Origin of the sequence: Phenylobacterium aquaticum (assembly GCF_022695515.1) — a bacterium.
Lineage (GTDB): Bacteria > Pseudomonadota > Alphaproteobacteria > Caulobacterales > Caulobacteraceae > Phenylobacterium > Phenylobacterium aquaticum.
This window is the reverse complement of the sequence record NZ_JALDPT010000035.1, coordinates 1-54,682: the sequence shown is the minus strand read 5'-3', so window position 1 is coordinate 54,682 and position 54,682 is coordinate 1. Positions and strand designations below refer to the sequence as shown.

Genomic DNA, 54,682 nt, shown 5'->3' with positions numbered 1-54,682 from the left:
AGGCCCAGCGCTGCCTGAACTGTGACGTCCAGACGGTGTTCGCCGAGCCGCTGTGCATCGAGTGCGACGCCTGCGTCGACATCTGCCCGGTGGACTGCATCACCTTCACCGACAATGGCGAGGAGGAGGACCTGCGCGGTCGCCTCAAGGCCCCGGCGCTCAATCTAGACCAGGCCCTGATGGTCTCGGCCGAGCTGAAGACCGGCCGGGTGATGGTCAAGGACGAGGATGTTTGCCTGCACTGCGGGCTGTGCGCGGAGCGGTGCCCGACGGGCGCCTGGGACATGCAGAGATTCACATTGGAAATGAGCCACGCGAGCGATGTGGGAGGCGGCGCATGTCAGGCCCGCTGACCCTCACCAACGACTTCGTCGTCAAGTTCGCCAACGTCAACGGCTCGGGCTCGGCCAGCGCCAACGCGATGTTCGCCAAGTCGGTGCTGCGGATGGGCGTGCCGGTGGCGGCGCGCAACATCTTCCCGTCCAACATCCAGGGCCTGCCGACCTGGTACGAGGTGCGGGTCACCGGCGCCGGCCATCTGGGCCGTCGCGGCGGGGTCGACATGATGGTCGCGATGAACCCGCAGACCTGGGACAAGGATCTCGCCGAGATCGAACCCGGCGGCTACCTGTTCTACGATTCCACCAAGCCGCTGCCGGCGTCGAAGTTCCGCCCGGACATCACGGTGGTGGGCGTGCCTCTGACCGCCATGTGTAACACGCGCTATTCGGTTCCACGCGAGCGCCAGCTGTTCAAGAACACCATCTATGTCGGCGCGCTGGCCGCCCTGCTGGGCATCGAGATCGCAGTCATCGAGCAGCTGCTGGCCGAGCAGTTCGCCGGCAAGGACCGGCTGATCAAGGCCAATGTCGAGGCCCTGCACATGGGCCGCGACTATGTGCTGGAGAACCACGGGCCGCTGGGCCTGCAGGTGCGCCGCGCCGACGGGGTCGGCGACCGGATCTATGTCGAGGGCAACATGGCCGCCGGCCTGGGCGCGGTCTATGGCGGGGCCACGGTCTGCGCCTGGTACCCGATCACGCCATCGACCTCCCTGGCCGAGGCCTTCACCGAATTCTGCCAGGAGTACCGGACCGATCCGGAGACCGGCAAGGCGCGTTACGCCATCGTCCAGGCCGAGGACGAGATCGCCTCGATCGGCATGGTGGTCGGCGCGGGCTGGAACGGGGCGCGGGCCTTCACCGCCACCTCGGGGCCCGGCGTCTCGCTGATGACCGAGTTCATCGGGCTGAGCTACTTCGCCGAAATCCCGGCGGTGATCTTCGATGTGCAGCGGGGCGGGCCGTCCACCGGCATGCCGACCCGGACGCAGCAGGCCGACCTGCTGGGCGCGGCCTACGCCAGCCATGGCGACACCAAGCACCCCATGCTGCTGCCGCAGGATCCGGGCGAATGCTTCGAGTTCGGGGCTCTGGCCTTCGACCTCGCCGACCGGCTGCAGACCACCATCTTCGTCATGCTCGACCTCGACATCGGCATGAACGAGTGGCTGACCGAGCCCTTCAAGTGGGACGACAGCCGCAAGCTCGACCGCGGCAAGGTCATGACCCATGATGAGCTGGAGGCGGGCCGCGAATTCGGCCGCTATCTGGAGGTCGACGGCGACGGCATTCCCTATCGCACCTATCCGGGCGTCCACCCGAACAAGGGCGCCTATTTCACCCGCGGCACCTCGCGCAATCCCTATGCCCGCTACAGCGAGGAGGGGAGCGTCTATGTCGACAACGTGCAAAGGCTGCTGCGCAAGTTCGACACCGCCGCCCAGATCGTGCCGGGCCCCGTGCGCCGCGACGCGAAGAAGGCCACCCGCACCGGGGTGATCTATTTCGGCTCGACGACGCCGGCCATGCATGAGGCGCTGGAACTGCTCGAGGCCCAGGGCCAGCATGTGGACGCGATGCGGGTGCGGGCCTTCCCGTTCTCGGCCGAGGTCTATGACTTCATCGCCGCCCATGACCGGGTGTTCGTGGTCGAGCAGAACCGCGACGCCCAGCTGCGCACCCTGATCGTCAATGAGGGCGATGTGGACCCGGCCAAGCTGATCCCGGTGCTGCACTATGACGGCACCCCGATCACCGCCCGCTTCATCGTCAAGGAAATGGCCGGACTGCTGGGCGGGGCCGCGCCGTCGCCCGCGCGCAAGACCGTCCCGGAGGCCGCCGAATGACCTATCTGGCCAAGCCCAGGCTGCATCACCCCAGCCTGGTTCCCAACGAGCTCGGCTTCACCCGGCGCGACTATGAGGGCTCGGTCTCGACGCTCTGCGCCGGCTGCGGCCACGACTCGATCTCGGCGGCGATCATCCAGGCCTGCTATGAGCTCGACCTGCCGCCGCACCGCGTCGCCAAGTTGTCGGGCATCGGCTGTTCGTCCAAGACGCCGGACTATTTCCTGGGCGCCAGCCACGGCTTCAACACCGTCCACGGGCGGATGCCCTCGGTGCTGACCGGCGCCAATCTCGCCAATCGCGAGCTGATCTATCTGGGCGTCTCCGGCGACGGCGATAGCGCCTCGATCGGTTTCGGCCAGTTCGCGCACGCGGTCCGGCGCGGGGTCAACATGACCTATATCGTCGAGAACAACGGGGTCTATGGCCTGACCAAGGGCCAGTTCTCGGCCACCTCGGACAAGGGCTCGAAGTCCAAGAAGGGCGTGGTCAATCACGACAGCGCCATCGACCTTGTCAGCGTGGCCCTGCAGCTTGGCGCGACCTTCGTGGCCCGCTCGTTCTCGGGCGACAAGGCCCAGCTGGTGCCGCTGATCAAGGCGGCGCTGAGCCACAAGGGCGCAGCCTTCATCGACACGGTCAGTCCCTGCGTCCAGTTCAACAATCACTCGGGCTCGACCAAGAGCTACGACTATGTGCGCGAGCACAATGAGAGCGTGAACCGGCTGGACGTCGTCTCGCCGCGCGACCCGATCCATGTGGACTATGCGCCCGGCACGACGGTTCAGGTGACCCAGCATGACGGATCGGTCCTGTCGCTGCACAAGCTGTCGGCGCATTACGACCCCACCGACCGGATCGCGGCCATGAGCTATCTGGCCCAGCGCCAGGCGGCCGGCGAGATCGTCACCGGCCTGCTCTATGTGGACCCCGAGGCCAATGACCTGCACGAGGCCCTGGAGACGGTGGACACCCCGCTGAACCAGCTGGCCGATCAGGCCCTGATCCCCGGCTCGGGCGTGCTGGCCAAGCTCAACGCGACCCTGCGCTAGGATGCTCAGCTGGAAGATCGGCGCGGTCACGGTCACGCGGATCGTCGAGATCGAGCTGCCGGTGCCCTACAGCGCCAAGCGGCCCTTTCTGGCCGAGGCGACGCCGGAGGCCCTGCGCCAGATCCCCTGGCTCTATCCGAACTATGTGACCGAGGACGGGCATCTGCGGCTGTCGATCCACGCCCTGCTGGTCGAGGCGCCGGGGGTGCGGCTGGTGGTCGATACCTGCATCGGCAACGATCGGCCGCGCAGCCTGGTCGGCGGCCAGGCGCTGTCGACCGACTTCCTGGCCCGGTTCGCCGAAGCCGGCTGGACGCGGGAGGGCGTCGACGCGGTGGTCTGCACCCACCTGCATGTGGACCATGTCGGCTGGAACACCATGCTGGAAGACGGCAAGTGGGTTCCGACCTTCCCCAAGGCCCGCTACCTGATCGGCCGGGCGGAGCATGCCCACTGGAGCGCCGAGGGCGACGCCGACCAGCAGACCATCCTGGCCGATTCCATCCAGCCGGTGTTCGACGCCGGCCTGGTGGACCTGGTGGAAATGGACCACCGCATCTCGGCCGAGCTGCGGCTCGTGCCCACGCCCGGCCACACGCCGGGCCATGTCAGCGTGGCCATCGAGTCGGAGGGGCAGCGCGCCCTGATCACCGGCGACATGGTCCACCATCCCTGCCAGCTGGCTCATCCCGAGTGGTCGCCGCCCTTCGACAGCGATCCCCAGGGCTCGGCCGTCATGCGGATGGGCGTGTTCGCCGAGGTGGCCGACCAGCCGGTCCTGGTGATTGGCACCCACTTCGCCGCGCCCACCGCGGGCCATGTGAAGCGCGACGGCGCGGCCTTCCGCTTCGACACCTAGCCGTTCGGACAGTGGCGCGGCGCCTCAGGATGAGCGAGGTTGCCTCCGAAGAGTTCGCCCTTGGGAGCGTCGCCATGACCGAGCCCGTCGATGTGCGCCTGCGGCCGGCCACCTTCGCTGACGCCGCCAGGATGCTGGCCTGGCGCAACCAGCCCGAGGTGGCGCGCTGGATGTATTCCGACCATGTGATCACGCCCGAGGAGCACGGGCGGTTCATGGCCGGCGCCCTGGTCGATCCCGCCCGCCGCTACTGGATCATCGAGCTGGACGGCGAGCCGGTGGGCCTAGCCAATCTGGTCGATATCTCGGCCGAGAACCGCAAGTGCAGCTGGGCCTATTACCTCGCCAGCCCCTCGGTGCGCGGCAAGGGCGTCGGGGCCTTTGTCGAGGTCTGGGTGATCGAGCATGTGTTCGGCGCGCTTGGCCTGAACAAGCTCTGCTGCGAAGTGCTGGTCGAGAACGAGGCCGTCTGGAAGATGCACGAGAGCTTCGGCTTCCAGCGCGAGGCGCTGTATCGCGCCCATGTCTGGAAGGGCGGCGAGCCGCGCGACGTGGTGGGGTTGGGCCTGCTCGCCCGCGACTGGGCGGCGGTGCGCGAGACGAGCCTGGCGCGGCTGAGAGCCCGGGGGTTCGAGGTCGGCTAGACGGCTGCCTTGGAGCTGTTCCAGGCCAGGGCGGCGATCGCCTCGGTCCCGAAATCCGGGTCCTGGGCGTAGAGCGCGCCATAGACGTGGCGGACCAAGTCCAGGTCTTCCGGATAGTCCACGGTCCAGCGCAGGTGGGCGAGAGATGGCTCGCGGGTCAGGGTCGCCAGGCGGAAACGGTCAGGCTGGCGGTAGATGAAGGGCGTCACGTGCTCGCGGTCATAGGCGTCCGTGGCCTCCGCGGCGGCGGCGCGGAAGGCGGCGATGGTCATGGCCTCGACGTCCAGGCCGTGCGGGAATGTCCGCTTCGGCATGGTGTTGTTGGCGTAGTCGGCGCCCGTCTCGACCAGCCGGTCGATCAGGGCGTCCAGCACCCGCCAGTCGGTCAGGGGGCAGTCGGCGGTCAGGCGCACCAGGGTCTTGGCTTGGGGAAAGGCGTCCGCCGCCAGGGCGAAACGGGCCAGCACGTCGGCGAGGGGGCCGCGCACCACGGTCAGGCCCACCGTCTCGCAATAGGCCGCGACGGGGTCGTCAGAGGCGTCCTGGCTGGTGGCCAGCACCAGCTGGTCCAGGCGTTTGGAACGCCGCAGGCGCTCGATCTGCCGGCCGATCATCGGCTCACCGAGCAGGTCGGCCATCACCTTGCCGGGCAGGCGGCTGGAGGACATGCGGGCCTGGATGACGCCGAGGATCACGGCGCTGGGGCCCGGACGCCCGGGGAGGCGGCGATCGACATGCGCGCGCGGTGAAAGCTCATGTCCCTATTGGGCTCCGCAATGCTTAGTGTCGCGTGAAGGCGGCCTTGGCCTATCGTCACGGCGTCGCGCGCGAGTCGGGCTGGGGGACGAGGCATGCTGATCCTGTTGGGGGTGGCGGTGGTGGTGGCGGGGTTCGCCATCGGCCTCAATCCGCTCTTGGTGGTGGTGGCCTCGGCCCTGGTGACCGGGCTGCTGGCCGGCCATTCCCTGGTCGAGGTGCTGAGCGCCTTCGGCAAGGCCTTCAACGAGAACCGCTATGTCAGCGCCGCCTGGCTGATCCTGCCGGTGATCGGGGTGCTGGAACGGGCGGGGCTGCAGGAACGGGCGCGGGCGGTGATCTCCGGCTTCCGGGCCGTGACCCTGCCCCGGCTGCTGATTGGCTATCTCCTGTTTCGCCAGCTGACCTCGGCGCTCGGCCTGACCTCGATCGCCGGCCAGGCCCAGACCGTGCGGCCCCTGGTGGCGCCCATGGCGGAGGCCGCCGCCGAGGCCCGGGGCGGCCCTCTGGACGATGAGCGCCGCGAGTCGATCCGCGCCTTCACGGCGGCGACGGACAATGTCGGCCTGCTGTTCGGCGAGGACATCTTCCTGGCCATAGGGTCGATCCTGCTGATGGTCGGTTTCCTGGCCCAGAGCGGGATCGTCATGGAGCCGCTGCACCTGTCGCTATGGGCGATCCCGACGGCGATCGCCGCCTTCCTGGTGCATGGGGCGCGACTGATCCTGTTCGGGCGGAAGATCGCCCGAGGCGGCGCGCCGGAGGCGGGCCAATGATCAAGCTCAGCCTGGTCTATCTGCTGGCGGGCCTGGTGTTCGCCGCCTATGCGCTGCTCAGCGTCCGCGACGCGAACAATCCCAAGCGCTGGCGCAACGGCGCCTTCTGGGGGCTGTTCGCCCTGAGTTTCCTGGCGGGGGATTATCTCGGCGACCTGGGCAATGGGGTGCTGGTCCTGGCGCTCGCGGTCATCGCCGGGATCGGCAAGCTGGGGCAGGGGGCGCCGGCCGGCCCCACGCCGGCCGAGAAGTTCGGCAGCGCCCAGCGGCTGGGCGACAAGCTGTTCGTCCCGGCCCTGATCGTGCCGGCGGTGGTGCTGTTCGGGACCCTGGTGCTGAAGCACGTCTCCGTCTCGGGCCAGCCCCTGTTCGATCCCAAGCAGACCACCCTGATCTCGCTGGCGCTCGGCGCGGTGATCGCCGTGATCGCGGCGCTTCTCCTGCTGCGCCAACCGCTCAGCGCGCCCCTGCAGGAGGGCCGCCGGCTGATGGACACGGTGGGCTGGGCGGCGCTGCTGCCCCAGATGCTGGCGGCGCTGGGCGCGGTCTTTGCGCTGGCCGGGGTCGGGCAGGTGATCGGCGGCCTGGTCACCACCTGGATCCCGATGGACACCAAGCTGGTGGCTGTGGCGGTCTATTGCCTGGGCATGGCGGGCTTCACCCTGCTGATGGGCAACGCCTTCGCGGCCTTTCCGGTGATGACGGCGGGGGTGGCCCTGCCGTTCCTGATCCACAGGTTCGGCGGCGATCCGGCGGTGGTCTGCTCCATCGGCATGCTGTCGGGGTTCTGCGGCACGCTGTCGACGCCGCTGGCCGCCAATTTCAATCTGGTGCCCTCGGCCCTGCTGGAGTTGAAGGACCGCTATGGGGTGATCCGGGCCCAGATCCCGACCGCCGTCGCGATGCTGCTGATCAATATGGTGCTGATGTATGTCCTCGCCTTCCGCGCCTGACCGCCTGACGCGGGAGACCGCCGCCGCCTTCGCGCGCATCGCGCTGGGCCACGTCACGCGCCAGTACCCCAACAAGCTCGACCATGTGAACGCCGGTCCCGGCGACCACGGCGATCCGATCGACCAGCATCCGATCTTCTATGGCAGCTTCGACTGGCACTCCTGCGTCCACGGCTACTGGCTGCTGGCGACCCTGCGCCGCCTGCACCCGGACATGGCCGAGGCCGCGGCCATCGACGCCCTGTTCGCCGACGCCTTCACGCCCGAGAAGGTCGAGGCCGAGCGCGCCTATCTGGAGCGGCCGACGGCGCGGGGGTTCGAGCGGCCGTATGGCTGGGGCTGGCTGCTCAAGCTGCAGGCCGAGCTGATCGCGCACCGGGACGCCCCCTGGGCCGATCGCCTGGCGCCGCTGGCCGGGGCCTTCGCGGACCGGTTCAAGGCCTTCCTGCCCAAGGCGACCTATCCGGTGCGCACCGGTGTGCATTCCTCCACCGCCTTCGCCGTGGCGCTCGCCCACGACTATGCGACCGCGGCCGGAGATGTGGATCTGGAAGCCCTGCTGCGCGAGACGGCGCTCAGCTGGTACGGCGCCGACAAGGGGTGCCAGGCCTGGGAGCCGTCCGGCGACGACTTCCTGTCGCCGGCCCTGATGGAGGCGGAATGCATGCGGCGGCTGATGGCGCCCGACGATTTCCGCGTCTGGTTCGCCGCCTTCCTGCCCGACGCCGCCCGCCAGGCGCCGGCCACCCTGTTCGCGCCCGCCACGGTCAGCGACCGCAGCGACGGCAAGATCGCCCATCTCGACGGCCTGAACCTCAGCCGGGCCTGGTGCTGGCGCGCGATCGCCGGAAGCCTCGATCCCCAGGATCCCGTGCGACCGGTCGCCCTGGCCGCCGCCGAGCGGCATCTGGCCGCCAGCCTGCCGCATGTGGCCGGCGACTATATGGGCGAGCACTGGCTGGCCAGTTTCGCCCTGCTGGCCCTGACGGTGGACGGGGCGATTTGACAGGGGCGGCCGGCCCGTGATTGATCCGTCCCGATGACCCGCGAGCCTCACCCGTGACCGACGCCCCGACCGGCAGCCTCGAGGCCGCCCTGGCCCGCACCGAGCGGATGCTGGAGGCCCGCCCGGACCTGGCGGAACTGCAGGCCCGCGAGATCCTGAACGCCGTGCCCGGACACCCCGCCGCCCTGCTGCTGATGGCGCGGGCGCAACGCTATCAGGGCCAGGCGTCGGCCGCCCTGGCGACCTTGGAGCCGCTGGCGCGGAGCCAGCCGAAGTGGGCGGTGGCGCATCTGGAGCTCGGGCTGGCGCGGATCGAGGCCGGCGACAGCCGGGGCGGCGAACGGGCGCTCAGCCAGGCCGTGGCCCTGAAGCCGGATCTGTCGGCGGCCTGGGGCGTGCTGGCGCAACAGCGGCGGATGCTGGGCGACAGCCGCGGCGCCGACGAGGCCGAGGCCCGGCAGCTGGGCTGCGCCATCGCCGACCCGGTACTGATGGAGGCCGGCGCCGCCCTGGTCGAGGGGCGGCTGGCGGTGGCCGAGCACAGCTTGCGCGAACTCCTCAAGGCGCGGCCGACCGAGATCGCCGCCATCCGCATGCTGGCCGAGGTCGCTACCCGGCTGGGTCGCTACGAGGACGCCGAGGCCCTGCTGGTCCGCTGCCTGGAGCTGGCGCCCGGCTTCACCGCCGCCCGGCACAATCTGGCCATCGTGCTCTACCGCCAGACCAAGGTCGGCGAGGCCCTGGCCGAGATCGAGACCCTGCAGAAGGCCGACCCGGCCAATCCCAGCTATCGCAACCTGCAGGCCGCCGCGCTCAGCCAGCTCGGGGAATATGCGCGGGCGATCGCGGTCTATGAGCCGTTGCTGGCCGACTATCCGACCCAGCCCAAGGGCTGGATGAGCTATGGCCATGCGCTCAAGACCGTGGGCCGCCAGGACGACGCCATCGCCGCCTATCGCAAGGCCCTGGAGCAGCTGCCCAGCCTGGGAGAGGCCTGGTGGAGCCTGGCCAATCTGAAGACCGTGCGGTTCTCCGACGCCGACCTCGCGGCCATGCGCGCCCAGCTGGCGCGGAGCGACATCTCCGACGAGGACCGCTTCCATCTGGAGTTCAGCCTGGGCAAGGCCCTGGAGGACCGGGCCGACTATGCCGCTTCCTTCGCGTCCTACGCGGCCGGCAACGCCCTGCGGAAGCAGACCCTGGACTATGACGCCGACGAGACCAGCGCCTATCTGCGCCGCGCCCGGGCCCTGTTCACCCCTGAGTTTTTCGCGGCGCGGGAAGGGTTCGGCAGTCCGGCGCCGGATCCGATCTTCATCCTGGGCCTTCCGCGGGCCGGATCGACCCTGATCGAGCAGATCCTGGCCAGCCATTCCCAAATCGAAGGGACCATGGAGCTGCCCGACCTGCCGGCCATCGCCAAGCGGCTGGGCGGCCGGTCCCGCAAGGGCGAACCCTCGGCCTATCCGGACATGCTGGCGGACGTCGACGTCGAGACCGCGCGTGCGCTCGGCGAGGAGTATCTGGCCCGCACCGCGCCGCAGCGGAAGCTCGGCCGGCCGCTGTTCATCGACAAGATGCCCAACAACTACGCCCATGTGGGGCTGATCCATCTGATCCTGCCGAACGCCAAGATCATCGACGCGCGCCGCCATCCGCTGGGCTGCTGCTTCTCGGGGTTCAAGCAGCACTTCGCCCGGGGCCAGGGCTTCACCTATGACCTCACCGACCTGGGCCGCTACTACGCCGACTATGTGGCCCTGATGGCCCACTTTGATTCGGTTCTGCCAGGCCGGGTCCACAGGGTGATCTACGAAGCGATGGTCGCCGATCCGGAGACGGAGGTGCGCCGGCTGCTCGATTATTGCGCACTGCCCTTCGAGCCGGGCTGCCTGAAGTTCTACGAGAACGACCGGGCGGTGCGGACCGCCAGCTCCGAACAGGTGCGTCGCCCGATCTTCACCGACGGCCTGGAGCAGTGGAAGCACTACGAACCCTGGCTCGGGCCGCTGAAAACCGCCCTTGGGCCGGTGCTGGACGCCTATCCGGAGGTCCCGGAGTTCCCGCCTCACATCTGATGCGCCGGCGCCACAGCCGCCAAGATGACGCATCCGTAAGCTTGACAGGCATGGGGCTGCGGAGCGCTGTGACGGCTTGATGTCAGGGCTGTGTCTCCGAGATTACGGAGCGGATTCATGAGGGGTTTTTCGATGAGTGGGCATACTCGCGGCCGCACGGCCTTCGGTGCGGCGCTCTTGGCCACCAGCATGCTGGCGGGCGTCCCCGCGGCGTTCGCGGCCGACGCCGCGGCCGGTCCGACCGTGGAAGAGATCGTCGTCACCGCGCAGAAGAAGGAAGAGAACCTTCAGAGCGTGCCGGTGGCCGTCACCGCCTTCTCGACCAAAAAGCTCGAGCAGCTGCACGTCGAGAACTTCAATGACTATGTGAAGTTCCTGCCCAGCGTGGCGGCCCAGAGCGCGCAGCCGGGCGGCGCAACGGTCTATATGCGCGGCATCGCCTCGGGGGCCAACGCCAACCACTCCGGCTCCCAGCCGAGCGTCGGGACCTATCTCGACGAGCAGCCGATCACCACGATCGGCGGGGCGCTGGACCTGCACGTCTATGACATCGCCCGCGTCGAGGCCCTGGCCGGACCGCAGGGCACGCTCTATGGCGCCAGCTCCCAGGCGGGGACCCTGCGGATCATCACCAACCCGCCGGAATTGGGCGTCTTCAAGGGCAGCTATGACCTGAAGGTCAATTCCGTCGATCACGGCGGCACAGGCTACGTCGCCGAGGGGATGGTCAACATCCCGGTCAACGACAAGGTCGCCATCCGCATGGTGGCCTGGGATGAGCACGACGCCGGCTATATCGACAATGTGCCGGGGACCCTCACCTATCCCGTCTCGGGCGTGACCATCAACAACGCCAGCAAGGTTCAGAAGGACTACAACACCGTCGACACCAAGGGTGCGCGCGTCGCCCTACGGGTCGATCTGAACGACAGCTGGACGGTCCGTCCGACCTTCATGACCCAGGACACCAAGTCGCACGGCGTGTTCGCCTATGACCCGAGTGTCGGCGACCTCAAGGTCAGTCACTTCCTGCCCGAGGACAACCACGATCGTTGGTACCAGGCGGCGATGACGGTCCAGGGCAAGGTCAGCGATTTCGATCTGGTCTACACCGGCGGCTATATGGATCGCCGGATCGACAGTCACTCGGACTACACTGACTATTCCTATTTCTACGACACCCTGTTCGGGTCCGGCGCCTACATCACCGACGCCAGCGGCAAGGTCATCGATCCCACCCAGCGGATCACCGGGCGCGATCACTTCACGCGCGTCTCCAACGAAATCCGCCTGTCGTCGCCGCAGGACCAACGCCTGCGCTTCGTGGTCGGCGGCTTCCAGCAGCGGCAGACGCACTTCATCGAGCAGAACTACCAGATCACGGGCATCGATCCGGCCATCAGTGTGACCGGCTGGAAGGATACGCTGTGGCTGACCGAGCAGCTGCGGATCGATCGCGACTACGCCGCGTTCGGCGAGCTCTATTTCGACATCACCCCGAAGCTGACCTTCACCGGCGGCGTGCGGGCCTTCAAGACGGACAACAGCCTGCGGGGCTTCTTCGGGTTCGGCAGCGGCTTCAGCTCCAAGACCGGTGAAGCCAAGTGCTTCGCGCCCAACAGTGTCGGCGCCGGCCCATGCACCAATCTCGACAAGCGCGTGAAGGAGACCGGGGAGACCTATAAGGCCAACCTGAACTACAAGGTCGCCGACGGTAAGATGGTCTATGTGACCTACTCCCAGGGCTTCCGGCCGGGCGGCATCAATCGCCGGGGATCGCGACCGCCCTACAGCTCCGACTATGTCTATAATTACGAGGCCGGTTGGAAGACCCAGTGGGCCGACAATTCCCTGCGTTGGAACGGCGCGGTCTATTACGAGGACTGGAAAGACTTCCAGTATTCGTTCCTGGGGCCGAACTCCTTCACTGAAATCGTCAACGCGCCGCAGGCGCGGGTCCAGGGCGTGGAGACGGATCTGGCGTGGGCTACGCCGGTCCAGGGGCTGACCATCAATGGGGCCGCGGCCTATACCGACGCCCAGCTGAAGAGCGACTACTGCGATGAAACAGACCCGGTGACCGGACGGCCCGTGACGACCTGCGCCTCGCCCAAGGCGCCGAGCGGCACGAGGCTTCCCATCACGCCGAAGGTCAAGGCGAACGTCACGGCCCGCTATGAATTCCCATGGGGCGACTTCACCGCCCACGTGCAGGGCTCGGCGATGTATCAAAGCTCCAGCAGCGCCGTGCTTCCCCTGGACGAAAGCGCGTTCACCGGGCGCCAGCGCGCGTTCGGCGCCTTGGACCTGTCGGCGGGTCTGGATCATGACACCTGGAAGGTTGAGCTCGCAGTGCTCAACGCCTTCGACAAGCGGGGCGACGTCTATCGCTATACCGAGTGCCGGTCGCTCTACTGCCAACGCCCCTATATCGTGCCGAACCAGCCGCGCACGATCTCGCTGAGCTTCGGCCAGAAGTTCTGAGATCCGGAGCCAACGGACCACCCAACGCCGCCCCCTCGGGGCGGCGTTGTAGTTTGGGGCGTCAGACCCCGAACAGGGCCTTCATGTAGGGGTTCAGCATCCGGCCCTCCGGATCCAGTTCGCGGCGGACCTCCAGGAAGTCCTTCCAGTTCGGATAGAGGGCGGAGAGCTCGGCGGCCTTCAGGCTGTGCAGCTTGCCCCAGTGCGGCCGGCCCCCGTGCCGGCGCAGGATCGGCTCGATCAGGGTGAACAGGAAGGCGTAGTCGTCCTTGTAATAGGCGTGGATGGCGACCGAGCCGCGGGGCGCGCCCTGGAACGGCGACAGCCAGGCGTCGTCGGCGGCGATGCGGCGGACCTCGATCGGGAAGAACACGTCCGGGCGATGGGCCTCGATGGCGGCCACCACTTCCTTCAGCGCCGGGATCTGGGTCTCGACCGGCAGGTGGTACTCCATCTCGTTGAACCGCACCGGCCGCTCGGTGGAGAGCAGCTTCCAGCCCTCGTCGATCGCCTCCTCGGGCTTGGCGGTTGAGATCAGGGCGTGGCCGAGCGCCTTGCGCAGCGGGGTGGAGAAGCCCAGCAGGTTCCGGATCTTGCGCAGGATCTCCAGTATGCCGGTGTCGGTGTCGGGGCCGCGGGCGATGGCCGGGGCGTCGGTCTCGTCATGGCTGATATTGGCGGCCATGCCGGTGAAGGGGATGGCGTAGAACTCGAAGTTGCGGTGCTGGGCCCAGCGCCCCTCGGCCTGGTCGCAGGCGGCCTCGAAATCCTCGGCCCAGACCCGGCGGTGCAGGCGACGGTTGGCGGTGGTGCGCAGCCGGGCCTGGGAGATAACCCCCAGCGAGCCCATCGACACCCGCGCGGCGTTGAAGATCTCGGCGTTCCGCTGGGCGTCGGCCTCGATCACCTTGCCCGCGGCGGTGACGAGCCGCAGCGCCGTGGCGTCGCCGTGGATGGCGCGCAGGGTCTTGCCCGCCCCGTGGGTGCCGGTGCCCATGGCCCCGCCCAGGGACTGCTTGTTGATGTCCGGCAGATTGGCCATGGCCCGGCCGTGCTCGGCGAGCGCGGGACCGAGCGCGCCCAGCCGCGTGCCGGTCCAGACCCGGGCCTCGTCCCCCTCCCAGCCGGCGATCCCGGTCAGCCGATCCAGGGAGACCAGGGTTCCGTCTGTGGGCACGAGGCCGGTGAAGGAGTGGCCGGCGCCGACCGCGCGGATCGGGGCCTGGGCCTTGGCCATCAGGGCGGCGAGTTCCGCCTCGCTGGCCGGTGCGGCGCGGCTCGCCGGATAGGCGTGCTGCACGCCCGACCAGTTGCGCCAGAGCAGATGACCCTGGGCGTCGAGGCTGGGCGGGGCGGGCGGTTCGGCCTTGTCGTGACCCGCCTGGTAGACCCCGGCCGCGCCGACGGCGACCACGCCGGCGCCGCCGGCGATCAGGGCGTTGCGTCGCGAGATCATTTCGCGTCCCCCTCATGGTCGGCCATGAAGCGGATCAGGGCCTGGAAATCGGCGGGCTGGCAGGCCACGCACTGGCCGAGCGCCGGCATGCCCTTGTAGCCCTGGACGACATGGTCCAGCAGGACCCCCTCGCCCTGCTTCCAGCGGGGCGCCCAGGCGGCGTGGTCGTGGGTGAGGGGCGCGCCGGAGTTTCCGTTGGCGTGGCAGGCCTTGCAGGCCCCCTCATAAAGCCCGGCGATGCGCGGGGCGGCGGGGCGCAGGGCGGCGGCCTCCTCCGGCGTGATCGGCTTGGGCGCGCAGGCCGCCAGGGCCGCGCAGGCCAGTCCGATCCCAATGAGCGATTTCAATCCGTCTCCCCCGTCCGTCTGGCGCGTCCCCTTCCGGACCATGCCCGAATCGCCGGCGCCCGCAAACCGGGAGCTCACGGCTTCGTGATCGCGCCGCCGCCTTTCCGCCCGATAGCCTCGCGACCATCTGCGGCGAAGCTTTGCAGCAAGGGCCAGACGTCGAATGCGGACTTTAATTGCAACTGTCGCGCTCACGTTTGGCCTGGCGACCGCCGCCCTGGCCAATCCGGTCGGGCGCGATCCGGCCCAGGCGCCCAAGGGCGAGTATGGGCTCGACAAGCGCCACGCCAGCCTGATCGTGAAGATCCCGCACATGGGCGGCTTCTCGAAGTTCACCATGCGCTTCGACCGGATGGACGGCGGCTTCACCCTTGATCCCGCCAACTGGGCGACGACGCCGGCGGCGATCACCATCGACGCCGCCTCGATCAACACCGGCCTGCCCGACTTCGACAAGACCATCGCCGGGCCGTCCTATTTCAACTCAGCCAAGTACCCGACCATCACCTTCGTCGCCCGCAAGGCCGAGGCGACCGACGGGGTCGGAACCCTGACCGGGGACCTGACCTTTCTGGGCGTGACCAAGCCGGTGGTGCTGGACGTCACATTCAACGGCTATGGGCCCGGCATGCTGGGCGTTGGAACCCGGATGGGATTTTCCGGGACGGGCCATATCAAGCGGTCGGACTTCGGCCTGACCACCATGAGTCAATTCGCGGGCGATGATCTGGACCTGATCTTCGACGTCGAATTCGTGAGGAAGTAGGACCCCGATGCCCGCATCGCGCCTGGACCGTTATTCGACGGTCGCCATCGTCCTGCACTGGCTGATCGCCGCGGCGATCGTCCTGCAGATCCTGCTCGCCTGGCGGATGGATGATCTCCACACCCCGCTGGGCTTCGCGCTCACCCAGCTGCACAAGTCGGTGGGGATCACCGTCCTGTTCCTCAGCCTGGCGCGGCTGGGCTGGCGGCTGGCCAACCCGCCGCCGCCGATGGTGGGCCTGACCGGATGGGAGCGGGCGCTCGCCCACATCACCCATATCGGCTTCTACGTGATCATGATCGGCATGCCGCTCACCGGCTGGATCATGGTGTCGGCGAGCCGCATCGCCATACCGACCCTGCTCTACGGGGTGATCCCCTGGCCGCACGTGCCCGGCATCGCCGAGCTCGCCCCCGCCGCCAAGACCGGGTGGCGGGAGTTCGGCCATGAGAGCCATGAGTGGCTGGCCTATGGCGCCTATCTGCTGATCGGCCTGCATGTGGCCGGCGCGCTCAAGCACCAGCTGTTCGATCGCGACCAGCCGGTTCTGGCCCGCATGGCGCCGGGCGCCAAGCCCGGGCGCTGGTTCGACCCGCGGCTGCTGGCGATCGCCGGCGGCGCCCTGGTGGTGCTGGCCTTCGCCGAATTCCTGAAGCCGCCGCTGCCGGCCTCGGCGCCCGCCGCGCCCACGGCCCATGACGAGATGGAGATGGACGAGGCGCCCGCGGCCAAGCCCGCGTCTGCGGCACCCGCCGCCGGCGCAGCTCCGGCCGCCGCGCCAGCCGCGATGGCTGCGCCTCAGCCCCTCTCGCACTGGGCGGTGGCGCCGGGCTCGACTCTGGGCTTCGCCACCACCTGGGGCGGACAGGCCATCGAGGGCCGGTTCGACACCTGGACGGCGGACATCACCTTCAGCCCTGACCAACTGGACAAGTCCAAGGTCAGCGTCTCGATCGACATCGCCTCGATCAAGACCGGCGACGCCCAGCGCGACGACAGCCTGCCCTCGGCCGACTGGTTCGACGCCGCCAGCCATCCCAAGGCGACCTTCGTGGCTGACAGGTTCGAGAAGACCGGCGAGGAGCGCTATGTCGCCAAGGGCAAGCTCACCCTGCGCGGGGTGACCAAGCCGCTCAGCCTGCCCTTCCGTCTGAAGATCGACGGCGACAAGGCGCGGATGAGCGGTGTAACCACCCTCGACCGCACGGCCTTCGGGGTCGGACAGGGCGAATGGCAGGCGACCGATCAGATTCCGGCAGGGGTGAAGGTGAGCGTGAAGCTCACGGCGACGCGGAAATAGCCGCGGCCGCCGCGGCCCTGCGCGCCGGCGATCTGGTCATACTGCCGACCGAGACGGTCTATGGCCTGGGCGCCGACGCCGCGAACCCGGTGGCGGTGGCGAGGATCTATGAGGCCAAGGGCCGGCCGCGGTTCAATCCCCTGATCAGCCATGTGGCCGACCTGGCCGCCGCAGAGCGGTTGGCGGTGTTCGACGACCGCGCCCGCAAGCTGGCCGCGGCCTTCTGGCCGGGGCCCCTGACCCTGGTCCTGCCGATCCGCGCGGACACGCCGGTCTGCGACCTGGCCCGGGCGGGGCTGGAGACGGTGGCCCTGCGCGCCCCGGCCCATCCCGTGGCCCAGGCCCTGTTGCAGGCCTTCGGCGGGCCCGTCGTGGCGCCCTCGGCCAACCGTTCGGGGCGACCGAGCCCGACCACCTATGCCGACGCGGTCGACGAGACCGGCGTCAGCGCGGCCGCCGCCCTGGACGGCGGGCCCTGTCGCGTGGGCCTGGAATCTACCGTCGTCGCCCTGCTGGACCAGCCCCGGCTGCTGCGGCCCGGCGCCGTCACCCGCGCCCAGATCGAGGCGGTGATCGGCCCTCTGGCGGAGGCGCAGGACGACGCCAAGCGCTCGCCGGGCCGGCTGGCGCGCCACTATTCGCCCGAGGCGCCGGTGCGGCTCGACGTCCGGACGCCTGAGCCCGGAGAGGCCTATCTCGCCTTTGGTCCGACCGCGGTGACGGGCAATGTCCTGAACCTCAGCCCGACGGCCGACCCGCGCGAGGCGGCCGCCAATCTGTTCGCCTATCTCCGTGCGGCGGACCGCACCCGCCCCACGGCCATTGCGGTCGCGCCCATTCCGCAAGACGGCCTGGGCGAGGCGATCCATGACCGGCTGAAGCGGGCGGCGGGCTACGTCGGCTGACCCTGGCGGCGGGCTGCGTCTGGGCCTAGATTTCTCACCATGACCAAGCCCGTTCCCGCCGATGTCCTGTCCCGCCTGAAGGCCGTGCTCGGCGAGGGCGGCTGGAGCGACGATCCCGCCCGCTTGGCGCCCAAGCTGCTGGAATGGCGCGACCGCTGGACCGGGACCACGCCGCTGCTGGTCCTGCCCAAGACCACGGCGGACGTTGCGGCGGTGGTCGGGATCTGCGCCGAGGCCGGGGTGGCGATCACGCCCCAGGGCGGCAACACCGGCCTGGTCGGGGGCCAGATCCCCCAGGGCGAGATCCTGCTGTCCACCGAGCGGATGCGGACGATCCGCGACATCGACGCCTTTGACGACGTGATCGTGGCCGAGGCCGGGGTGACGCTGTCGGCCGTCCACGAGGCCGCCGCGGCCGTGCGCCGCCGCTTCCCCCTGGGCCTGGCCTCCGAAGGCACGGCGACCGTGGGCGGGGTGGTGTCGACCAATGCCGGCGGCACCCAGGTGCTGCGCTATGGGACCACGCGCGACCTGGTGCTGGGGCTGGAGGCCGTCTTGCCGAATGGCGAGATCTGGAACGGGCTGAAGCGCCTGCGCAAGGACAACACCGGCTATGACCTGAAGCAGCTCCTGATCGGCGGGGAGGGGACGCTGGGCGTGGTCACCGCCGCCAGCCTGAAGCTGTTCCCGGTCCTGGCCAGCCGCGCCACGGCCATCGCCGCCGTCGACAGCCCGGATGTCGCCATCCAGCTCCTGGTCCGCGCCAAGGAGACGGCGAGCGGGGCCGTGGAGGCCTTCGAGCTGATGGGCCGGCGCGGGATCGAGTTCGTGCTGAAGAACATTCCCAACCAGCGCGACCCGCTGGCCGAGGTCCATCCCTGGTACGTGCTGGTCGAGATCGCCTCGGGCGAGCCGGGCGCGGCGGAGGCGGCCATGGAGCGGCTCCTGGGCCAGGGGCTGGAGGACGGGCTGATCCGCGACGCCGTGGTCGCCCAGACCGAGGCCCAGGCCAAGGCCCTTTGGTCGATCCGCGAGAACCAGTCGCCGGGCCAGAAGCCTGAAGGGGCGACCTGGAAGCACGACATCTCCGTGCCGGTCAGCCAGGTGGCGCGATTCATCGCCGAGGCCAGCGCGGCCATGGAGGCCCTGGTCCCCAACTGCCGGATCACCGCCTTCGGTCACGTCGGCGACGGCAATATCCACTATGACGTCATCCGTCCGGACGGGGGCGACAACGCCGCCCATTCGGCCCTGCGCGACCAGGGCAGCCGCATCGTCCATGACATCGTGGCCGGCATGGGGGGCTCGATCTCGGCCGAGCACGGCCTGGGTTCGATGAAGACCGAGGAGGCCCGGCGCTATAAGAGCCCGGTGGAGGTTGCGGCGCTGTCGGCGATCCGGCAAAGCCTGGACCCCAAGCGGATCATGAACCCGCGCGTCTTCTTCTGAGTCCTCGTCCATGCTGATCGTGCTGTCGCCCGCCAAGGCGATGAACTTCACGCCGCCCGCCCAGGCCGTCGCCGCGACCACGCCGGAGATGGCCGCCGACATCGCCGAGCTGGACAAGACCACCCGCAAGCTGACCACCGCCCAGCTGAAGCGGCTGATGGACCTGTCCGACAACCTCGCCCAGCTGAACCGCGAGCGGTTCCAGGCCTTCGATCCGGCCATGGAGGACGGGCTGCAGGCCGCCTTCGCCTTCAATGGCGACGTCTATGCGGGGCTGAAGGCGCGCGAACTGGACAAGAAAGGCCTGGCCTATGCGCAGGAGCATGTCCGGATCCTGTCGGGGCTCTACGGCCTGCTGCGGCCGCTGGACGCCATCCAGCCCTATCGGCTCGAGATGGGCACGCGGCTGAAGACCCAGCGCGGGCCCAGCCTCTACGCCTTCTGGGGCGACCGGATCGCCACGGCGCTGGACCAGGCGCTGGTCGGCCACAAGGACCGCATGCTCGTGAACTGCGCCAGCGGGGAATATTTCGGGGCGGTGGACCTGAAGGCGCTCAAGGCGCCCGTGATCAATGTCCGCTTCCTGGAGGAGAAGGACGGCTCGGCCAAGATCATCAGTTTCTTCGCCAAGAAGGCCCGCGGCCTGATGGCCCGCTACGCCATCGACCATCGGCTGGAGAAGGCCGTCGACCTCAAGGCCTTCGACGCGGAGGGCTATCGCTTCCAGCCGTCCGCCTCGACCGACGCCGAGTGGGTCTTCTCCCGGCCCCAGCCCCCGCCGCCCTCGGCCGCGAAGAAGGGCTGAGCTCCTACAATCGGCGCGCCGCCTATCCATGAACTATTGTTCATGGATAGGTACCTTGCACCGCACGGTACCTTGCGATACCCATCTCCTCGTTGAAGAAGGAGCAAGGCCTCGTGACTGAAGCGGTCCAGGTACAGCTGAAAAAGGGCGTGCTTGAGCTCTGCGTCCTCGCGCTGCTCGCGCGCGGCGACGCCTACGCCTACGAAATCGCGAGCCGTCTCACCAAAGGGATCGAAATGGGCGAGGGCACGATCTACCCCCTGATGCGCCGCATGCAATCCGATGGCCTGGTCGACACCTATCTGGTCGAGAGCTCGTCGGGTCCGCCGCGCAAATATTACAAGCTGACCGCTACCGGTCAGAGCAGTTTCGCGGCCCAGAAGGCGGAATGGACCGCCTTCTCCCAGGCCGTGAACGACATTCTGGGAGGCGCGCAATGAGCCGCCAGGTGTTCATGTCGCGTCTGCGCGAAGGCCTGCGCGGCCTGCCGCAGAAGGCGATCGACGATATCGCCGCCGACTATGAGGCGCACTTCGCCGAGGGCGAGGCCGCCGGGCGCAGCGAGGCCGATGTGGCCGCGGCCCTGGGCGATCCGGGCCGGCTGGCCCGTGAGCTTCGGGCCGAGGCCGACCTCAAGCGCTGGGAGGAGCAACGCAATCCTTCCGCCGCCGCCAACGCCGTGTTCGCGGTGCTGGGCCTGGGGGCGCTGGACGTGCTGATCCTGCTGCCGATCCTCTTGTCGGTGGCCGGCACCCTGTTCGGTTTCGCCATCGCGGCGGTCGCCTGTTTCGGAGTGGGCGGGTTCCTGTTCGCGGCCGGTCCGTTCATCGGCCAGGGCCACGAGATCGCGGCCGTCATGCTGGCGGGGCTCGGCGTCATGGCCGGGGCGACCTCGATCGGCGCCGTCACCACCCTGGTGACCATCGCCTTCGTCAACGGGCTGGTCTGGTACGGCCGCCTGCACATGCGGCTTCTGAAGCCGGCGCTTGAGCCTCAGGGGGGCCTGTCGTGATCCGCACACTCACCATCGTCGCCGTCGTCGGCTTCCTGGTCTGCATCGTCTCCATCGCCGGCGCCTTCGGCATCATGGGCGGGCCCTTCGGCATCCATGACTGGACCATCCGCCGCTTCGGCCACGAGTTCAGTCATCAGGACTGGCACGGCCATGGTTGGAGGGTCGAAAGCGGCGGGGACGACGAGGCGGACGTGGGCGACTTCGGCCCCGCCGTCACCCGCGACTTCGCCTGGCCGGGCGGCGACCTGCTGGACGTCTCGGCGCCGGCCGACATCGCCTTTACCCAGGGGGCGACCGCCAAGCTGACGGTCACCGGCCCGAAGTCGGCGCTCGACCATCTGGTGATCCGCGACGGCCATATCGGCTTCGACCGGGACCTGGACGACGTGGCGAGGCTGACCATCACCCTTCAGGCCCCGGCGGTCTCGCGCTTCGACCTGTCGGGCGACCAGCACCTGACCATCGCCGGCTATCGCCAGGACAAGCTCGACCTGACCATATCCGGTTCGGCCGACGCCACGGCGTCGGGCCAGGCCAAGACGGTCATGGTCGACATCGCCGGCTCCGGCCGGGCCGATCTCGGCAAGGTCGAGGCCGAGGCGGCCAAGGTCGATATCTCGGGCTCGGGCGAGGCGATCATCGCCCCCAAGGCCAAGGCCGAGATCGACGTCTCCGGCGACGGCCGGGTCGATCTCCTGACCCATCCGGCCGACCTGCAGACCGATATCTCGGGCTCCGGCCACATCGGTCACGGGAGCGCGCCGCCCACCACCTGACGGCCGGGCGCCAGGCCATTGACCTATCGGCGCGATACATCTCTTCTACAACCGTCAAGTGAGGCCGCCCCTGATCCGTGACCCGGACCGGGGGCGCTGCACAGGGGGACGGGTCGGCGTGGGGCTTTGGAACTGGCTGCTCAGTCCGATCGGCGCGGCGGCGGTCCACCCGCAGATGGCCAGGACCCTGACGGCGCTTCAGGTCGTCTCAGACCTGATCGTCGGCCTGGCCTGCCTGTCCCTGTTCGCGGCGCTGATCTGGCTCACCCGGATCCGGCGCGACCTGATCGAACGCCCCATCGTCCGCCTGATCGGAGCGGCCACCCTGGTCACCGCCCTGTCCCAGGCCATGGCCGCGACGACGCCGGGTACGCCGCCGAGCGCCCTGGAGAGCGTGATCCGGCTGCTCGCCATGGGCCTGGATGTGGCGGCGGTCATCGCCTTCTGGCCGATGGTCCCCCGCCTCGGCGCCATCCTGTCGGAACGTGACGACGCCCTGCGCTCCCTGGCGGCCAGCGAGGCCGAGTATCGGACCAGCTTCGAATCCGCCGCCGTGGGCAAGGTGCTGGCCGAGCCGGTCAGCGCCGTGATCCAGCGGGTCAATCCGGCCTTCGCCCACATGCTGGGCTACGAGCCGGAGGATCTGGTCGGAACCAACGCCTGGGACCTGAGCTTCCCTGAGGACGACGAGGGGGCCCGGCTGGCCTGGGGGCGCCTCATGTCCGGCGAGGCGCAGGTCTATATCCGCGAGAAGCCCTATCGCCGGCGGGACGGCACTCCCGTCTGGGCGCGGATTTCCGCCAGCGTGGTCCGCGACGACCAGGGCGTGCCCATTCGAACCTATGCGGTGATCGAGAACATCGACGAACGTCGCAAGGCGGAGCTGGCGGCGCGGGAATATGAGGCGCGTCTGCGCCTGGCCGTGGAGAGCGCCCAGATCGGCGTGTGGGAGATCGATTTCGCCAAGGGCCAGGCGCGGTTGGACGAGCGGGCCTCGGCCATGACCTGGGGCCAGGTCCCCGCGGAGATCTGGTTGCCCCTCGATGGGCCGGAGTTCGCCGGCTGGGTCGCCAGGATCCACCCCGACGACCGGCCGGTGCGCGACGCCGCGGTCAAGGCCGTGCGCGAGGGCGCCAAGGACGTGGTGCAGATGGAGTATCGCGTGCGCCGTCCCGACGGGGCGTGGGGCTGGCAGTCCCATTGGCGCGCGATCGTCGAGCGCGATCCCAAGACCGACGCGCCCACCCGGGTGCTCGGCATCATCATGGACACCACCCAGCGCGCCCTGGCCGAGGTCGAGCTGCGCGCCACCCTGGCCCAGCGCGATCTGCTGCTGCGGGAGGTCTATCACCGGGTGAAGAACAACCTGCAGATCGTCGACGGGCTGGTGATGATGCAGGCCCGGCAGCTGAAGGATCCGACGGCGGCCGAGGCCCTGGCCGGCCTGCGCAGCCGGGTCTATGCGCTCGGCCTCGTGCATCACCAGCTGATGGCGTCGACCAATCTCGAGACCTTCGACCTGGGCCCATTCCTGCAGGAGCTGGTGCGCAACATCCTGGACGGCGGAGACCATGACGCGGTCAGCCTGGACCTGGATGTCGAGCCCCTGCAGGTGGACTTCGACTTCGCCATTCCGCTGGGCCTGCTGGTGACCGAGCTGGTGACCAACGCCCTGAAGCATGCGTTGCGCGACGGGCGCGGCCGGATCATGGTCTCCTGCAGGCCGTCTCCAGATGGCCGGGTGCTGCTGTCGGTGGCGGACGACGGACCCGGGCGCGTCGCCAATGACGGCGGCGGCGCGGGGCTCGGATCGATCATCATCGCGGGACTTGTCGGGCAACTCGACGGGGAAATGACCACGCGCAACGCGCCTGGACTTGTGACCGAAATCACTCTGAGGACGCCGGAGCGAACATGACTGACCTGGACGAACGCGTGATGAGCCAACTTGAGGACTGTGTCCTGGTGGTCGAGGACGAGTTCCTGATCGCCGCCAGCCTGAAGATGCAGCTCGAGGACCTGGGCATGCAGGTCTGCGGCACCGCCGACACGGCGCTGGACGCGATCGCCATGGCCAAGCAGTTCCGCCCTCGCGTGGTGCTGATGGACATGAGGCTGAAGGGGCAGGGCGACGGGGTGGACGCGGCGCTCGCCATCCATCTGTCGGTGGGTTCGAAGGTGATCTTCATCACCGGCTCGCGGGAGCCGGCGACCATGGCCCGCATCCAGGAGGACCATCCCGCCGCGGTGCTGTTCAAGCCGATCTATGGCCGCCAGCTGCAGACCGCGATCGAAGGCGTGCTGGCGGGCTAGAGCCCGCGCCGCTTTCGGCTATGGTCGCGCCAGATAAAAACACGGGGGGAGATGCGTCATGGCCAAGGTCGAGACGAAGGATAAGCCGACGGTCCTGATCACGGGGACCTCGACCGGGGTGGGGCTCTACACCGCCATCCGGTTCGCCAAGGCGGGCTATGAGGTGGTCGCCACCATGCGCGACACCACCAAGAAGAAGGCTCTGAAGGAGGCGGCCAAGGCGGCGGGCGTGAAGCTGCGCGTCGATCGGCTGGACGTGCAGAGCCGCAGCTCCATCGAGGGCTGCGTGAAGCGGACCCTGAAGCGCTATGGCCGCATCGACGTGCTGGTCAACAATGCGGGCGCGGGCTTCCTGGGCAGTCTGGAACAGACCAGCGACGCCGACCTGAAGCGGACCATGGGGGTCAATTTCTTCGGGGTCTGGAACACCACCAAGGCGGTGTTCCCGCACATGCGTGAACGCGGGACGGGCCGGATCATCTCGGTGACCAGCGTCGGCGGCCTGATCGGCCAGCCGTTCAACGAGGCCTATTGCGCGGCCAAGTTTGCGGTCGAGGGCATGATGGAGGGCTTCGCGCCCCTGGCGCGGCGCATGGGGGTGGCGGTGAGCCTGATCGAACCCGGCCCGATCAACACCGAGTTCGTCGCGAATGTCCGGGCGGTGAGCGCGGCGGGCCTGGCCAATTTCCAGCCGCCCTATGACGCCATGATCGCCAAATATATGGGCTCGTCGGAAGGCGTCTTCGCCCAGTTCGGACAGACCGGCGACGACATCGCCGGCATCATCCTGGAGGCCGCCCAGGCCGAGCAGCCGCACTTCCGCTACATCACCTCGGACTTCGCCAAGCAGATCGTGAAGCCCAAGGTCGCGGAATATACGGGCGACGCCGTCGTCGACGCCTTCGCCGCCCGTCTGCAATAGGGTCAGCCGAAGTCCGGACTGAAGCGGATATTGTCGCGGGCCAGGCCGTCGATGACGACCTGAGCCCCGCCGCTCTTGATCATCCATTCCAGGCGGTGGTCGCGGTATTCGCGCTTGAACAGGCCCTGCTTCACCAACTCGGCCGCGTTGGGCATGGCCGAGGCCCGCGCGGCTTGCGCCGCCTCGGCTGTGGTGGCGGCGACCGAGGGGCGGGCGTTGGCGCGGGCCAGCCATTCGGCCAGCTTCGAGCCGGGTTCCGGCGGCAGGCGGTGGCCGACGGAGCCGTTGACATAGGGGACCACGGACAGGTCGCCCCAGCCGAAGCTCTCGCCATTGAACCAGGGCCGGTGGCCCAGCTGGCCTTCCAGCCATGAGAAGAAGCCGCGGGTCTGTTCGGCGGCGCGGGCCAGCAGGGTGTCGCGCAGTTCTCCCTCGGCGCGGCCGAACCAGTAGATCTCCGACAGACCCCAGTTCATGGCCTCGTAGTGGGTGTCCATCACCTCCTCCAGCATCCGCACCCGGGCGCGGTCGGCGGGGGAAGCGGGCAGCAGGGCGGGGGCGGGCCAGCGGTCCTCGATATATTCCAGGATGATGGTGGACTCGAAGATCTCGACCTCGCCGTCGACCAGGGCCGGCACCTCGGCGCGGGGGCTGGCGCGGACGAAGTCGCCCTGGGCGCCGCCGGCCCCGAGGCCGCCGGGCATCTTGGTCTCGAAGGCCTGGCCCTTTTCGCGCAGCGCGATCTTGACCTTCTGGGCGTAGGGCGAGAGCGGGTGGTCATAGAGGGTGATCATGGCGGGTGTCCTCCTGGGGCCGTCTTGAGCGGCCGTCCGGACCAGGAGACCCGCGCCTCCCTCGGGTAAGTCAAACGGCGGGCGCCGGGCGGGGGTTGACGCTCCCCCAGGGAATGGGGCCATTCCATCCCCAACAAAGTCCTGCTGGGGAAGACACGCACATGACCTACAAGCCCTTCGATCTGACCGGAAAGGTGGCGCTGGTCACCGGCGGCAATGGCGGCATCGGCTTCGGCATGGTCGAGGCCATGGCCCAGGCCGGCGCCGACGTGGTGATCTGGGGCTCCAACCCCAAGAAGAACGCCGACGCCGAGGCCAAGCTCGCCCCCCTGGGCGTGCGGGTCCTGACCCAGGTGGTCGATGTCTCGGACGAGCATGCGGTCGCCGCCGGCATGGTCGAGGCGGTCGCCAAGATGGGCCGGGTCGACACCGTGATCGCCAACGCCGGCATCGGCATGGGCGCGCCGTCCTTCTCGGAATTCTCGACCGAGACCTATCGCAAGGTCCTGGCGGTGAACCTCGACGGGGTGTTCTTCACCTTCCGCGAGGCCTGCAAGCACATGATCACCGCCCGGGCGGCGGCTCGCTGGTGGCGATCTCCTCGCTCTCGGCCCTCGACGGCGCGCCGCGCAACGAGGCTTATGCGGCCACCAAGGGGGCCCTGATCCCCATGGTCCGCGCCATCGCCGTGGAGCACGCCCGCTATGGCGTGCGCGCCAACTGCATCCTGCCCGGCTGGATCGCCACCGACATGACGGAGGGCGCCCAGGGCAATGACAAGTTCAACGACAATGTCATCAAGCGCGTGCCCATGCGCCGCTGGGGCGAGCCCAAGGACTTCGGCGGCATGGCGGTCTATTTCGCCTCCGACGCGTCGAGCTTCCACACCGGCGACAGCGTGCTGATCGACGGCGGCTACGGGGTGTTCTGATCTTCTATTCCGAGCGCCTCGGCGAGATCTCGGACGCCCAGTTCCAGCAGGCGCTCGACCGGCTGGACCTGGGCGTGCTGCAGGCGGCAACGCCCGTGCCCTTCGGCCTGTTCGGCCAGAACGTGGTGCTCGCCACCAGCCGGGGCGAGTTCGTCTTCCGTGGCGCGCAGCATGGGGACTAGCAGTTCGCCAAGGAGGTGTTCTTCGCCCGCCTGCTGGCGGAGCGGACCACCGCGCCGGTCGCCTGGCCGCAATGGCTGGAGACCTCTCCCGAGATCTTCGGCTGGCCCTATGTCCTGACCCGTCGGCTGCCCGGCCAGGCCCTGGCGGACCCCGCGGTGATCGATAGCCTTTCGGCCGAGGACCGGCGGCAGATCGCCCGGCTGCAGGGCGAGACCCTGGCCGCGCTGCAGGCCCTGACCTGGGAGGCGGCGGGGGATTTCGACTTGGGGAGCGGGACCATCCGGCCCTTCGAGGGCGGCCATACGGCCCATCTGATCGGCGAGGTTCGCCGCAGCGCAGGCGAGGCCGAGCGGTCGGGGGCGCTCGACAGTCGAGACTGGGATTGGATCGAGGCGATCCTGACCCGGGCGGCGGGGACGGGCGACGGGGGGGCCGCCGTCTATCTGCACAACGACTTCAGCCTCAACAATCTGCTGGCCGAGCGCCGGGAGGGTCGCTGGGCGATCACCGGGGTGGTGGACCTGATGACGTCCTGCTTCGGCGCGGGCGAGGCCGATCTCTGCCGGCAGGCGGCCAATTATCTCACCCAGGACCCGGCGCTGACCGCGACCCTCATCGCGGCCTATCGCGACGCCGGCGGCGGCGGGTCCGCGCCGCAGGACCGCGCGCCGCTGTACGCGCTCTATGAGCGGCTGCTGCTCTGGGAATACTTCACCCATCCGGACCACCGCGCCGACTGGACCCGAGGCCTCAGCTTCAAGGGCTGGGCGCGCGGTTTCGTGGACAAGCTGACCGCCCTGTTCTGAGGCTCACCCAGCGTCACCGTTTCCATTGGCGGCGCGCGGCGCCATCCTCCCGGCCATAGATTTGGGCCAAGAATATTTGGGAGGATTTCCATGAGCCTGCACACACCCCTTTGCGACCTGCTGGGCGTCAAGCGCCCGATCATGCTGGCGGGGATGGGCGGCGTCTCCTACGCCGAGCTCGCCGCGGCGGTGACCAACGCCGGGGGCTATGGCGTGCTCGGCATGGCCGGCTGCACCCCGGACTTCATCCGCGAGCAGATGCGCCAGGTGCGCAAGCTGACGGACGGGCCGTTCGGCGTCGACCTCTTGGCCGCCAGCCCGGAGAGCCTGACGGCGGCGGTGGAGATCATCATCGAGGAAGGCGCCTCGAGCTTCGTCGCCGGCCTGGGCGTGCCCATGCCGATCATGGAGAAGCTGAAGAAGGCGGGCCTGAAGGTCATGGTGGTCTGCGGGGCGGTGAAGCACGCCGTGAAGGCCGAGCAGGCCGGATGCGACGCGGTGATCTGCCAGGGCGGCGAGGGCGGCGGGCATACCGGCCTGGTCGGCACCCTGCCCCTGGTCGCCCAGGCGGTGGACGAGGTGAAGATCCCGGTGGTGGCCGCCGGCGGCATCTATGACGGCCGGGGTCTGGCCGCGGCGCTCGCGCTCGGCGCCACCGGCGTGTGGATGGGCACCCGCTTCATCGCCTCGACCGAGGCCCATGCCGGCGAGATGTATCGCCAGACCATCGTCGATTCCACCGACGAGGATACGGTCCGCACGCGCTGCTATTCCGGCAAGCCGATGCGGGTGCGCAAGAACCCCTATGTCGCCGACTGGGAAAGCCGTCCGGGCGATATCCAGCCCTTCCCGATGCAGGCGATCCATTCGAGCCGGACCGGGGTGATGGGCGGCATCGGCGGCCAGATCGAGGGCCTGGACGCCGACAAGTCCTGCTTCGCCATGGGCCAGTCGGCCGGCGGCGTGCATGACGTCCTGCCGGCCGGCGAGATCGTCGCGCGGATCATGGCCGAGGCCGAGACCGCCATCGACAAGGTCGCCAAGCTGCGCGCCACGGTCGGGGCCTGAGCCCTTCACCCGGGCGACTTCACTCAGTTGTTGAACAGGTCTCCCTAAGGCGGATTGCGGTATTATAATACCTCATTCCGGAGGGCGTCTCGGCGCCCCGGGGCCATGAAAAAGGCGCCTCCCGGGGGCGGGAGGCGCCTTCTCTTGCGGGTCGGAGAGGGGTGTGTGCGGACCTCTCCGCCCGCGGATCCTGCCCCTCTGGGGGGAGGGTCGGGGCAGGACGATGATTCGGGATCAGCCGGCCAGCTTGGCGGCGATCTCGGCGACGTGCTTGCCCTGGAAGCGCGCGCCTTCCAGTTCATTGGCGCTGGGCTGACGCGAGCCGTCGCCGCCGGTGATGGTCGAGGCGCCATAGGGGCTGCCGCCGGTGATCTCATCCAGCGTCATCTGGCCCTGGAAGGCGTAGGGCAGGCCCACGATCACCAGGCCGAAGTGCATCAGCTGGACGATCGTCGAGACGACGGTGGTTTCCTGGCCGCCGTGCTGGGTGGCGCTGGAGGTGAAGACCGCGCCGACCTTGCCGTTCAGGGCGCCGGACGCCCACAGGCCGCCGGCCTGGTCCCAGAACGCCGCCATCTGCGAGGACATCCGGCCGAAACGGGTGCCGACGCCGACGATGATGGCGTCGTAGTTGGCGAGATCGGCCGGGGTGGCGATCGGGGCGGCCTGGTCCAGCTTGTAGAAGGATTTCTTGGCGAGCTCCTCCGGCACGGTTTCCGGCACGCGCTTGATGTCGACGGTCGCGCCGGTGGCGCGAGCGCCCTCGGCGACGGCCTCGGCCAGGGTTTCGATGTGACCGTAGGTCGAGTGATAGAGGACGAGGATCTTGGCCATGGGGAGGTCTCCAGAATCTTGGGTGTCAGGGTCGGTCCGGGACCGCGGGGGAGCGCGGTCCCGGTCCAGGGCTTGGGTTCGGTCGGAGGGGATCAGGCGGCGTCGACGAGGACGAGTTCGGCGTCTTCCAGCGCGGTGACCTTGAGGGTCTCGACGTCGCGGATGGCGGCGCCGTCGCGGGTGTTGAGCGTCACGCCGTTGACCTCGACCTTGCCGGTGGCCGGCACCAGATAGCCGTAGCGGTCGGCGCCCAGCTCATATTCGGCGGTCTCGCCGGCCTTGAGCGTGGCGGCCACGACGCGGCCATTGGTGCGGATCGGCAGGGCGTCGGTCTCGCCGTCCACGCCGCTGGCCAGGGTCACGAACTTGCCGGCCCGTTCGCCCTTGGGGAAGGGACGTGCGCCCCAGGAGGGCTGGCCGCCGGCCTTGTTGGGCAGGATCCAGATCTGGAACAGGGTGGTCTCGCCGTCTTCCAGATTGTACTCGGCGTGGCGGATGCCGGAACCAGCGCTCATCACCTGGACGTCGCCCGCCTCGGTGCGGCCCTTGTTGCCCAGGCTGTCCTGGTGGGTGATCGCGCCTTTGCGGACATAGGTGATGATCTCCATGTTCGCGTGCGGGTGGGGCGGGAAGCCGGAATTGGGGGCGATGGTGTCGTCGTTCCACACCCGCAGCGGGCCCCAGCCCATGCGCTTGGGATCGTGATAGTCGGCGAACGAGAAGTGATGCTTGGCGTCGAGCCAGCCGTGGTTGGCGCCGCCGAGGCTTTCAAAGGATCGAACTTCGATCATGTCATGTCCTCCTGGAGAGGGGCGACCCGTCGGGGCCGCCGCTGTTGAGGAATAGATAGACGACCCTGGGATATTCGAAATAGAAACGATGGAAATGTATTGTTTCCAAAACTGACATGGCGCGACTTCCGGATTTCGAGGCCTGGGCCGTGTTCGCCAAGGTGGCCGAGACCGGCGCCTTTTCGCGGGCGGCGGACGAACTGGAGCTGTCCAAGGCGACCGTCTCCAAGGCGATCACCCGGCTGGAGCAGCGGCTGGGCTCGAACCTGTTCCATCGCACCTCGCGCAAGCTGTCCCTGACCGAGAGCGGCCGCATCGCCCTGGAGCGCGCCCAGCGGATCCTGGCCGAGGGCGAGGCGGTGGAGGCCGAGGCCGCCGCCCAGGCGACCACGCCGCGCGGCCCCGTGCGCCTGGCCGCGCCGATGTCCTTCGGCCTGCGCCATGTCGCGCCCCTGCTGCCGGAGTTCCTGAAGCTCTATCCCGAGGTCTCGGTGGACATCTCTCTGTCGGATGAGCGGGTCGACCTGGTCGCGGGCGGATTCGACCTGGGCCTGAGGATTGGGACCCTGCCGGACTCCTCCCTGCTGGCGCGCCGGCTCTCCGCCGTGCGCATCGTGCTGGTGGGGTCGCCGGCCTATTTCGCCGCCCACGGCCGGCCGGAGCATCCGCGCGACCTCGTCTGGCACCAGGCGCTCACCTATGCCTATGCGCTCACGCCGGAGGTCTGGCGGTTCCATCACGCCGAGCACGGCGAGCAGGCGGTCTCGGTCTCGGGGCCGATGAAGGTGAACAACGCCGACGCCCTGGTGCCGGCGCTCACCGCGGGGCTGGGCCTGGCCCTGCAGCCGGAATTCATCGTCTGGCCCGAACTGGGCGACGGGACCCTGGAGGCGGTGATGTGCGACTGGCAGACCCAGGTCGGGGCCCTGCACCTGGTCAGCCCGCCAGGACGGCTGAGGCCTGCGCGCGTGCGGGTGCTGCACGACTTCCTGGCCGAACGGCTGTCGACCGCGCCCTGGGCGCGCGAGGTCTAGTCAGGCTTGGAGAGGAAGGCGGCCGGGTCGGTGGTGAACTCGGCGAAGGTCGCCAGGCAGCCCTGCCAGACGCCGATCTGTTCCTTGAGATCCTCGGTCGACATGCGCGGGCTGAGCAGGGTCGAATAGACGATGTTGGGCCGGCCATCCTCGCCCAGGAAGCCGCGGCAGACGACCTGGTCGCGGTTGAAGCTGTTCAGCTGGGCGAGCGTCGCGCCCTTGCGGTCGAAGGCGGTGGAGAAGGCCAGGCCGTGGCAGGCCTTGCCCGTGGCGTCGCAGTCGACGAACTGCAGGCCGAAGCCGCCGCCGGGGGTCTCGATGGTGACCAGCACCCGGCCGGCCGGGCTCTTGGCGGCCGTGGATTTCGCCCCCATGCCCGCCAGCACCCCCATCAGGGCGGCGGGGTCGCGGGCGTCGATCGGCTTGGCGGCCTCGGACTTCGGCGCGGCGGGCTTGGCGGCCGCCTTGTGCGAGGCGGCCTGGGCCGAGGCGGCGACGGCGGAGAGGGCCATGATCAGGGCGAACTTGCGCATGGGCCCTGGCTACCAGACCGCGCGGCGGGGCGCCAAGGCTTCGCCTGTCGCGCGCGGCGTCGTGACAAGGCGGGCTCATCGCCCTTAAGGTCCCGGCCATGCGTCTTCCGCTGATCGCCCTCGTCCTGGCCGCCACGGCCCTCGCGCCCCAGGCCCTGGCCCAGTCCCAGGACCGGACGCCGGCGGTGCGCCAGTCCCTGGTCGACCTGGCCTATGTGCTGGGCGAGGCCCATGCGCTCCGCCAGGCCTGCCAGGGGGAGGACGACCAGTACTGGCGGACGCGGATGATCCGCCTGGTCGACACCGAGCAGCCCGACGCCGCGCTGGACCGCCGGCTGAAGGAGAGCTTCAATACCGGCTTCGCCTCCCGCCAGGGCGAATTTCCGACTTGCACCGGGGCGACCCGCCGGGCGGAGATCGCCACCGCCGCCCGGGGCCAGAGCCTCGCCGCCCAGCTGTCTCAGGTGATGAACAAGGTCCAGGGCGACCCGCCGCCCACCCTCAAGGACATGAACGCCGACCTGGGTCATACCCCCGTAGCGAGCCGGCCCGCCCCGCGCTAAGGTCACCGCTCCTTCCCGGAGGGGTTGTCATGTCGCTCATCGTTTCCGTGGTCTTCCTGATCCTGGCCCTGTCCATCGTGCTGGGGGCCATCAAGATCGTGCCCCAGGGGCGCGAATATACGGTGGAGCGGTTCGGCCGCTACACCCGAACCCTCAAGCCCGGCATCAGCTTCCTCACCCCCTTCGTCGAGAGCGTGGGGCGGCGCATCAACATGATGGAGCAGGTGCTCGACGTGCCGCGCCAGGAGGTGATCACCAAGGACAATGTCACCGTCCAGGTGGACGCCATCGTCTTCATCCAGGTGATGGACGCCTCTCAGGCGGCCTATCGGGTGACCAATCTCGACTTCGCCATCACCCAGCTGACCATGACCAATCTGCGGACCGTGGTCGGTAACATGGAGCTGGACGAGGTGCTGAGCCAGCGCGACCAGATCAACACCCGGCTCTTGGATGTCATCGACCAGGCGACCAGCCCCTGGGGGGTGAAGGTGGCGCGGATCGAGATCAAGGACCTGCAGCCGCCGCCGGACATCACCAACGCCATGGCCCGCCAGATGAAGGCCGAGCGCGAGCGCCGCGCGGTGATCACCGAGGCCGACGGCGAGAAGCAGGCCGCCATCACCCGGGCCGAGGGCTCCAAGCAGTCGGCGATCCTGCAGGCCGAGGGCCGCAAGGAGGCCGCCTTCCGCGACGCCGAGGCCCGCGAGCGTTCCGCCGCCGCCGAGGCCAAGGCGACCGAGCTGGTCTCCGAGGCCATCGCCAAGGGCGACGTCAATGCGGTGAACTATTTCGTCGCCCAGAAATATGTCGAGGCCTTCGCCAAGCTGGCCGACAGCCCGCAGCAGCGCACGGTGATCGTGCCGGCCGACATGGCCTCTCTGGTCGGCTCCATCGCAGGCGTCGGCGAACTGGTCCGCTCGGCCCAGGCCGGCCAGGCCGAGGCGCGGCCCAAGCCCAAGGGCGGGAGCTGAGCCGGTGGGCGGGGTGATGGAGCTGGCCTTCGCCAATCCCTTCTGGGTCTGGGCGGCGGTCGGCGCGGCCCTGCTGGCGATCGAGGTGGTGGGCGGCACGGGCTGGCTGCTCTGGCCCGCCGCCAGCGCCGCGGCGACGGCGGTGCTGAGCCTGGGCGCGGACCTGGGCTGGCCGGTCGAATGCCTGGTGTTCGCCGGCCTGACCATCGTCACGACCTTCGTCGCCCGCCGGTTTTGGCCGCCGCGGGATCCGGGCGAGGTCGCCGACATCAATGACAATATCGGCCGGCTGATCGGTCATCACGGCAAGGCGTCGCACGCCTTCGCGGCCGGGGCCGGCCGGGTGTTCATCGACGGCAAGGAATGGGCCGCCGAGCTGGACGAAGCCAGCGACCTCGCCGCCGGGGTTGAGGTCGAGGTGACCGGCGTCAGCGGTTCGCGACTAAGGGTTCGGCCGGCGCGTTAGCCGCGTCCTCGTGGGCCTCGACCAGGAAGGTGCGCAGCGCCTTCAGGAAGGGCAGGGCCTGGCGGAACTCGTTGTCGGTGAAGCCGTCGCGCAGGGCCTCGGTCTTGTCCTTCATGCCGCGCAGCACGCAGGACTGGGCCTCAAGCCCATCGCGGGTGAGGCGGACGCGCTTCTTGCGCTTGTCGGAGACGTCGCCCAGCACGGCCACATAGCCCTTGGCCTGAAGCTTCTGCAGGATGGCGGTGAGCGCCCCCTTGGTCAGCAGCAGGGCGCGGGCGAGCTCCGCCGGGGTCTGGCCGTCGCCATAGCGCATCAGATAGTTCAGCAGTTCGAAGTGGGCGTAGGTCATGCCCGGCGGCAGGCGCTTGACCACGGTCTGGCGCACGAAATAGCTGATCGCGCCGATTTCATTGAAGACCTCGACATAGGCGAGGTTCTGGGGGGCGAGGTTCCGGGCCGAGACGGGCGACATTTGCGCCTCCATTCGTTCAGTCGTGAACGAGATGGGGAGCGTCGGGACCAAGGTCAAGGTGCGGCGCCAACACGGGCTGACCCGGACTGTGATGCAACTCCGCTCCTCCCGGCGAAGGCCGGGATCCAGATGGATGGGCTCAGATATGGGTTCCAGGGGCGCGGAGCATGTCCAATCCGCCGACCCGCCTTGGGATCTGGGTCCCGGCATTCGCCGGGATGAGCGGAAGTGATGGGGTCCGAAGCCTAGACGCGGGCGGGCTTGGCCTCGATCAGGCCCTTGCGGGCCAGGGCGTCGGCGCGGTCGTTCATGACGTGGCCGCTGTGGCCCTTGACCCAGCGCCAGGCGACCTCGTGGCGCAGGCGCGCTTCGTCGAGGCGCTTCCACAGGTCGTCGTTCTTGACCGGTTTCTTGTCGGCGGTCTTCCAGCCGCGGGCCTTCCAGCCGCGGATCCACTCGGTGATGCCGTTCTTGACGTACTGGCTGTCGGTGTGGAGCTCGACCTTGCAGGGGCGCTTGAGCGCCTCCAGGGCCTGGATGGCGGCCATCAGCTCCATGCGGTTGTTGGTGGTGGGCGCCTCGCCGCCGCACAGCTCCTTCTCTTGGCCGCCCCAGATCAGGATCGCGCCCCAGCCGCCGGGCCCGGGATTCCCCGAGCAGGCGCCGTCGGTATAGACCACGACGTCCGGCGTCACGCGCCGGCTCCGAACAGCACCAGATCGGGCGCCTCGCGGTGGACGGCGAGCTTGCGCTCATACTCCAGCGGGTCCTTGGGCCGCACCAGGGCGCCGGCGGGCGTCGCCCCCCAGTCGTTCAGCCGGGTCAGGAAGAAGCGCATGGCCGCCCCGTGGGCGAGGATCGGCAGGGCGGCGCGCTCGGCGGCGGACAGCGGCCGATGGCGCTCATAGCCGGTGAGCATGGCGCGCGCGCTGGTGATGTTGAAGCTGCCGTCCGGTTCGAAGCACCAGGCGTTGAGCGCCACGGCGATGTCGTAGGCGAGCGCGTCGACGCAGGCGAAATAGAAGTCGAAGGCGGCGGCGAACTTCGGTCCCTGGAAGAAGACATTGTCCGGGAAGAAGTCGGCGTGGATGATCCCCTCGGGCAGGCCCTTGGGCCAGTGGGCGGCCAGATGGTCGAGGTCGCCCTGGATCACGGCGGCCAGACCCGGCTTCAGCGCCTCGGCTTCCTTGCCCAGTCGCGCGAACAGGGGCGCCCAGGCGGCCTGGCCCAGATCATTGGCGCGCTTGCCCGGAAAGCCCTGGGCGGCGAGGTGCAGCCGGGCCAGACCCTCTCCGGCCTCGCGGCAGTGGGCGGCTGTGGGGCGGCGCACGGACAGGCCGGTTAGGAACTCGACGATCACCGCGGGCTTGCCGCGGACCCGCTGCAGCATCCGGCCCTGGCGGTCCGGCACCGGCGCGGCGCTGGGATAGTCGTGGTCGGCCAGCCAGCGCATCAGGTCGAGGAAGAACGGCAACTCGTCCTCACGGACCCGCTTCTCATAGACCGTCAGGATGTAGCGCCCGGCCTCGGTCTCCAGCAGGAAGTTGGAGTTCTCCACCCCCTCGGCGATGCCCTTGAAGGCGAGCGGCGCGCCGAGGTCGAACCCGGCCAGCAGGGTGGTGAGCTCTTCGTCGGTGATGTCGGTGTAGACGGCCATGGTCCGGCGGGCATGGGCGAGGTCGGGCGCAGGGTCAAGACGCGCCGCACCGGCTGTGCTACTTTCGGACGCTCTGGAGACGAACATGGTCGCCCTCAAGGTCACGAAGATCGGTGATGAGCTCGCGGTGGTTCTTACCGAGGAGCTGCGCGAGGCTCTTGGCGTCGCCGAGGGCGGGACCCTCTATGCCGAACAGTCCAGCGAAGGCGAGGTGACGCTCGCCAAGCGCGACATGTCCTTCGAGGCGCGCCGCGAGCGCGGTCGCGCCTTTATTGGCCGGTACAAGAAGACCCTCGACGAACTGGCGAAGTAGGCTCGCCGTGTCAGAGCCGATCTGGCTGGACCGAGAGCTGGTCCTGGCCCTCTACGAAGATATCGTCGTCGCCTCCGGGGGCGCCTTCGGCGTCCGCGACGAAGGCCTGCTGGAGTCCGCCCTGGCTCGGCCCGTCAACCGCTTCCATTACGAAGGCTGTGACGATCTCGTTGAGCTTGCCGCGACCTATGCGGCCGCGATCTCCGGCAACCACCCTTTCATCGACGGCAACAAGCGCGTCGCCTTTGTGGCGATGGGTCAATTCCTGGACGACAACGGCCTGATGCTTGTCGCGGCCGACGATGATGCGACGGCCGCGATGCTGGGATTGGCGAGCGGCGATGCTGATTTGGCGACCTTAACGGCCTGGCTTCGGAACGTCGTAGCCCGCGCTTAGCCTTGCCAGAAATTCGTCGATTTCACGCGTGCTTGAGGCGCTGGGTTGGGATTACCCCGCCAAGACCCGCGGCAGCTTGAAGCTGACCGTCTCGCGGGCGGCATCCACCTCCACCACCTCGACGGCGTATGTCTCGGCCAGGCGGTCGATGACGCCCTGGACCAGGACCTCGGGGGCGGAGGCGCCGGCGGTGACGCCGACCGTGGCTGCGCCCGTGATCCAGCCGAGGTCCAGCTTGGTCGCGTCGTCGATCAGGTGGGCGCGGGTGACGCCTTCGCGCTTGGCGACCTCCACCAGGCGGACGGAGTTGGAGGAATTGGCCGAGCCGATCACCAGCACCACGTCGCTCTTGGCGGCGATGGTCTTCACCGCCTCCTGGCGGTTGGTGGTGGCGTAGCAGATGTCGTCCTTGTGCGGGGCGGCGATGGTGGGGAAACGTTCGCGCAGCGCCGCGACGACGCCGGCCGTGTCGTCCACTGACAGCGTCGTCTGGGTGACGAAGGCGATATTGGCGGCGTTCTTCGGGGTGAAGGCCCGCGCGTCCTCGACGGTCTCGATCAGGGCGACGGAGCCCTCCGGCAGCTGGCCCATGGTGCCGACCACCTCGGGATGGCCGGCATGGCCGATCAGCACGATCTCGCGGCCGGCGTCATAGTGGCGCTGGGCCTCCACATGGACCTTGGAGACCAGCGGGCAGGTGGCGTCGAGATAGAGCATCTGGCGCGCCTTGGCCTCGGCCGGCACCGCCTTGGGCACGCCGTGGGCGGAGAACACCACCGGCCGGTCGACCGGGCATTCGTCCAGCTCCTCGACGAAGACGGCGCCGAGCGCCTTCAGCCGGTCGACGACGTGGCGGTTGTGGACGATCTCGTGGCGCACATAGACCGGCGCGCCGTACTTCTCGATCGCGCGCTCGACGATCTGGATGGCGCGGTCGACCCCGGCGCAGAAGCCGCGCGGCGTGGCCAGGAGGACCTTCAGAGGCGGCAGGGTTGTGGAGGCGTCAGGCATGGGCGCAAACTAGGGTGTCGAGGCGTCATCCGCCAGCCGCGTTGCGGCCTCAATCGATAGCCATTAGTAGAAACCCTTCGCAGGGCCTAAGACAGGCCCCGCCCCTCCATTTCTGGACGACCTGATGCGCCGTTCCCTTCTTGTTTCCGCGGTCCTGCTCCTGGCGGCCGCCACCCTTCCGGTGACCGCCTACGCCCAGCGGCAGCGTCCCGGCAGCGGCGGCGACGACCAGCAGGAAGATCAGGCGAAGAAGAAAAAGAAGGACGCCGAATGGGGTGACACCCAGGCGCCCCTGCCGCAGCTGCGCAACGCCGGCCCGTGCCCGTTCGTGAAGGTGCTCTACGACGCCGGCCGCTATGTCGAGTTCAAGGGCGGCAAGGAAGCCTCGGCCAATGTCGGCTATTCGGGCGAGATCCAGGGGATCTCCGCCGGCTGCGCCTACAAGGACGACCAGCCGATCTCCGTGCAGATGGAGATCCTGTTCGAGCTGGGCAAAGGCCCGGCCGCCGAGGGCTCGCAGAAGACCTATCGCTACTGGGTCGCGGTGACCAAGCGCAACGACGCGGTCATCGCCAAGCAGTACTTCGACCTGCCGGTGAGCTTCCAGCCCGGCCAGGACCGCCTCTATGCGACCGACAACATCGACCAGGTGGTGATCCCGCGCGCCCAGACCACGACCTCGGGCTCGAACTTCGAGATCCTGGTCGGCTTCGACGTGACGCCGGAAATGGCGGCCTTCAACCGTGACGGCAAGCGCTTCCGCCTGAACGCCGGCGCGACCGCCGCGGCCGGGAGCGCCGACAAGCACCCATGAGCGACCTGAAACGGGGCCTGAGCGAAGCGGTCGCGGCCGCCTTCGCCGCGGCGGGACTGCCGGCCGAGTTGGGCCGGGTGACGCCGTCGGATCGGCCCGACCTCGCCGACTTCCAATGCAATGGTGCGCTCGCCGCCGCCAAGTCCGCGCGGCGCGACCCGCGCGAGATCGCCGCCGGCGTGACCGCGGCGCTGGCCGGCGACCCGCGCCTGGCCATGGTCGAGATCGCGGGCCTGGGCTTCATCAATATCCGCGTCTCCGACACGGCCCTGTCGGAGCGCGCGCGCGAGATCGCCGCCGATCCGCGCCTGGGCGCCAGCTTCGTGGAAGGCCCGCGCCGGATCCTGGTCGACTACGGCGGACCCAATGTCGCCAAGCCGATGCATGTGGGCCACCTGCGCTCCTCGATCATCGGCGAGGCGGTGAAGCGGATCTATCGGTTCCGCGGCGACGTGGTGGTCGGCGACGCCCACTTCGGCGACTGGGGCTATCAGATGGGCCTGCTGATCGGGGCCGTGATGGACGAGGACCCCTTCGTCCGCGCCCTGATGGACCGGCTGAACGCCCGCACCACGCCGGTCACCCCGGACGAAGAGAAGCAGGCCTTCGCCGCGCTCGATGACCGGATCAGCCTGGCCGATCTCGACCGGCTCTATCCCCAGGCCGCGGCCCGCGGCAAGGAAGACGCCGAGTATCGCGACCGCGCCCGCAAGCTGACGGCCGAGCTGCAGAACAAGACCGTCGGCTACCACCTTTTGTGGCGGCATTTCTCGCGGGTCACCCGGGTGGCGCTGGAGCGCGACTTCCATGCCCTGGGCATCGATTTCGACCTGTGGAAGGGCGAGAGCGACGTCGACGAGCTGATCGCCCCGATGGTGGCCGAGCTCGAGGCCAAGGGCCTCCTGGAAGACGACCAGGGCGCCCGGATCGTGCGCGTCGCCAAGCCCGGCGAGACCAAGAAGAAGAAGCTGCCCGACGGCTCCGTCGTCGTGGTCCCCAGCCCCGACCCCCTGCTGGTGGTGTCGTCCGAGGGCTCGGCCATGTACGGCACGACGGACCTGGCGACCGTGCTCGACCGCAAGCGCAGCTTCGATCCGAGCCATGTGCTCTATGTGGTCGACCAGCGTCAGGCCGATCACTTCGAGATCGTGTTCCGCGCCGCCTATCTGGCCGGCTACGCCCGCGAGGGCAGCCTGGAGCATATCGGCTTCGGCACCATGAACGGGACCGACGGCAAGCCCTTCAAGACCCGCGAAGGCGGGGTGCTGAAGCTGAACGACCTGATCGAGATGACCCGCACCAAGGCGCGCGAGCGCCTGCGCGAGGCTGATCTGGGCGCCGAGCTTGATCCGGACAGCTTCGAGGACACGGCCCACAAGGTCGCGGTTGCGGCCCTGAAGTTCGCCGATCTACAGAACTTCCGCGGCACCTCCTATGTCTTCGATCTGGACCGCTTCTCTAGCTTCGAGGGCAAGACCGGACCCTATCTGCTGTACCAGGCCGTGCGGGTGAAATCCCTGCTGCGCCGGGCGGCGGAGGAGAAGATCGCGGCCGGACCGATCACGGTGACCCAGCCGGCGGAACGCGATCTGGTCTTGCTGATGGACGCCTTCGACCAGGCCCTGGTCGACGCCTATGACAAGAAGGCGCCGAACTTCATCGCCGAGCACGCCTTCAAGCTCGCCCAGGCGTTCTCGAAGTTCTACGCCGCCTGTCCGATCCTGCCGGCCCAGGCCGAGGTGCGGGCCTCGCGCCTGAGCCTCGCCCAGACCACCCTGCGCCAGCTGGAGCAGGCGTTGGACCTCCTGGGCATCGCCGCGCCGGAGCGGATGTAGGTCTCAGGTTTCCGGCACGATCCGGCCGTCCAGCATATGGATGCGCCGGTCGGCCGCGGCGGCGACCCCGGCGTCGTGGGTCACGCAGACCACGGCCCGGCCCTCCTGATGGGCGAGGCGCTGGAACTCCTCGACGACCAGCCGGGTGTTGACGCTGTCGAGATTGCCGGTCGGCTCGTCGCCCAGGATGATCGCCGGATCATTGGCCAGCGCCCGGGCGATCGCCACCCTCTGCCTCTGGCCGCCCGACATCCGATCGGGCCTTCGGTGCGCCTCGGCCTGGAGGCCCAGCTTGGCCAGCAGGTCATGGGCCCGGTCGTCGGCCTCGCGGCGGGAATATCGGCCGAGCCGGCGGATCGGCAGGGCGACATTGGCCTCGGCGGTCAGCTCCGGCAGCAGGAAGTGGAACTGGAAGACGAAGCCTATCCGCTCCAGGCGCAAATGGGTGCGCTCGACTTCCGACAGGGTCTCGGTGGCGCGCCCGTCGATGCGCACCGATCCGGCGTCCGGGCGGTCGAGCAGGCCGAGCAGATAGAGCAGGGACGACTTGCCGCAGCCCGACGGACCGACCACCGCCACGAATTCGCCCGGCTGGATCTCCAGCGACACCTCCCGCACCAGGGTCACCGGCTCCGGATCGACAAGACGGCGGGTGACGTCCTTGAGGTCGATGAGCGCGGTCATGCCGCCCCCCGCAGGATGTCGACGGGATCGACGGCGGCGGCCTTGCGGGCCGGCAGCCAGGCGGCGACCAGGGCCGAAGCGAGGGAGGCGGCGCCGGCGATCAGGTACTGGCGCAGGCTGCGGTCCAGCGGCAGGACCAGGGGCTTGCCCTGCACGGTGATCGGCAGGCGGGCCAGGATCTCCAGCAGCACCGTGCCGAAGGCGAAGCCGGCCAGGGCGCCGGCGACGCCCACCACCAGGCCTTCGATCAGGAACACGCCCTCCACGTCGCGCTCGGTGAAGCCCATGGCCCGCAGGATGGCGATGTCGCGGCGCTTGTCGGTGACGCTGGTCGAGACCGACGTATAGATGCCGAAGGCCGCGACCAGCAGGATGGCGGCGATCACCGCGTACATGATGATGTTGCGCACCACGAGCAGGTTGCGGATGTCGCGGGACCGTTCCTGCCAGGACACCCATTTGTAGCCCCAGCGGGCCTCCAGCGTGGCGGCGACGGCCTCGGCGGCGTCGGGATCGCCCAGCTTGACGTGCAGCTGGTTGACGACATTGGGCCGGGCGAACAGCACCTGGGCGGTGCGCAGCAGGCCATAGGCGGCGTTGTCGCCGGCATAGAAGCCGGCGCGGGCGTCGGGCTCGATCAGGGCCAGGATGCGCATCCGCTGCAGCACCCCGGCGGAGGAGGAGACGACCAGGGTGTCGCCCAGATGGGCGCCGATCCGGTCGGCCATGGGCCTGGAGATGATGATCCCGTCCGGCCGCGCCTCCAGGTCGGTCAGGTGGCCGCCGACCAGCGAGGCTTCGATCTTGGTCAGCTGGCCCTCGATGCGCGGATCGACGCCGTTGAGGGCCAGGGGCTCGGTGCGGCCGGCGAAGCGGGCTGCGACCGCGCCGCTGAGCGATGGCGCGGCGACGGCGCCGGGCTGGGCCCGCGCCGCGGCCAGCATGGCCGGCCAGTCCTTGAGGCCCCGCACCTCGTCCTGGGGCCGCACCCCGCGGACCGCCACGGCGGCGCCGGGCCAGGCGGTGACGGCCGGCTGGTGGGCCGGGGCCCGCTGCTCGTCCTGCAGGATGATGTGGGGAGCCGAATCCACCAGGGTGCGGATGAAGTCGGCCTGGGAGCCGGTCATCATGCCGGACACCGCCAGGAAAAAGCCGACGCCCACGGCGACGCCGGCGATCGCCACCAGGGTCTGGCGCGTGCGGACGGCCAAGTGCGCGAAGGCGATCCCGGCCAGGACGAGGAAGCCGCCCATCACCCTCCGCCCGCGGCTTTGCCCGGCCGGACCGCGATGCGGGCGCCGTCCTTGAGGTCGGCCGGCGGGTCGAGGATCACGGTCTCGCCGACCGCCAGCCCCTGGGTGACCTCGGTCCTGTCGACGCCCTGCACCCCCAGCTGAACGGCGCGACGCTGGGCGTGGCCGTCCCGGGCGACCCAGACCGCGCCCTCGCGCAGGGCGCGGGTGGGAACCAGGATGGCGTCGGGCCTGCGGGCGATGACCAGGTTGGCCTCGACCGTCATGCCGGGCTTGAGCACGGTGGCGGGATCCAGGGACAGGCGGGCGCGGAACACCCGGCCCGTGGAGTCGCCCTGGGGCGTGATCTCCAGGATCCGGGCGGGGAAGACCTGGCCGGGAAAGGCGTCGGAGCGGATCACGGCCTCGCGGCCCACGGCCAGGCGGCCGACATCGCGCTCGTCCACATCGGCGGTGATGCGCAGGGCGTCGGGGACGGCGATCACGAACAGCGGCTGGCCGACGGCGGCCAGGTCGCCCGGTTCGGCCTCCCGGCGCAGGACCCGGCCGGCGAAGGGCGCCTGGATGCGATAATCCTCCAGCCGCACGCGGGCGCTCTTGGCGGCGTGATCGGCGGCGTCGAGCTGGGAGCGCGCGTCCTCGTCGGCGGCGCGGGCCGCGAAGCCGGCGGCGTAGAGGCGGCCGGTGCGCCGGGCGTTGGCGCGGGCCAGGTCGGCCTGGGCCTCCAGCTGCAGGGCCGTGGCCTCCTGCGGGCCGTCGTCGAGCTGGGCCAGGGTCTGGCCGGCGGCGACCGACTGGCCTTCCTCGACCAGCACCTTGCGGATGGGGGCGGTGACCACCGGGGCGATGCGGGCCTGACGGACATATTCCACGACGCCGGAGGCGTAGACCGTATCCACCGCCTCGCCGCGGGCGGCCGCCGCCAGGGTGACAGGCAGGGGGCGCAGCAGGGCCCAGGCGGCGCTGGCCGCCGCGGCCAGGGCGACGACGACCAGGAAGATCGACACCCAGGTGCGCTGGCGGCGACGGCGCCGGCCGGCCGTCGTGGTGACGGCGGCGGGGGTCGCGATGGGCAGGGTCTCGGCGGCCACGGGGCGTCTCTCCGGGGGCGGGCGCCCGCAGAAGCTGCGGGCTGGGCGCACTGCTCGCATGGGCGGCCGGGCCGCGGAATGATGCGGATCAAGACGACTGTTGCAGGGCGTCCGGGCGCACCCGCCGTCGGGCGTTTCGACCTGAGGCCGGGCTCGCCAGGCCGGAGTTCGGCCGAACCCGGCGCGCAGGTTTTCGACACGGATCTGGACGAGGGCGGGGGGAAGCTTCACGACATTCGGCATGGGCGGCCGATTTCCTGCAATCTGCCCCAAATGCTGCAGTTGCGAAAAGAATCGTGCGGAACTTGACGGCGCAGGTCGAATTCCCCCGATTTCGGCCCCGAACGGGCGACTTGGCGCATTGACTTGGGACGCCCCATCGAACAGGTTCCGCCTCGACTCTCGCGGGAGAGATCGGGGCTTTCGAGTCCCGGAGCCGAAGGCGCAACCGCCCCGGAAACGCTCAGGCAAAAGGACCGCGACGGGCTGATGAACGCTGGAAAGTAGCGCGCCCCAGGCGCGCTCGCCGAAGGAGCAAGGGCCTGTCCCGGTGGGACCCGGCCCGAAATCTCTCAGGTCCCAGGACAGCGGGGGCAGGGTGTCGCCGGAGATCGCCTCCGTATGCGCCTGAGCCATCAGCCGGAGTCCCGAAACGTGTCCGACGAAACCCTGAAGACCACGCCGCTCCACCAGGCGCATATCGACGCCGGGGCGCGCATGGTCCCCTTCGCCGGCTATTCCATGCCCGTGCAGTACAAGGACGGCGTGCTCAAGGAGCACCTGTGGACCCGCGAGCATGCGGGGCTGTTCGACGTCTCGCACATGGGCCAGGCGCGGCTGCGCGGGGTGTCACCCCTGTCGGCGTTCGAGGAGATCACGCCCGGCGACTTCATCGGGCTGAAGCCCGGCAAGCAGCGCTATTCGGTGCTGCTCAACAAGCAAGGCGGGGTGATCGACGACCTGATGGCGGCCCGCCCCGACGATGACGGCCTGTTCGTGGTGGTCAACGGCGCCTGCAAGGACAACGACTTCAAGGTCATGGACGCAGAACTGGCCGGCCAGGTGACCATCGAGCGCCTGGAGGACCGGGCGCTCTTGGCGGTCCAGGGGCCGGAGGCGGCGGCAGTGATCGCCCGCCATCTGCCGGCGGCGGCCAAGATGGTGTTCATGGATAGCCGCGCGATGCCGGGCTTCGGGACCAACATCCTGATCTCGCGCTCGGGCTATACCGGCGAGGACGGCTACGAGATCTCCGTGCCGGCGTCGGACGCGGTGCGGATCTGGGACCTGCTGCTGGAAGACGAGCGCCTGAAGCCGATCGGCCTGGGCGCCCGCGACTCGCTGCGCCTGGAGGCGGGCTGCCGCTCTATGGCCACGACGTCGATGAGACGGTCAGTCCGATCGAGGCCGATCTGGCCTTCGCCGTCTCGGTGAAGCGCCGCGCGGCCGGCGATTTCCCGGGCGCCGCGCGCATTCAGAAGGAACTGGCCGAGGGGCCGGCGCGCAAGCGCGTCGCCCTGCGCATTCTGGAAGGGGCCCCGCCCGTGAAGGCGCCGAGATCGCCGATGCGGCCGGCGCCGTGGTCGGCGTGGTCACCTCCGGCGGGTTCTCGCCCAGTCTTTCGGCGCCCATCGCCATGGGCTTCGTTCCCCCGGCCCTCGCCACGCCAGGGACGACTTTGAAGGTCATTGTCCGGGGCAAGCCGCAGACCGCCGAGGTCGTGTCCATGCCCTTCGTTCCCCATCGCTACGTTCGCAAGCACTGAGAAAGGCCCGCCCATGCGTTTCACCAAGGATCACGAGTGGGTCGAGCTGGAGGGCGACGTCGCCACCATCGGCATCACCGCCTACGCCGCCGACCAGCTGGGCGACGTGGTGTTCGTCGAAGTGCCCGAGCCCGGCAAGACCGTGAAGGCCGGCGACGGCCTGGCGGTGGTCGAGAGCGTCAAGGCGGCGTCCGACGTCTACGCCCCGATCTCCGGCGAGGTGGTCGAGGGCAATCCGGCCCTGGGCGACACGCCCGAGACCGTCAATGACCAGCCCGAAAAGGCCGGCTGGTTCGCCAAGCTGAAGATCGCCGACAAGGCCGAGTTCGACGCCTTGATGGATCGCGACGCCTACGAAGCCTATCTCGGCACGCTCTAGGATCACCATGCGCTACCTGCCCCTGACCCCCGCCGACCGCGCCGAGATGCTCGGCGTGATCGGCGTCGATTCCATCGACGACCTGTTCGCCGACGTGCCCGTCGCCGCCCGCAAGGCGGAGCTGTTCGACCTGCCGCGCCATGCCGGCGAGATGGAGGTCGAGCGCCATCTGCAGGCGCTGGCGGCCAAGAACCGGCCGGCCGGGGCGGGGCCGTTCTTCTGTGGGGCGGGGGCCTATAAGCACCATGTGCCGGCGACGGTGGATCACATCATCCAGCGCTCGGAATTCCTGACCAGCTACACGCCCTATCAGCCGGAAATCGCCCAGGGCACCCTGCAGGTGCTGTTCGAGTTTCAGACCCAGGTCGCGGCGCTCACCGGGCTCGAGGTGGCCAACGCCTCGATGTATGACGGCTCCACCGGCTGCGCCGAGGCGGTGATGATGGCCCAGCGGGTCACACGCCGGAAGAAGGCGGTGCTGTCGGGCGGCCTGCATCCGCACTACGCCGCCGTCACCCAGACCATCGCCCATGCCGAGGGCATGGACATCACCCGCCTGCCGGTGGCGATCGACGCCGAGGCCGCGGTGATCGCGGCGATCACGCCGGAGACCGCCTGCGTGGTGGTCCAGACCCCCAACGTGTTCGGGGTGGTCACAGACGTCTCGAAGATCGCCGAGGCCGCCCATGCGGCCGGGGCCCTGATGATCGTGGTGACGACCGAGGCCGTGTCCTTCGGCCTGCTGAAGTCGCCGGGCGAAATGGGGGCGGACATCGCCGTGGCCGAGGGCCAGTCGATCGGCGTCGGGCTGAGCTATGGCGGGCCCTATGTCGGACTGTTCGCCTGCCGCGAAAAGTTCGTCCGCCAGATGCCGGGCCGCCTTTGCGGCGAGACCGTGGACGCCGAGGGCCGTCGCGGCTTCGTCCTGACGCTCTCGACCCGCGAGCAGCATATCCGCCGCGAGAAGGCGACCTCGAACATCTGCACCAACTCGGGGCTCTGCGCTCTGGCCTTCACCATCCACCTCTCGCTGCTGGGCGAGCGGGGCCTGCGCGACCTGGCGGCGATCAATCACGCCAAGGCCCGCCAGCTGCGTGACGCGCTCGCCGCCGTGCCGGGCGTCGAGATCCTGACCCCGCGCTTCTTCAACGAGTTCGCCGTGCGCGTGCCGGGCGGCGCGGCCCAGGCGGTCGAGGCCCTGCTGGGCGACGGCATCGTCGCCGGCGTGCCGTTCTCGCGCCTCGATCCCAAGGCCGGGCTGGACGACGTCCTGCTGGTGGCCGCCACCGAGACCACGACGGACGCGGATATCGCCGCCTTCGCCCAGGCCCTGAAGGGGAGGACCCTCTGATGACCATGCTGAACGTGGGCCGTCCGACCCAACCCCAGACCGCGGTTCCGGTGGCCCATGCGTCCCTGACCGGGGCCCGCGGCCTGTTGCAGGACGAGGCCCTGATCTTCGAACTGGGCGGCTGGGACAAGACCGGCGTCGACCTGGAGCCGGCGGCGCTGGACGCCTCCGACCTCGCCGGCCTGACCCGCGAGGCGCCGATCGGCCTGCCGGGTCTCTCCGAGCCCGAGGCCATGCGCCACTATGTGCGCCTGTCGCAGAAGAACCACGCCATCGACCTGGCGCTCTATCCGCTGGGCTCGTGCACGATGAAGCACAACCCGCGGCTCAACGAAAAGATGGCCCGGCTGCCGGGCTTCGCCGACCTGCACCCCCTGGCGCCGATCTCGACGGCCCAGGGCGCCCTGCAGCTGATGGACGAGCTGGCCCACTGGCTGAAGACTATGACCGCCATGCCGGCCGTGGCCCTGTCGCCCAAGGCCGGCGCCCATGGCGAGCTCTGCGGCCTGTTGACCATCAAGGCGGCCCACGAGGCCAAGGGGCAGGGGCATCGCCGCCTGGTGCTGGTGCCGACCTCGGCCCACGGCACCAATCCGGCCACCGCGGCCTTCGTCGGCTATGACGTGGCCGAGATCGCCCAGACCGAGGACGGCCGGGTCGACCTGGCGGACCTGGAGGCCAAGCTGACCCCGGATGTGGCCGCGATCATGGTCACCAACCCGAACACCTGCGGCCTGTTCGAGCGCGACGTGATCGAGATCGGCCGCCTGACCCATGCGGTGGGGGCCTATTTCTACTGCGACGGGGCGAACTTCAACGCCATCGTCGGCCGGGTCCGTCCGGGCGACCTGGGCGTCGACGCCATGCACATCAACCTGCACAAGACCTTCTCGACGCCCCACGGCGGCGGCGGGCCGGGCGCAGGGCCGGTAGTGCTGTCCGAGGCCCTGGCGCCCTATGCGCCGGCCCCCTGGGTGGTCAGCGGGCCGGACGGCTTCAAGCTGGTCGAGGAGACCATCGATGAGGCGGCCGCGGGCTTTGGCCGCATGGTGGCCTTCCAGGGCCAGATGGGCATGTTCGTGCGCGCCTATGCCTACATGCTGAGCCACGGGACCGACGGCCTGCGCCAGGTGGCCGAGGACGCCGTCCTGAACGCCAACTACGTCAAGGCCCGGCTGTCGGGCGTGATGAGCCCGGCCTTCCCGGACGGGCCCTGCATGCACGAGGCCCTGTTCGATGACAGCTGGCTGGAGGGCACCGACATCACCACTCTCGACTTCGCCAAGGCGATGATCGACGAGGGTTTCCACCCCATGACCATGTACTTCCCGCTGGTCGTGCACGGGGCGATGCTGATCGAGCCGACCGAGACCGAATCGAAGCAGGAGCTCGACCGATTCTGCGACGCGCTCATCGCCCTGGCCCACGCGGCCAAGGCCGGGGACGTCGATCGGTTCAAGGGCGCCCCCTATCTGGCCCCCCTGCGGCGGCTCGATGAGACGCTTGCGGCCCGCAAGCCGAAGCTGACGTGGCGCCCAGAGCCCACAACTGTGGCGCCGGCGCCGCTCGCGGCCGAATAGCGCACCAGGAGGCCACCTGGAGAAAATTTAACGGGCTTGTCGGCTTTACGTGCGCAGGATGCGTTCTCATATCGGTACCAAGCGGCCACCGCCCGACCTCCCCAAAGCGGGCGCGGGCCGCATCCCTCAGGATTGATCGTGACCTTCGCTGTGCCCAGCGTGCCCATCTTGCGCGCCTCTGACGCCCCGGCCCGTGAGCTTCTCGCTCGCGTGAGCCGGTTTGTGCTGACGGTCCTGGGCCTGTTCATCATGCTCGTGGGTCTGGTCACCGCGCCCTTGCCCGGGCACCTCGGCCTGCCGATCCTGGTCGTCGGCCTGATGATCGTGCTGCGCAACTCCTTCAAGGCGCGCCGCCGCTTCGTGCGGATCCAGAAGGCGCACCCGAAGATGATCTTCCCGCTGCGCCGGCTGCTGCGGCGCGAGCCGGAAGTGGCGCCCGTGGCCTGGCAACAGGTGCTGCGGATGGAGCGGCTGATCGTGCCCAAGCGCTACCGGTTCGCGGTGCGCTCGCGCCGCTGGATGTCGAAGCGGGGACGTGTCCGTGGCGCCACAGGCGCGGGCCGCAATGCGCCGGCCCAGCCCTTTCCGGCCGAATAGAACCGTTAAGCTTCGTTTTTAACGGGCGCGTCGCCTTTTCGTCCCATTGGTGCGTTCGCATATGGGTTGAACACGCGTCCGTTCGCCTCCCCCTCGGGCGGCCCGTGTCGACCTGATCCCTATCTGCTCGTTCAAGGCCCGGCGCCGTGACCGTCTCCTTCATCCCTTCGCGCGAGACCCGCGCGACCGACGCCTACGCCCGCGCCTTTGTCGCGCGGATGAAGCGCCTTGCGTGGATGACGCTCGGGGCCGTGCTGGTGGTGATCGGCGTGGTGATCTCGCCCTTGCCGGGACCTGGCGGGCTGCCGGTGGTGGTGGTCGGGCTGATGCTGATCCTGCGCCATTCGTTCAAGGCGCGCAGGCAGTTCGTGCGCTTCGCCCACGCCCATCCGAAGATGGCCTATCCGATCCGCAGGCTGCTGCGGCGGGACCCTGAGATTTTGAAGATCTTCTGGACCCAGATGCTGCGGGTCGAACGGCTGATCCTGCCGAAGCGGCTGAGGATCGCCTCGCGGATCCGGCGCTCGCTGTTCAAGCGCCGGACCGCGAAGAGATAGGGCTCTACTGAAGCTTGGAGCCCAGCTGGCCGATGGCGACATCGACCAGCGGATCGGTCTTGGCGCCGGCGAGGCGCTTGACCAGGACGTCTTCGGCCATCTGGGCCGCCAGGTCGGCGGCGGCGGCCTTCACCTCGGCCTGGGCTTGCGCCTCGGCGTTGGCGATCTTGCGTTCCGCCAGCAGCTGGCGGCGCTTGAGGCTTTCCTCGAGCTTGGCCTTGGCTTCGACCTCGAACAGGCGGGCCTGTTCGTGGGCGGCTTCCAGCATCTCCTTGGCCTGACGTTCGGCCTCGGCGCGCTCGACCTGCAGGGAGGCCAGCAGGCGCTGGGCTTCCTCGCGGATGCGGGCGGCTTCGTCCAGGTCGGCCTGGATGGTGGCGGTGCGGGCGTCCAGGGTCGCGGCGATGGCCTTCGGGGCCTTGGCCACGAAGATCACGATGCCCAGGAAGATCAGGAGGCCGACGCCGACCCAGAATTCCGCCTCGGCGGGATTGAGGAATTCAGGCATCAGGCGGCTCCCTGGCCGGCGCGGGCGGCGGCCTTGATGTCGGCGGCGGTGACCTTGGCGCCGGTCAGGCGCTCAACGATGGCCTGGGCCGTCTCCACGGCGATGCCGTTGACGTTGGACATGGCGGCGTCGCGAAGGCCGCGGATGCGGTCCTCGGCCTGGGCGAGTTCGCCAGCCAGGCGCTCGTCCTCGGCGGCCTGACGCTTGTTCAGTTCCGCGGTCGCCTTGGCCTTGGCGTCGGCGGCCAGGGCGCGCGAAGCGGCGCGGGCCTGGTCGATCTCGGCCTTGGCGGCGGCGGCCTGGGCGTCAGCCTCAGCCTGCACGGTCTTGGCCTGCTCCACCGCGCTGGCGATGGTTTCGGCGCGGACGTCCAGGATCTTGCGCAGCCGCGGCACGAAGACCTTGGCCAGCAGGGTGTAGAGGACGGCGAAGATCAGGATGAGCCAGACAATCTGGCCGCCCCAGAACTCGAACTTGAATTGCGGCAGCCCGCCGCCGCTTTGGGCGGCTTCCGTCGAGGCCCCCGCGTGAGCAGGCGCGGCGTCGGCGGGTTGGGATGTAGGTTCGGCGGCCATAAGGCTTAGGCGTCCTAAAGACAGAGGGGCGGCCGGGCGGGTTCGCCCAGCGCCCCTTGCTGTGGGTCGTGGCTTAGCTGAACAGGATGAGCAGGCCGAGCACGAAGGCCAGAATGCCCAGAGCTTCGGTCAGAGCGGCGCCCAGGATCAGGTTGGTGAACTGACCGCCAGCGGCCGACGGGTTACGCGTCGCGCCTTGCAGGAAGCCCGAGAAGATGGTGCCCACGCCGATGCCCGCGCCGATCATGCCGAGGGTCGCGAGGCCCGCACCGATGTACTTAGCCGCAGCCGGATCCATGTTTTTAGTCCCGTTTGGAAGTTGAGAAGAGGGGAGAGAAACCCGACCGTCAGTGGTGATGGCCGAGGTTGACCACGTCATTGAGATAGACGCAGGTCAGAACCGCGAAGACGAAGGCCTGGAGGAACGCCACCAGGAATTCCAGCGAGGTCAGGGCGACGACGCCGCCCAGGGACAGCGCCGCGCCGGCGTAGCCCAGGGTGGCGATGCCGCCGCCCGCCGCCAGAGCGCAGAGCGAGACCACGAAGCCGGCGAACACCTTCAGGGCCACGTGGCCGCCCAGCATGTTGCCGAACAGACGAAGGGCGAGGGTGACGGGGCGCAGGAGGAAGGAGATGAACTCGATCGGAGTGACCAGGATCAGCATGTACCAGGGCACGCCCGCGGGGACGAACAGCTTGTACATGTTGGCCCCGTTGCGCACGAAGCCGACGATCAGGACCAGAAGGATGGTCATGACGGCGAGCGTGGCGGTGACCGCGAGCTGCGAGGTGGCCGTGAACACCAGGAACAGGCCCAGGAAGTTCATGGTCAGGATGAACAGGAAAATGGTGAAGACGAACGGGAAGAAGGCGCGGCCCTCATGGCCGATGATGCCGGTCACCAGGTCGTCGATATAGCCGAAGACGCCTTCGGTGATCACCTGCAGGCGGCCGGGAACGACCGCCGCCTTGGCCGTGGAGACGGCGAAGAACAGCACGATCAGCGACGCCGCGATCAGCATCGACAGGATCGAGTTGTTGATCGACAGGTCGATCGCGCCGAGACCCGGGACGTTGACGGTGGGCAGAGGGAGAACCGGGTGGATCTCGAACTGATGCATCGGGCTGGCCATGCCGCCTCGAACTCCTTCAATCGTCCTCGTCGTCGAGGGGCAGGTCCTGAACAGGTCCCCACTCGCTCGCCGCTTCGGCGCTCATGCGTGCGGCCGTACGTACGGCCATCCAAATCGACACTCCGAAGCCCGCGAGGACCCCGATGACCATCCCCCAAGGCGCGGTGTGGGTCAGGACATCGACGACAGCGCCGAATCCAATCCCCACGAACACGCCCCCGAACAGCATGCCCATCAGGCGCATGCCGTAGCCGTGCGCCTTGGACCCATAGTCCGGCGTAGGCTGTGCTGTCCGCGCAGCTAGCGCGTCAGCTCGCTTGTCGAGGCTTTTGATCGCCTCATCGCGCGAATTGTCCGGAAGTGGCATGCGTCACGCGGTCTGGAGACCATGACGTCTCCGCCACAGCCCCGGGCTTCAAGTCGCGCGGAACCTATAGGCGTGGGTGCGGTGCGTCAAGGCTGGCTGGGGGGTATTTAGTCTGTTGATTCTATTGGCGTTTGCGGGGTCCGTCGAACTTGCCTGAGGACAAGTCCGGTTTCCCGCCCGGGGCGGCGGGGCATGGCGCCGCAGGGGAAAGGCCGGCAAGCCGCCGAACCCGGCCCTATTGGGCGGCCATGGCCTCGGCCTGACGCAGGTCGACGGAGACCAGCTGGGAGACGCCGCGCTCGGCCATGGTCACCCCGAACAGGCGGTCCATCCGCGACATGGTCACCGGATTGTGGGTGATGGCGATGAACCGGGTCTGGGTGCGGCTGCGCATCTCGTCGAGCATGTTGCAGAAGCGATCGACATTGGCGTCGTCCAGCGGCGCGTCGACCTCGTCCAGCACGCAGATCGGGGCGGGATTGGCCAGGAACACCCCGAAGATCAGGGCGCAGGCGGTGAGCGCCTGCTCGCCGCCGCTCATCAGGCTCATGGTCGCCATGCGCTTGCCGGGGGGGCAGGCGTAGATCTCAAGGCCCGCCTCTAGCGGATCCTCCGATTCGACCAGGCGCAGCTCGGCCTGGCCGCCCTGAAACAGGGCCTCGAACAGGGTCTTGAAGTGGCCGTTGATGACGTCGAAGGCGGCCAGCAGCCGCTCGCGGCCCTCGCCGTTCAGCTCGTCGATCCCCTGGCGCAGGCGGGCGATGGCGCCGGTCAGGTCGGCGCGCTCGGTCTGCATGGTCTCCAGCCGCTGGGCGTGCTCGGCGGCTTCCTCCTCGGCGCGCAGGTTCACCGGCCCGATCGAATCGCGCTGGCGCTCCAGGGCGTAGAGGTGGGCCTCGATGCCGCCGGCGTCGGAGGGGATGGCGACGGCCTCGTCGGCCAGGCGCTTGGCCAGCTGCTCGGGCTCGACCCGCGCGGTTTCGCGGATCTGGGTGGTGACCTCGGCCAGGCGCTCGGCGGCGGCCTCCAGCCGGGCGGCCAGGGTGGCGCGCAGTTCGCGGACTTCCGAGGCCGCGGCGTCGGCGGCGCGCACGGCGCGGTCGGCGTCGGCCCGCGCGCCTTCGGCCTGGGCCAGGGCGTCGGAGGACTGGGCCCGGCGGCCTCGGCCACGGAGAGTTCGTCCAGCAGCTTCTCGAACCGCTGCTGGTGGGTGGCGGGCGCCTCATGGGCCTTGTCCAGGGCCGCCTGGGCCTTTGCGCGGGCCTCGGCCAGGGCCTCCAGGCGCTTGGCGGCGGCCTGGGCGCGACGGCGCCAGTCCTCGCGGTCGCGGTTCAGGTTCTCGAAGCGCCGGGCGCGGCCCTCGCGCTCGCGGGCCTCCACATCCATCGCCGAGCGGGCGGCGGCGGCGGCCTCACGGGCGGGACCGGCGGCGGCGCGGGCGGCGGCCAGGCGGGCGGGCAGGTCGCCCATGGCCACGTCCTCGCCGGCTTCCTCGACCGCGACCCGCAGAATCGACTCGGCGTCGGCCAGCTCGGCCTCGAACCGGCGGATGACATCGTCCAGGGATTGGGCGTGAGCCTCGCGGCGGGCGGCCTCGCGCTCCAGCTTCTCGAGGGTCACGCGGACGGCGGAGACCTTCTGTTCGGCCTGCTGCGGCTGGCGTCGCGCGTCGCGCAGGACCTCGTCGGCGGTCCTCACCCGCTGGGCGGCGGCGACCTGGGTTTCGCGGGCGGCCTTGGCCTTGGGCGACAGCGCCTCGATCTCGGTCTCGACCTCGGAGAGCCGGGTCTTCTGCTCCATGCGCACGGCGGCGGGCTTGGGCGCGTCGGCGCGGGAGGTGAAGCCGTCCCAGCGCCACAGGTCGCCCTCGCGGGACACCAGCCGGGCGCCGACCGGCAGGCCGGCCTGCAGGCGATCGCCGTCCTCGCGCTTGACCAGGGCGACATAGGCCAGGCGGGCGGCCAGGGCCTTCGGGGCCTTGACCAGGGGGGCCAGGGGCTCGGCGCCCTGGGGCCAGGTCGGGCTGGTCGCGTCGCGCCCGCCCCAATAGGACGGGGCCTTGGGATCAAGGGCGGCGTCGAGGTCGTCGCCGAGGGCCGCGGCCAGGGCGGCCTCATAGCCGCGATCGGGGGAGACCTCGTCGAGCGCCGGGGTGAAGCCGCCGCGGCGCTGCTGGGCGACGATCTGGGCCAGCGCCCGGGCTTCGGCGGTCAGGCGGCCGAGATGCTCCTCCTGGCGGCGCGCGGCCTCGCGGGCCTCGGCCTCGGCCTCCTGGGCCTTGGCGCGCTCGTCCTCGGCGGTCTCCAGGGCGGCGCGGACCGCGGCGAGCTGGGCCTCGGTGCGTTCGAGTTCGGTGCGGGCCTCGGCGATCTGGGGATTGGCGGCGGGACCCAGCTGGGCGCGTTCGGCGCGGGCCTGGTCCAGGGCGCGCCGGGTGCGGCTGACCCGGCCCTGGGCTTCCTCGACACGGGCCGCGCCGGCCCGGCGGCGGGCCTCGTCGGCGGCGGATTGGGCGG

The 54,682-nt window shown here is 69.4% G+C and carries 57 protein-coding genes, 2 pseudogenes and 1 riboswitch (1 of these 60 cut by a window edge); of the genes and pseudogenes, 39 read left to right on the top strand and 20 right to left on the bottom strand.

The window, feature by feature from the left end; all coding sequences use genetic code 11:
* The 5 genes from MQH10_RS21120 to pseH all read left to right on the top strand — a co-directional run.
* A protein-coding gene (locus MQH10_RS21120; protein ID WP_242565958.1) for an FAD-dependent oxidoreductase crosses the window boundary here: on the top strand, window positions 1–353 show its 3' portion. The gene continues 763 nt to the left of window position 1, outside the view; only the last 353 of its 1,116 coding nucleotides appear in the window; its start codon lies off the left edge, out of view; the stop codon is at window positions 351–353.
* Window positions 338–2,188, top strand: coding sequence for a 2-oxoacid:acceptor oxidoreductase subunit alpha (locus tag MQH10_RS21115; protein ID WP_242565957.1), 1,851 nt, complete (start codon window positions 338–340; stop codon window positions 2,186–2,188). The genes MQH10_RS21120 and MQH10_RS21115 overlap by 16 nt, the downstream gene beginning before the upstream one ends.
* Window positions 2,185–3,240 carry a 2-oxoacid:ferredoxin oxidoreductase subunit beta gene (locus tag MQH10_RS21110; RefSeq protein ID WP_242565956.1) on the top strand — a complete coding sequence of 352 codons (1,056 nt, stop codon included), beginning with the start codon at window positions 2,185–2,187 and terminating at the stop codon, window positions 3,238–3,240. Before MQH10_RS21115 ends, MQH10_RS21110 begins: the two co-directional genes overlap by 4 nt.
* 1 nt (window position 3,241) lies before the next feature.
* A complete protein-coding gene (locus MQH10_RS21105) occupies window positions 3,242–4,099 on the top strand; it encodes an MBL fold metallo-hydrolase (protein ID WP_242565955.1) in 858 nt (285 codons plus the stop codon).
* Window positions 4,100–4,173: 74 nt separating this feature from the next.
* Window positions 4,174–4,743 (top strand): UDP-4-amino-4,6-dideoxy-N-acetyl-beta-L-altrosamine N-acetyltransferase, encoded by a 570-nt coding sequence (gene pseH, locus MQH10_RS21100; protein WP_242565954.1) that lies wholly within the window; start codon window positions 4,174–4,176, stop codon window positions 4,741–4,743.
* Here the strand turns inward: pseH and MQH10_RS21095 are convergent.
* Complete coding sequence (locus tag MQH10_RS21095; RefSeq protein WP_242565953.1) at window positions 4,740–5,438, bottom strand: cytidylyltransferase domain-containing protein; 699 nt, start codon at window positions 5,436–5,438, stop codon at window positions 4,740–4,742. The genes pseH and MQH10_RS21095 overlap by 4 nt on opposite strands.
* Window positions 5,439–5,594: 156 nt before the next feature.
* Between MQH10_RS21095 and MQH10_RS21090 the strand changes: the two genes are divergently transcribed.
* The 5 genes from MQH10_RS21090 to MQH10_RS21070 all read left to right on the top strand — a co-directional run bounded on the left by MQH10_RS21090 (window position 5,595) and on the right by MQH10_RS21070 (window position 12,796).
* Complete coding sequence (locus tag MQH10_RS21090; RefSeq protein WP_242565952.1) at window positions 5,595–6,275, top strand: DUF969 domain-containing protein; 681 nt, start codon at window positions 5,595–5,597, stop codon at window positions 6,273–6,275.
* Window positions 6,272–7,228, top strand: coding sequence for a DUF979 domain-containing protein (locus tag MQH10_RS21085; RefSeq protein ID WP_242565951.1), 957 nt, complete (start codon window positions 6,272–6,274; stop codon window positions 7,226–7,228). The genes MQH10_RS21090 and MQH10_RS21085 overlap by 4 nt, the downstream gene beginning before the upstream one ends.
* A complete protein-coding gene (locus MQH10_RS21080; protein WP_242565950.1) occupies window positions 7,206–8,234 on the top strand; it encodes a DUF2891 domain-containing protein in 1,029 nt (342 codons plus the stop codon). Before MQH10_RS21085 ends, MQH10_RS21080 begins: the two co-directional genes overlap by 23 nt.
* Window positions 8,235–8,341: 107 nt before the next feature.
* On the top strand, window positions 8,342–10,312 hold the full coding sequence (locus MQH10_RS21075; RefSeq protein ID WP_242565965.1) for a tetratricopeptide repeat-containing sulfotransferase family protein: 1,971 nt from the start codon (window positions 8,342–8,344) through the stop codon (window positions 10,310–10,312).
* Between the two features lie 132 nt (window positions 10,313–10,444).
* Window positions 10,445–12,796 carry a TonB-dependent receptor gene (locus tag MQH10_RS21070; RefSeq protein WP_242565949.1) on the top strand — a complete coding sequence of 784 codons (2,352 nt, stop codon included), beginning with the start codon at window positions 10,445–10,447 and terminating at the stop codon, window positions 12,794–12,796.
* A 61-nt stretch (window positions 12,797–12,857) separates the two neighbouring features.
* On the opposite strand, the gene MQH10_RS21065 is transcribed toward MQH10_RS21070, so the two are convergent.
* Entirely contained in the window at window positions 12,858–14,252 is a 1,395-nt protein-coding gene (locus MQH10_RS21065; protein WP_242565948.1) for a D-arabinono-1,4-lactone oxidase, read from the bottom strand.
* On the bottom strand, window positions 14,249–14,599 hold the full coding sequence (locus MQH10_RS21060; protein WP_242565947.1) for a c-type cytochrome: 351 nt from the start codon (window positions 14,597–14,599) through the stop codon (window positions 14,249–14,251). Before MQH10_RS21060 ends, MQH10_RS21065 begins: the two co-directional genes overlap by 4 nt.
* 163 nt (window positions 14,600–14,762) lie before the next feature.
* Between MQH10_RS21060 and MQH10_RS21055 the strand changes: the two genes are divergently transcribed.
* The 11 genes from MQH10_RS21055 (at window position 14,763) to MQH10_RS21005 (ending at window position 24,850) form a co-directional block, all read left to right on the top strand.
* Entirely contained in the window at window positions 14,763–15,365 is a 603-nt protein-coding gene (locus tag MQH10_RS21055; protein WP_242565946.1) for a YceI family protein, read from the top strand.
* Between the two features lie 7 nt (window positions 15,366–15,372).
* The gene (locus tag MQH10_RS21050; protein ID WP_242565945.1) at window positions 15,373–16,665 is read left to right on the top strand and encodes a YceI family protein; all 1,293 of its coding nucleotides are present in this window, start codon (window positions 15,373–15,375) and stop codon (window positions 16,663–16,665) included.
* The gene (locus MQH10_RS21045; protein ID WP_242565944.1) at window positions 16,596–17,570 is read left to right on the top strand and encodes an L-threonylcarbamoyladenylate synthase; all 975 of its coding nucleotides are present in this window, start codon (window positions 16,596–16,598) and stop codon (window positions 17,568–17,570) included. The genes MQH10_RS21050 and MQH10_RS21045 overlap by 70 nt, the downstream gene beginning before the upstream one ends.
* A gap of 39 nt (window positions 17,571–17,609) precedes the next feature.
* Window positions 17,610–19,019, top strand: a complete 1,410-nt coding sequence (locus tag MQH10_RS21040; RefSeq protein ID WP_242565943.1) for an FAD-binding oxidoreductase — start codon at window positions 17,610–17,612, stop codon at window positions 19,017–19,019.
* Window positions 19,020–19,029: 10 nt separating this feature from the next.
* Entirely contained in the window at window positions 19,030–19,824 is a 795-nt protein-coding gene (yaaA, locus tag MQH10_RS21035) for a peroxide stress protein YaaA (RefSeq protein WP_242565942.1), read from the top strand.
* A 113-nt stretch (window positions 19,825–19,937) separates the two neighbouring features.
* Complete coding sequence (locus MQH10_RS21030) at window positions 19,938–20,264, top strand: PadR family transcriptional regulator (RefSeq protein ID WP_242565941.1); 327 nt, start codon at window positions 19,938–19,940, stop codon at window positions 20,262–20,264.
* Window positions 20,261–20,836 carry a DUF1700 domain-containing protein gene (locus tag MQH10_RS21025; protein WP_242565940.1) on the top strand — a complete coding sequence of 192 codons (576 nt, stop codon included), beginning with the start codon at window positions 20,261–20,263 and terminating at the stop codon, window positions 20,834–20,836. Before MQH10_RS21030 ends, MQH10_RS21025 begins: the two co-directional genes overlap by 4 nt.
* On the top strand, window positions 20,833–21,615 hold the full coding sequence (locus tag MQH10_RS21020) for a GIN domain-containing protein (protein WP_242565939.1): 783 nt from the start codon (window positions 20,833–20,835) through the stop codon (window positions 21,613–21,615). Before MQH10_RS21025 ends, MQH10_RS21020 begins: the two co-directional genes overlap by 4 nt.
* A gap of 118 nt (window positions 21,616–21,733) precedes the next feature.
* Entirely contained in the window at window positions 21,734–23,533 is a 1,800-nt protein-coding gene (locus MQH10_RS21015; RefSeq protein WP_242565938.1) for a sensor histidine kinase, read from the top strand.
* Window positions 23,530–23,928 (top strand): response regulator, encoded by a 399-nt coding sequence (locus tag MQH10_RS21010; protein WP_242565937.1) that lies wholly within the window; start codon window positions 23,530–23,532, stop codon window positions 23,926–23,928. The genes MQH10_RS21015 and MQH10_RS21010 overlap by 4 nt, the downstream gene beginning before the upstream one ends.
* Before the next feature lie 58 nt (window positions 23,929–23,986).
* Entirely contained in the window at window positions 23,987–24,850 is an 864-nt protein-coding gene (locus MQH10_RS21005; protein ID WP_242565936.1) for an SDR family oxidoreductase, read from the top strand.
* Window positions 24,851–24,852: 2 nt separating this feature from the next.
* On the opposite strand, the gene MQH10_RS21000 is transcribed toward MQH10_RS21005, so the two are convergent.
* Window positions 24,853–25,644, bottom strand: coding sequence for a glutathione S-transferase family protein (locus MQH10_RS21000; RefSeq protein ID WP_242565935.1), 792 nt, complete (start codon window positions 25,642–25,644; stop codon window positions 24,853–24,855).
* A 161-nt stretch (window positions 25,645–25,805) separates the two neighbouring features.
* Here MQH10_RS21000 and MQH10_RS20995 point away from each other — a divergent pair, with 161 nt between their 5' ends.
* From MQH10_RS20995 to MQH10_RS20980, 4 genes are all read left to right on the top strand, one after another.
* Window positions 25,806–26,309, top strand: coding sequence for an SDR family NAD(P)-dependent oxidoreductase (locus MQH10_RS20995; protein WP_242565934.1), 504 nt, complete (start codon window positions 25,806–25,808; stop codon window positions 26,307–26,309).
* Window positions 26,234–26,575: an SDR family NAD(P)-dependent oxidoreductase gene (locus MQH10_RS20990; protein WP_242565933.1), complete on the top strand. Its 342-nt coding sequence runs from the start codon at window positions 26,234–26,236 to the stop codon at window positions 26,573–26,575. The genes MQH10_RS20995 and MQH10_RS20990 overlap by 76 nt, the downstream gene beginning before the upstream one ends.
* 197 nt (window positions 26,576–26,772) lie before the next feature.
* Window positions 26,773–27,564 carry a phosphotransferase family protein gene (locus tag MQH10_RS20985; RefSeq protein WP_242565932.1) on the top strand — a complete coding sequence of 264 codons (792 nt, stop codon included), beginning with the start codon at window positions 26,773–26,775 and terminating at the stop codon, window positions 27,562–27,564.
* A gap of 90 nt (window positions 27,565–27,654) precedes the next feature.
* Window positions 27,655–28,632 (top strand): NAD(P)H-dependent flavin oxidoreductase, encoded by a 978-nt coding sequence (locus MQH10_RS20980; protein WP_242565931.1) that lies wholly within the window; start codon window positions 27,655–27,657, stop codon window positions 28,630–28,632.
* 234 nt (window positions 28,633–28,866) lie between these two features.
* On the opposite strand, the gene wrbA is transcribed toward MQH10_RS20980, so the two are convergent.
* Both wrbA and MQH10_RS20970 read right to left on the bottom strand, forming a co-directional pair.
* The gene (wrbA, locus tag MQH10_RS20975) at window positions 28,867–29,466 is read right to left on the bottom strand and encodes an NAD(P)H:quinone oxidoreductase (RefSeq protein WP_242565930.1); all 600 of its coding nucleotides are present in this window, start codon (window positions 29,464–29,466) and stop codon (window positions 28,867–28,869) included.
* A gap of 92 nt (window positions 29,467–29,558) precedes the next feature.
* On the bottom strand, window positions 29,559–30,257 hold the full coding sequence (locus MQH10_RS20970; protein WP_242565929.1) for a pirin family protein: 699 nt from the start codon (window positions 30,255–30,257) through the stop codon (window positions 29,559–29,561).
* Window positions 30,258–30,373: 116 nt separating this feature from the next.
* Between MQH10_RS20970 and MQH10_RS20965 the strand changes: the two genes are divergently transcribed.
* The gene (locus MQH10_RS20965; RefSeq protein ID WP_242565928.1) at window positions 30,374–31,291 is read left to right on the top strand and encodes a LysR family transcriptional regulator; all 918 of its coding nucleotides are present in this window, start codon (window positions 30,374–30,376) and stop codon (window positions 31,289–31,291) included.
* On the opposite strand, the gene MQH10_RS20960 is transcribed toward MQH10_RS20965, so the two are convergent.
* Window positions 31,288–31,824, bottom strand: a complete 537-nt coding sequence (locus tag MQH10_RS20960) for a YbjN domain-containing protein (RefSeq protein ID WP_242565927.1) — start codon at window positions 31,822–31,824, stop codon at window positions 31,288–31,290. The genes MQH10_RS20965 and MQH10_RS20960 overlap by 4 nt on opposite strands.
* Window positions 31,825–31,922: 98 nt before the next feature.
* Here MQH10_RS20960 and MQH10_RS20955 point away from each other — a divergent pair, with 98 nt between their 5' ends.
* From MQH10_RS20955 to MQH10_RS20945, 3 genes are read left to right on the top strand one after another with little or no spacing between them, the layout of a single operon-like run.
* Window positions 31,923–32,387, top strand: coding sequence for a TIGR02301 family protein (locus MQH10_RS20955; RefSeq protein WP_242565926.1), 465 nt, complete (start codon window positions 31,923–31,925; stop codon window positions 32,385–32,387).
* Window positions 32,388–32,416: 29 nt separating this feature from the next.
* Window positions 32,417–33,361 (top strand): SPFH domain-containing protein, encoded by a 945-nt coding sequence (locus MQH10_RS20950; RefSeq protein WP_242565925.1) that lies wholly within the window; start codon window positions 32,417–32,419, stop codon window positions 33,359–33,361.
* Window positions 33,362–33,365: 4 nt separating this feature from the next.
* Complete coding sequence (locus MQH10_RS20945) at window positions 33,366–33,827, top strand: NfeD family protein (protein WP_242565924.1); 462 nt, start codon at window positions 33,366–33,368, stop codon at window positions 33,825–33,827.
* Here MQH10_RS20945 and MQH10_RS20940 read toward each other — a convergent pair.
* From MQH10_RS20940 to thrB, 3 genes are all read right to left on the bottom strand, one after another.
* Complete coding sequence (locus MQH10_RS20940) at window positions 33,790–34,299, bottom strand: MarR family winged helix-turn-helix transcriptional regulator (protein WP_242565923.1); 510 nt, start codon at window positions 34,297–34,299, stop codon at window positions 33,790–33,792. The two genes, MQH10_RS20945 and MQH10_RS20940, sit on opposite strands and share 38 nt — an antisense overlap.
* A gap of 245 nt (window positions 34,300–34,544) precedes the next feature.
* Entirely contained in the window at window positions 34,545–34,994 is a 450-nt protein-coding gene (gene rnhA, locus MQH10_RS20935; protein WP_242565922.1) for a ribonuclease HI, read from the bottom strand.
* Window positions 34,991–35,956, bottom strand: a complete 966-nt coding sequence (thrB, locus tag MQH10_RS20930) for a homoserine kinase (RefSeq protein ID WP_242565921.1) — start codon at window positions 35,954–35,956, stop codon at window positions 34,991–34,993. The genes rnhA and thrB overlap by 4 nt, the downstream gene beginning before the upstream one ends.
* An 85-nt stretch (window positions 35,957–36,041) precedes the next feature.
* On the opposite strand from thrB, the gene MQH10_RS20925 reads away from it, so the two are divergent.
* Complete coding sequence (locus tag MQH10_RS20925) at window positions 36,042–36,269, top strand: AbrB/MazE/SpoVT family DNA-binding domain-containing protein (protein ID WP_242565920.1); 228 nt, start codon at window positions 36,042–36,044, stop codon at window positions 36,267–36,269.
* 7 nt (window positions 36,270–36,276) lie between these two features.
* Window positions 36,277–36,666: a type II toxin-antitoxin system death-on-curing family toxin gene (locus MQH10_RS20920; protein WP_242565919.1), complete on the top strand. Its 390-nt coding sequence runs from the start codon at window positions 36,277–36,279 to the stop codon at window positions 36,664–36,666.
* Between the two features lie 51 nt (window positions 36,667–36,717).
* Here MQH10_RS20920 and ispH read toward each other — a convergent pair whose 3' ends face one another.
* The gene (gene ispH / locus MQH10_RS20915; protein WP_242565918.1) at window positions 36,718–37,677 is read right to left on the bottom strand and encodes a 4-hydroxy-3-methylbut-2-enyl diphosphate reductase; all 960 of its coding nucleotides are present in this window, start codon (window positions 37,675–37,677) and stop codon (window positions 36,718–36,720) included.
* Between the two features lie 124 nt (window positions 37,678–37,801).
* Here ispH and MQH10_RS20910 point away from each other — a divergent pair, with 124 nt between their 5' ends.
* Complete coding sequence (locus tag MQH10_RS20910) at window positions 37,802–38,491, top strand: Tat pathway signal sequence domain protein (RefSeq protein ID WP_242565917.1); 690 nt, start codon at window positions 37,802–37,804, stop codon at window positions 38,489–38,491.
* Window positions 38,488–40,326 (top strand): arginine--tRNA ligase, encoded by a 1,839-nt coding sequence (locus tag MQH10_RS20905; protein ID WP_242565916.1) that lies wholly within the window; start codon window positions 38,488–38,490, stop codon window positions 40,324–40,326. The genes MQH10_RS20910 and MQH10_RS20905 overlap by 4 nt, the downstream gene beginning before the upstream one ends.
* Window positions 40,327–40,329: 3 nt before the next feature.
* On the opposite strand, the gene MQH10_RS20900 is transcribed toward MQH10_RS20905, so the two are convergent.
* The 3 genes from MQH10_RS20900 to MQH10_RS20890 are packed head-to-tail and all read right to left on the bottom strand — an operon-like array spanning window position 40,330 to window position 43,354.
* Window positions 40,330–41,010 carry an ABC transporter ATP-binding protein gene (locus tag MQH10_RS20900; protein ID WP_242565915.1) on the bottom strand — a complete coding sequence of 227 codons (681 nt, stop codon included), beginning with the start codon at window positions 41,008–41,010 and terminating at the stop codon, window positions 40,330–40,332.
* Window positions 41,007–42,263 carry an ABC transporter permease gene (locus MQH10_RS20895; RefSeq protein ID WP_242565914.1) on the bottom strand — a complete coding sequence of 419 codons (1,257 nt, stop codon included), beginning with the start codon at window positions 42,261–42,263 and terminating at the stop codon, window positions 41,007–41,009. The genes MQH10_RS20900 and MQH10_RS20895 overlap by 4 nt, the downstream gene beginning before the upstream one ends.
* Complete coding sequence (locus MQH10_RS20890; RefSeq protein WP_242565913.1) at window positions 42,263–43,354, bottom strand: efflux RND transporter periplasmic adaptor subunit; 1,092 nt, start codon at window positions 43,352–43,354, stop codon at window positions 42,263–42,265. Before MQH10_RS20890 ends, MQH10_RS20895 begins: the two co-directional genes overlap by 1 nt.
* A 395-nt stretch (window positions 43,355–43,749) precedes the next feature.
* Window positions 43,750–43,843: riboswitch (glycine riboswitch) on the top strand.
* Window positions 43,844–43,975: 132 nt separating this feature from the next.
* Between MQH10_RS20890 and gcvT the strand changes: the two are divergent.
* From gcvT to MQH10_RS20860, 6 genes and pseudogenes are all read left to right on the top strand, one after another.
* A pseudogene (gene gcvT, locus MQH10_RS20885) lies at window positions 43,976–45,119 on the top strand (glycine cleavage system aminomethyltransferase GcvT).
* A gap of 13 nt (window positions 45,120–45,132) precedes the next feature.
* Window positions 45,133–45,498, top strand: coding sequence for a glycine cleavage system protein GcvH (gene gcvH / locus MQH10_RS20880; protein ID WP_242565912.1), 366 nt, complete (start codon window positions 45,133–45,135; stop codon window positions 45,496–45,498).
* Window positions 45,499–45,505: 7 nt separating this feature from the next.
* Window positions 45,506–46,849, top strand: a complete 1,344-nt coding sequence (gene gcvPA, locus MQH10_RS20875) for an aminomethyl-transferring glycine dehydrogenase subunit GcvPA (RefSeq protein ID WP_242565911.1) — start codon at window positions 45,506–45,508, stop codon at window positions 46,847–46,849.
* A complete protein-coding gene (gcvPB, locus tag MQH10_RS20870; RefSeq protein WP_242565910.1) occupies window positions 46,849–48,429 on the top strand; it encodes an aminomethyl-transferring glycine dehydrogenase subunit GcvPB in 1,581 nt (526 codons plus the stop codon). Before gcvPA ends, gcvPB begins: the two co-directional genes overlap by 1 nt.
* A 138-nt stretch (window positions 48,430–48,567) precedes the next feature.
* Window positions 48,568–49,026: a hypothetical protein gene (locus MQH10_RS20865; protein ID WP_419720798.1), complete on the top strand. Its 459-nt coding sequence runs from the start codon at window positions 48,568–48,570 to the stop codon at window positions 49,024–49,026.
* A gap of 146 nt (window positions 49,027–49,172) precedes the next feature.
* On the top strand, window positions 49,173–49,583 hold the full coding sequence (locus tag MQH10_RS20860; RefSeq protein WP_242565909.1) for a PGPGW domain-containing protein: 411 nt from the start codon (window positions 49,173–49,175) through the stop codon (window positions 49,581–49,583).
* Window positions 49,584–49,587: 4 nt separating this feature from the next.
* On the opposite strand, the gene MQH10_RS20855 is transcribed toward MQH10_RS20860, so the two are convergent.
* From MQH10_RS20855 to MQH10_RS20830, 6 genes and pseudogenes are all read right to left on the bottom strand, one after another.
* Entirely contained in the window at window positions 49,588–50,091 is a 504-nt protein-coding gene (locus tag MQH10_RS20855; RefSeq protein ID WP_242565908.1) for a F0F1 ATP synthase subunit B, read from the bottom strand.
* Window positions 50,091–50,666, bottom strand: a complete 576-nt coding sequence (locus MQH10_RS20850) for a F0F1 ATP synthase subunit B family protein (RefSeq protein ID WP_242565907.1) — start codon at window positions 50,664–50,666, stop codon at window positions 50,091–50,093. Before MQH10_RS20850 ends, MQH10_RS20855 begins: the two co-directional genes overlap by 1 nt.
* Before the next feature lie 73 nt (window positions 50,667–50,739).
* Window positions 50,740–50,964, bottom strand: a complete 225-nt coding sequence (locus MQH10_RS20845; protein WP_242565906.1) for a F0F1 ATP synthase subunit C — start codon at window positions 50,962–50,964, stop codon at window positions 50,740–50,742.
* A gap of 49 nt (window positions 50,965–51,013) precedes the next feature.
* On the bottom strand, window positions 51,014–51,799 hold the full coding sequence (locus MQH10_RS20840; protein WP_242565905.1) for a F0F1 ATP synthase subunit A: 786 nt from the start codon (window positions 51,797–51,799) through the stop codon (window positions 51,014–51,016).
* Window positions 51,800–51,815: 16 nt separating this feature from the next.
* Window positions 51,816–52,166 carry a F0F1 ATP synthase assembly protein I gene (locus MQH10_RS20835; protein ID WP_242565904.1) on the bottom strand — a complete coding sequence of 117 codons (351 nt, stop codon included), beginning with the start codon at window positions 52,164–52,166 and terminating at the stop codon, window positions 51,816–51,818.
* Window positions 52,167–52,401: 235 nt separating this feature from the next.
* A pseudogene (locus MQH10_RS20830) lies at window positions 52,402–54,682 on the bottom strand (coiled-coil domain-containing protein); the annotation flags it as partial.

Excerpts from the sequence above, each read along its gene's own strand:
- MQH10_RS21115 (WP_242565957.1), top strand. The coding sequence starts at position 338 with ATGTCAGGCCCGCTGACCCTCACCAACGACTTCGTCGTCAAGTTCGCC.
- MQH10_RS21110 (WP_242565956.1), top strand. The coding sequence starts at position 2,185 with ATGACCTATCTGGCCAAGCCCAGGCTGCATCACCCCAGCCTGGTTCCC.
- MQH10_RS21105 (WP_242565955.1), top strand. The coding sequence starts at position 3,242 with ATGCTCAGCTGGAAGATCGGCGCGGTCACGGTCACGCGGATCGTCGAG.
- pseH (WP_242565954.1), top strand. The coding sequence starts at position 4,174 with ATGACCGAGCCCGTCGATGTGCGCCTGCGGCCGGCCACCTTCGCTGAC.
- MQH10_RS21090 (WP_242565952.1), top strand. The coding sequence starts at position 5,595 with ATGCTGATCCTGTTGGGGGTGGCGGTGGTGGTGGCGGGGTTCGCCATC.
- MQH10_RS21085 (WP_242565951.1), top strand. The coding sequence starts at position 6,272 with ATGATCAAGCTCAGCCTGGTCTATCTGCTGGCGGGCCTGGTGTTCGCC.
- MQH10_RS21080 (WP_242565950.1), top strand. The coding sequence starts at position 7,206 with ATGTCCTCGCCTTCCGCGCCTGACCGCCTGACGCGGGAGACCGCCGCC.
- MQH10_RS21075 (WP_242565965.1), top strand. The coding sequence starts at position 8,342 with ATGCTGGAGGCCCGCCCGGACCTGGCGGAACTGCAGGCCCGCGAGATC.
- MQH10_RS21070 (WP_242565949.1), top strand. The coding sequence starts at position 10,445 with ATGAGTGGGCATACTCGCGGCCGCACGGCCTTCGGTGCGGCGCTCTTG.
- MQH10_RS21065 (WP_242565948.1), bottom strand. The coding sequence starts at position 14,252 with ATGATCTCGCGACGCAACGCCCTGATCGCCGGCGGCGCCGGCGTGGTC.
- MQH10_RS21055 (WP_242565946.1), top strand. The coding sequence starts at position 14,763 with ATGCGGACTTTAATTGCAACTGTCGCGCTCACGTTTGGCCTGGCGACC.
- MQH10_RS21050 (WP_242565945.1), top strand. The coding sequence starts at position 15,373 with ATGCCCGCATCGCGCCTGGACCGTTATTCGACGGTCGCCATCGTCCTG.
- MQH10_RS21045 (WP_242565944.1), top strand. The coding sequence starts at position 16,596 with ATGGCAGGCGACCGATCAGATTCCGGCAGGGGTGAAGGTGAGCGTGAA.
- MQH10_RS21040 (WP_242565943.1), top strand. The coding sequence starts at position 17,610 with ATGACCAAGCCCGTTCCCGCCGATGTCCTGTCCCGCCTGAAGGCCGTG.
- yaaA (WP_242565942.1), top strand. The coding sequence starts at position 19,030 with ATGCTGATCGTGCTGTCGCCCGCCAAGGCGATGAACTTCACGCCGCCC.
- MQH10_RS21025 (WP_242565940.1), top strand. The coding sequence starts at position 20,261 with ATGAGCCGCCAGGTGTTCATGTCGCGTCTGCGCGAAGGCCTGCGCGGC.
- MQH10_RS21010 (WP_242565937.1), top strand. The coding sequence starts at position 23,530 with ATGACTGACCTGGACGAACGCGTGATGAGCCAACTTGAGGACTGTGTC.
- MQH10_RS21005 (WP_242565936.1), top strand. The coding sequence starts at position 23,987 with ATGGCCAAGGTCGAGACGAAGGATAAGCCGACGGTCCTGATCACGGGG.
- MQH10_RS21000 (WP_242565935.1), bottom strand. The coding sequence starts at position 25,644 with ATGATCACCCTCTATGACCACCCGCTCTCGCCCTACGCCCAGAAGGTC.
- MQH10_RS20995 (WP_242565934.1), top strand. The coding sequence starts at position 25,806 with ATGACCTACAAGCCCTTCGATCTGACCGGAAAGGTGGCGCTGGTCACC.
- MQH10_RS20980 (WP_242565931.1), top strand. The coding sequence starts at position 27,655 with ATGAGCCTGCACACACCCCTTTGCGACCTGCTGGGCGTCAAGCGCCCG.
- wrbA (WP_242565930.1), bottom strand. The coding sequence starts at position 29,466 with ATGGCCAAGATCCTCGTCCTCTATCACTCGACCTACGGTCACATCGAA.
- MQH10_RS20970 (WP_242565929.1), bottom strand. The coding sequence starts at position 30,257 with ATGATCGAAGTTCGATCCTTTGAAAGCCTCGGCGGCGCCAACCACGGC.
- MQH10_RS20965 (WP_242565928.1), top strand. The coding sequence starts at position 30,374 with ATGGCGCGACTTCCGGATTTCGAGGCCTGGGCCGTGTTCGCCAAGGTG.
- MQH10_RS20960 (WP_242565927.1), bottom strand. The coding sequence starts at position 31,824 with ATGCGCAAGTTCGCCCTGATCATGGCCCTCTCCGCCGTCGCCGCCTCG.
- MQH10_RS20955 (WP_242565926.1), top strand. The coding sequence starts at position 31,923 with ATGCGTCTTCCGCTGATCGCCCTCGTCCTGGCCGCCACGGCCCTCGCG.
- MQH10_RS20950 (WP_242565925.1), top strand. The coding sequence starts at position 32,417 with ATGTCGCTCATCGTTTCCGTGGTCTTCCTGATCCTGGCCCTGTCCATC.
- MQH10_RS20940 (WP_242565923.1), bottom strand. The coding sequence starts at position 34,299 with ATGTCGCCCGTCTCGGCCCGGAACCTCGCCCCCCAGAACCTCGCCTAT.
- thrB (WP_242565921.1), bottom strand. The coding sequence starts at position 35,956 with ATGGCCGTCTACACCGACATCACCGACGAAGAGCTCACCACCCTGCTG.
- MQH10_RS20925 (WP_242565920.1), top strand. The coding sequence starts at position 36,042 with ATGGTCGCCCTCAAGGTCACGAAGATCGGTGATGAGCTCGCGGTGGTT.
- ispH (WP_242565918.1), bottom strand. The coding sequence starts at position 37,677 with ATGCCTGACGCCTCCACAACCCTGCCGCCTCTGAAGGTCCTCCTGGCC.
- MQH10_RS20910 (WP_242565917.1), top strand. The coding sequence starts at position 37,802 with ATGCGCCGTTCCCTTCTTGTTTCCGCGGTCCTGCTCCTGGCGGCCGCC.
- MQH10_RS20905 (WP_242565916.1), top strand. The coding sequence starts at position 38,488 with ATGAGCGACCTGAAACGGGGCCTGAGCGAAGCGGTCGCGGCCGCCTTC.
- MQH10_RS20900 (WP_242565915.1), bottom strand. The coding sequence starts at position 41,010 with ATGACCGCGCTCATCGACCTCAAGGACGTCACCCGCCGTCTTGTCGAT.
- MQH10_RS20895 (WP_242565914.1), bottom strand. The coding sequence starts at position 42,263 with ATGGGCGGCTTCCTCGTCCTGGCCGGGATCGCCTTCGCGCACTTGGCC.
- gcvH (WP_242565912.1), top strand. The coding sequence starts at position 45,133 with ATGCGTTTCACCAAGGATCACGAGTGGGTCGAGCTGGAGGGCGACGTC.
- gcvPA (WP_242565911.1), top strand. The coding sequence starts at position 45,506 with ATGCGCTACCTGCCCCTGACCCCCGCCGACCGCGCCGAGATGCTCGGC.
- gcvPB (WP_242565910.1), top strand. The coding sequence starts at position 46,849 with ATGACCATGCTGAACGTGGGCCGTCCGACCCAACCCCAGACCGCGGTT.
- MQH10_RS20855 (WP_242565908.1), bottom strand. The coding sequence starts at position 50,091 with ATGCCTGAATTCCTCAATCCCGCCGAGGCGGAATTCTGGGTCGGCGTC.
- MQH10_RS20850 (WP_242565907.1), bottom strand. The coding sequence starts at position 50,666 with ATGGCCGCCGAACCTACATCCCAACCCGCCGACGCCGCGCCTGCTCAC.
- MQH10_RS20845 (WP_242565906.1), bottom strand. The coding sequence starts at position 50,964 with ATGGATCCGGCTGCGGCTAAGTACATCGGTGCGGGCCTCGCGACCCTC.
- MQH10_RS20840 (WP_242565905.1), bottom strand. The coding sequence starts at position 51,799 with ATGGCCAGCCCGATGCATCAGTTCGAGATCCACCCGGTTCTCCCTCTG.
- MQH10_RS20835 (WP_242565904.1), bottom strand. The coding sequence starts at position 52,166 with ATGCCACTTCCGGACAATTCGCGCGATGAGGCGATCAAAAGCCTCGAC.